Source organism: Xylanibacter sp., from assembly GCF_057607445.1.
In genome coordinates, this window is the sequence record NZ_DBLZAX010000010.1 from 1 (window position 1) to 57,671 (window position 57,671).

A 57,671-nucleotide genomic window follows, 5' to 3' on the forward strand; every position below is an offset into this window, starting at 1 on the left:
GGCGGGGTTCCACCTCTTCCCATTCCGAACAGAGAAGTTAAGCCCGCCTGCGCCGATGGTACTGCAATGCAATGCGGGAGAGTAGGAGGCCGCCTTTTTTTCAGAGTTGAGTCCCTGACGTCATGATGATGTCAGGGACTCTTTTTTTTTGATTCCCACTGAGGATGAGATTAATGAGACTTATGGGACTAATAAGACTAATGTGACTTATTTTAAAGAGACATATGGTGACATCCCCAATGACTTGCCGTACACTTTAGACATTCTACCACATAAATGCACATACGTTTGAAAAGCTGAACAAAGAAACATTAAGCGTTTTCGGGTAGTGTTTCACCGACTATGTCTGAATCAAGTTGACTTAACCCCGAATCGGGTATTAGAATTCAGTCGGATTCTTGCTTTATATTGAGCGGATTTTTGTTTGATTTTTCGCAGGCATAGCAGGCTATGTCAAGAAAAAGCTGGTAAGAAGGTACCAATAGAAAACAAAAAGGCGGCTGAAAGCATGAAAGCACAAAATAGATAAAACTATGTGCGATTTAATGACAGATTGGGGTTAAACGCAGTTGATGAAACACTACTGCTTGACAACCCTCAAGTAGAAGGGAACCAGGCGAATGTTCATTTTCCTCCAATGGTTTCGCTCTCTCTGTCTGTCCAGAACCTTCAAAGAAGAATTTTAAACAGGCTCTTAAATATCGGAATTATTTTATAAGGGTGCTTGCCAAAATCACTTTTCATCCGATGTGTTGTAATTAGCATGAGGATATGTCAAACCTCTACCGGAACTAATGTTACAGTCTTACCTTGAGGATGATTGCTTTCTCCTTCTGGTTCAGCTTGATTCCATATATTTGTTTCAAGAAAGTAGAGATTCTTTGCCATGTACTCCTTAAGATAATAGTCGCCTGTTTGTTTTACTCTGTTGTTCCAGTTCGCTTCTTCATTAAGTATCAATGGCAAATCATGCTGCAATCTATAACGTACTTCTACTGAGTGAAGCATGATTCCGTTTTCATCTGTGACATATGCTGCAAATGTAGGGTCAACCCAAACCCATTTATTCAGCGATTTACTCCAGGCAATGCAGATGACATGGCAATCGCTGTCCGTCTCCCATCCTTTTCTGGATACATGTTATATATTTTGCAGGAATCCCCACAGCAAGCAATGCCTCTGTCAAGCATATAGCAAGAGCCCTGCAGTTGTAACCACAACTGTTTCTACGAGCAGATTCGTATGTATTTTCCAAATTTCTTGCTCCGGGAGCCAAACCGTTGCTTCCGTCATGTTCGATGTTGTCATGAACCCAATAAAGGAGATTCTTCATTCTGCTGATGTCATCCCCATTACCGGCTATTTTGTCAAGATTGAACTTCTTGCGTGTCATTTTCAACATTCTGTCTGAAGGCTCTGCGTATCTGAAAGCCATATCAAAGGATGGTTCTGAGTTGTATTTTGGGGATTCTTTCAAAATATCAAGTTTAGTCTTGACCTCATCCCCCAGACTCCATGCGTAATTCATAGCTGCTTTCAATGTGTCTGCTTCCTTGCTATTCAAAGCTTTTAGTACGGGATAGAGTATTCTGGCTGACTGATATTCATTGCTTCTCATCCAGTCAGAGTTCTTTGCTGTCAGAATCTGTGCCTGCCACTGCGCAGTCTTTTCCAAATCTTTTATCAGGCGAGGATTTGATTTCAGATAATCGATATCTGCTGTTGATGCTATCTTGTCGTTATATACTTTCAGAAAATCCCCATGACAGATGTATTTCGTTAAATTCGGACATTTGGAGTCTTTCAATAAATCCAAATCGAAATAGACCACAGTGCTTTCAAATATCACACTGTCCAATTTCGGACAGTTATGAGCAAATCCCTGGCCTCCTGTACTCGACACAGGACCTCGGAATATGATTTTCCTCAAGTTTGGGCAATTTGTAACTAATGCGCAGTCGAAATGACCGATAGCTCCCTCAAACACTATCTCCTCAATAGTGTTATTATCCATAAATAGACCTCACGGGATATAATCTATATTGCCGAATGTTACTTTTTTCAGATTGGTAAATCCAATATTTCCTAATCTTCCGATTGTCATTATGTCGGGAATATGAATTTCTTCGACATGAGAGTCGTAAACTAGGCTATCCAGAAACATTCGTATTCCATCTCTCACAGGGCCGTCGAAATGGTCAGGAGCATGAAGAACGATATTCTGGGAAAAAGACGGAATTACTATTGTAATTGCAGCAATTAATCAAATAAAAAATCTATGCATAATAAATATATATTCTGAATGATAAAATTAATAAAAATTCCAACACAGCGGTCACATTACCAAATAAATTGGAAAGTGTACGGACGCTAAACAAAAACATTCTCCTAGCAAGACTCTCGCCGCAAGAACCTTCAATACAAGACGATTCTGTTTCATGTAATCTCTTTCAATAATATAATGTGAGTTCGACGAATTGTAAATGCGTGTAAGTTTGGTGATAAGCGAAAATCGTTGTAACTTTATGGTGCTGAACAACAAAGTATTACAAACAATAATCGCCATGATCACCGGGAGCAAAGTTATAGATTTATTTTGTATGGCAGACGATTTAGCTTCGCTGATTTTCAATTCTGCAAATTTTTGATGCTATGATGGCAAAATATACGCTTAAACCAACCGCAAAGCGCAAATTTAATTATTTGTTGGTGGCAAAGATATAATAAAGACAAAAGTGGGGTTAGTCATACTGCCATAAATTGTCTGGCAGTATGACTAACCCCACTTTTGTCTTTTAATTATGTTTCTTAGAATTGCTCCAAGATCTCTATTCTTTTCTTTGTATCCGGGTGTGTGCTGAATAATGAATTAAAGAAATTCATCATGCCCGGTGCGAAGTGTTGCGGATGAATAATGAACAGCTGCGCGATATCGTCACGCTTGACGTTATTCAATCCAGGATCGCCAGATATCTTTCTCAGAGCAGAAGCAAGCGCCAAAGGATTGCCACAAAGCTCAGCACCTCCGGCGTCGGCCATATATTCACGTTTACGCGATATTGCAAAACGCGTAAGCAATGTGAAGAAGTAAGCAACTGCACAGCATAAAGCTCCGATTATGAATACCGCAATCATAGACAGTCCGTTGCCGCGGTTGTCCTCGTCATCACTGCTGCGGCTGCTTAGTCCGCCAAACCAGAATGCGTTATACATCATCTGGATGACGAGGCTCATTATGGTTGATACGATGCCGACAAAGATGATGCTTGTTATCAGCAGTCTTGTGTCGTGATTACGGATGTGCGTCAGCTCATGAGCTATCACACCTGCAAGTTCGTCATCGTTGAGCCTGTCGATTATTCCTGTTGTCAGCGTAACCGTGTAGCTCTTTTTATCTATACCGCTTGCAAAAGCGTTCAGCTGCGGGTCGTCTACGATGTTAATCTTTGGCATATCCATGTTGCATGTCATGCAAAGATTTTCAACGATATTGTAGATTTTGGGATTTTCCTTACGTGTAAGCGGTCTTGCTCCTGTAGCGGCACGTACCATTGCCGTATTTGCAAAATACGCTATTGTAAACCATATTCCTACGCCCACGATGACCCATGGTATGGTGTTCATGAAGTAATAGTTTACTGTTGCGGCGTCAAGCTGGTGTACAATGTTGCCGTATTGGTCGTAGTATCCGTTTCCGAAATAGTTTACCAGTGCGAGGAATACCCATACCATGCCCAGGATTATTACGGGAAACAAGATCAGCAACATTATTGTCAATCTGTTGTTGCGCATAATCTGGGTGTGCATTCCGACATATCTCATATATGCTTGCGATTTATGTTAGAATTTAATTTCAGGTGCCTTGTCGTATGTTGCGCGCTCTTCCTGTGGAACCTCGAACATAGGTTCTTTTTTAAATCCGAACATTTTGGCAAAGATGTTTGACGGGAATGTCTCAACGGCGTTGTTGAGCTCTCTTGTTGCCGAATTGAAGAATCTGCGTACTGCGGCAAGTTTGTTCTCAAGGTCAGCAATTTCGTTCTGCAGCTGCATGAAGTTCTGGTTAGCCTTCAGGTCAGGATAAGCTTCGAGTGACACCTTCAAGCCGGCAAGCGCACTTGTCAGGGCATTTTCAGCATTGATCTTGTCGTTTATTGTTGTGGCGCCCATTGCTGCCGTGCGTGCTTCTGTAACTCTCTGCAGCACTTCGCGCTCGTGTGTGGCATATCCTTTCACCGTGGCTACAAGCTGCGGCACGAGGTCGTGGCGCTGTTTAAGCTGTACGTCGATATTTGCGAAGGCATTTTCGCGGTTGTTTCTAAGTTTTACAAGATTGTTGTACAGGCTTACACACCAAATTGCAAGCAGTACGACGATAACTAAAATAATAATTCCTGTTGTCATAATTTTTTAATGATAAATGGTTTCATAAGTTTGTTTACAAATATAATACCATTTTATGAATATCTGAGGTTTCTTTAAGTCTTTTTGTTTATTATTCTTATTTAATATGAAGGTTGTAGCCAATAAGGACACGTGCCGGTTTAGTTTCGTCATGAAATAAAAAAACTCTGCATGACAGGATCTATCCTATGACATGCAGAGCGTTATGTTAAGTTTTAATGTTTATTTCAGCAGATTCATTACTTTGTTGAAGTATCGCTGAGTGCCTTTTATGCTGTATCTGAGTCCGCCGTTCCACGACCTTATGGCCTGCTCTATGCTGTTTTGCGGATTGTGGACCGACTGAAACAAAATGAACATCTCTTTCGATTTTGCCACGTTAAAGCGGTCAGACAGCTTAAATCTTTTCTTGCTTTTTCTTCTTTTCAGGATGTTGTTGCACTCTCTTACCAGAATCGGAGTTATCTGCATTGCTCCGCATGAGTTGCCGCTTACGGCTTTGGGGTTTCCTTCGCTTTCGACTTGAATAATGGCGTCCATCACCGGATTCCAGTCGAATTGAGGGCTTTGAGTTTCGTTGTTTTCTGCAAAAGCATATAAATTTGCTGTAAATACAAATAATAATACTAATACTTTTCTTAATATTCTCTCCATATTTTACGGTTTATGGCATCTGGACATATAAAAAAACAGGGATGTCCGCGGCAAGCGGTTCGTATGAGAAAAATTATTGAACCGAGTCTGGATGCCAGTTATATACTAACGCGAATGGCGGCTTTCAAAACAAAAGAAGATACGCCATTCAATCTTTTTACCGCTGCAAAGGTATGAAAAAAAATGCGATTATCCAAACTTTGTTCCGTTTTTTAAACATTTTGCATTGAAATAAGCATTTTATATCATGTTGAAAATCAACTAATTGCTTTAAAAATATGTAAAATATTTTCGGCTGCCGTCTTGCGCCCGAATTTAGGCGAAACATAATGTTAATGCACGTTTCACGGCATTTGTTGTTAGAAAGACGGCCCATTTTTATATCTTAAATCATGTTGCGTGCTAAAGTGTTATAGACTATAACTATGCTAAGATTGTTGCAGGAGTGAATAAGGGGCAATGTCGCTTTGCCATGCAGGTAAATTATTGTCATAGTTTTGCCTTGTGCCAGTTTCCGCTATTTTTTCATGATATAAGGTAAGGATTGCAGGCATCAGAATTAAACCTCAAAAAACTGAAAGGAAAATATACTATTATCCTTATAGGAAAGCCGGAACAATAGCTTGAAATATGCGGACTGTAAGCAAAGTTGCGCTTGTTGGTTTCAAATCATTAACCTATTGTTTACGGTCCGTAAGTGGCCCACTTTTAATGCAAAAGTGGCCGAGTTTTTTGTCGCAAACAAATGGTTTTTTATGCCCAGTCCGATGTTCCGTGCATTTCAGCGCAGGCATTGTTAGAAAAACATTGTTTATCCCAATCTGCCGGTATTAATAAGTTTGCTGTGTGATTCTTCCTGTTGGCTGATGACGTAGTGTATCTTGAGCAGTGTTTTCTGAAGGCCGACAATGAAATTTCTTGTCTGCAAGCGTTTGGCTTTCAGAATATTAAAATAATACAAACCGCTCATTATTCGGCTGCCAATGACCTGCCGGGGTTAAAAAACTACGTTTTTCGTTTGTCTTTTCATTCTCCTTTCACTATTTTTGACTACCTTTGCATTGACGATTGTTGAAACATGCCATATTGGCAGGCTTAATTGTATGTCGGCATGCGTCATGCCGGGCATGTGTGAGAGGCACGGCCTGTTTCGTGCATGTTGTTTTTTTGAATGATTAACGGATAATTTCTTTATAAAATTATGTATTACGTTTCTAAGCGAATGGAGATTGCTGGCTGTCATCGCCTTACTCTTTCTTATGACAGCAAATGCTGTAATCTGCACGGACACAATTGGATTGTTACGGTTTATTGCAAGTCGCGTGAGCTTAACGCTGAGGGTATGGTTGTTGACTTTAAGCATATAAAGGATAAAATTCACGGATATCTAGATCATGGCAACTTCAACGAACTGCTGCCGTTCAATCCTACGGCCGAAAACATTGCAGCCTGGATATGCAGTCAGGTTGAGCACTGCTATCGGGTGGATATAGAAGAAAGCGAGAACAACAAGGTGTCATACGTTAAAGACGAAGACTGACGTTTATGAGGGTAAACGAAATTTTTTATTCGCTTCAGGGCGAAGGCTACTTTACCGGAACACCAGCCGTCTTCGTACGTTTTTCAGGCTGCAATCTCAGTTGCAGCTTTTGTGACACGGAGCATACGTCGTTTACGGAAATGTCTGAGGAAGACATCGTCCATGAGGTGTGTGCCTATCCGGCTGCGCATGTGGTTATCACCGGCGGCGAGCCGACAATGCAGCTTACAGCTTCGCTTGTTGACAGGCTGCACGCTGTCGGAAAGTATGTGCAGATAGAGACAAACGGCACTTATCGTCTCCCCGAAGGCTGCCGTGTCGACTGGATTACGTGTTCGCCTAAATATCGTCCTGTCGTCCTGACGCATATTGACGAACTGAAAGTGGTGTTTCAGACGCCGGAGCAGGATATGTCGCAATATGACGGCATGGAGGCTCAGGTGTATAGCCTGCAGCCATGCGACGTGAATGACGACAGACGGAATGCCGTGATATTAAAAGATGCCGTGGAATATTGTCTTTCGCATCCCAAGTGGCGTCTTTCGCTTCAGACCCATAAAATAATTAATGTGAGATAACGGCCTTCAGCCTTTACGGCGACATGGCTCGCCTGTGTCTGAATAACGTGGCACGACAGTTATGCCGTCTGTGGCAATTCATAAGAAATCAATGAGGCAATTAGGCATAGCCTCATTGATCACCACCGTTGAAGTGAAGTATTTTCAGCAGCTGCTTTTCGTGCTGCAGTTCCTTCAAGCCCTTGTCGGGCGATATGAGCATCATACTCCTTATCACGTCGTTTTGTCCGCACGTGTAGTTATAATAGTCAATAAGTTCTCCGGTGAGCTTTTCTTTCAGGATAACTTCTGTTCTTAGTTTTTCAAACTCCTCCAGTGGTATTTCGTCTCCCTGGCGTACAAAGATAATACGCCTTGCGATAGGATTGCGGTTGTAGTCGTGCGTGAGATAAATGCCCTTAATCACTTCTGGATATTCAATGATAGGCAGTTGCAGATAAATAACCTTCAGTGCGAGCTGCAGCCTCTTTTGCTCGTTGAACATCAGATAGCCAATCTGGAACGGCGAGAACAGGCCTACTCCTACATAATAGTCGCCGGCCATATTCTGGCAGTAAACCTTCGGCAGGGTGTCGCCGTCGGCAATGGATGATATCATGTAGGGCTCAACCTTCAGTCCGTCGGCATACGACGAAGCGCTGTACGACTGGTACAGGCCTGTGTATATGCCTGCGTTGGGAAGATACTTTATTGATTCTTTTTCAATATCGTCAAGAAACGGACGGCTGTTGCTCTTTCCGCTTATCAGCCGTGGCTCTATATGGCACACCTTGTCGTACAGTTCGTCAAGGCATCCCAGCAGCTTTCTCTTAGACACATTGTTCACCTGCTGCAAGGCGTTGTTAAGCGCGTAGTCGCTTTCGTTGCCGCCGGATATGCTGTTGATGTAGGCGGGCAGTACAGACGAATATAAAGAAGACAGAACGCTCGAGGTTATGTTCGTCTCCTCCGAAATGTCCTTCATCTTCACTCCTGCGTCACGCAGTTTCTTCAGTTGCTCATACAGTGATACCAGTTTATCCATATCCTTTATTTTTGGCGCGAATGTACCAAAACGATATTACAAAAACATTACCATTCTGATTCATTATCATGATATGAAAATTACATAATGAATACACGTTTTTTTGGCGTTATAATATATGATTAATTGATTTTTTCATATTGCAGACCGATATACTTTTGCTGCCGTAATTAAAAAAATGAACAAACAAAATCATCAATATAATTATGGAAAAAGCAACAAAGAACAAAAGAATGTCGGAACTCCTGCTTATACTTTGGGCCGGAGGTGCAGCCTTGCTGTCTTACTCGCTTGTATATGCCTTGCGCAAGCCGTATACGGCAGCCTCTTTCGAGGGATTGACCCTGTTTGGAACAGATTATAAGGTAGCTGTTACAACCATTCAGATACTTGGGTATGTAATAGCAAAATTCTTCGGTATAAAACTTATCTCTGAGCTGAAACGCGAAAACCGCTTCCGCTTTTTTGTAACATCGGCAATAATGGCCGAGGTGGCTTTGATAGGCTTCGGCGTGCTCAGCGCTCCTTACAATGCCGCAGCAATGTTTTTCAACGGCCTTTCGCTCGGATGCATGTGGGGCGTTATCTTTAGTTTCATTGAGGGCCGAAAGGTTACGGATATGCTGGCGAGCCTTTTGGGCGTAAGCATGGTGTTCAGTTCCGGAATAGCCAAGAGCTTCGGACTCTTTGCCATGAACGAACTTAATATAGACCAGTTCTGGATGCCGGCAGTCATTGGCGGCGTGGCCCTGCCCCTGCTTGTGCTTATGGGCTATCTGCTTAAGCGTCTGCCCAGCCCTACACAGGAAGATATCGAGTTGCGCAATGAGCGCGTTGTCTTAGACTCTGAAGGCCGCAAGCGTCTGTTCCTGAGTTTCGCGCCAATACTCACGCTGCTGTTTATCGGCAACTTCATGCTCCTTGTCCTGCGCGACATTAAGGAAGATTTCCTTGTGCTTATTCTCGACATGAGCAATCAGTCGTCATGGCTGTTCGCACAGGTCGACACTATAGTTACATTGGCCATACTTGCCCTGTTCTCGGCCTTTGTGTTCTTCCGCAGCAACATCAAGACGCTTATGTGCCTCATGGGCATTGTCATACTGAGCTGTATCACCATGGCATACGTGTCGTTCAACTACAAAGCCCTCGACCTGCAGCCTGTTGTGTGGCTGTTCATAGAGAGCCTGTGCCTTTATATAGCCTATCTTACGTTCCAGACAATATTCTTCGACCGTTTCATAGCCTGTTTCAGGATAAAAGGCAACGTTGGATTCTTCATCGCGATAATCGACTTTATCGGATACATGGGAACGGTAACACTGCTTTCAACCAAGGAGTTCCTCAATTTCGACATGGAATGGTTCGACATGTTCAACCACATGGCATTCTTCGTCGGTGCAGTATGCACAGTCTTGTTCACAATAGTAGCCACGCTTATCTACAAGCGCTATTCGCTTAACAACAGAAACAAGACAAAAAACTCTAAGATGGATTTGTTTATAAACCCTCAATATAATACAATTTAAAATGAACTACGACATCATAATCATAGGAGGCGGTCTGCTCGGAACAGCCACTGCCTATCAGTTGGCAAAACGCAAAGCCGGTAAGATATTGCTTTTAGACGGTAACGAGATTGCATCTCAGGCCTCTTCGCGCGCGGCCTGCCTGCTGACACGTGCGCGGACAAAACCGGCGCTGATGGAACTGGTGCAGGAAACCTACGACTGCATAGACGAGATAGAACAGCTTCTTGGAGAGTCGCTCGAGCTGCAGCAGTGCGGAAGCGTTACGATTGCTTCGTCAGAAGCCTCGCTGAAGGGTGTGGAAGCCTTGGAGAGTGCAGCCAACGACTTTGGCATTCCGAATGAACGGATATCACAGAAACGTGTGAAAGAACTGTTGCCATGGATCAACGAAGCAGCCGCTGACGTAGCCGTATATATGCCCACAGACGCCTTTATCGACTCTGCACTGCTGTGCTCTGGATATGCCAGGGCTGCAAAGGCGCTGGGTGTGGAACTGAGAACTAACTGCAAGGTGAGGTCGATACAGACCGAAGGCGGAAGGATAAGCGGCGTTGAACTGCCTGACGGTGAGATGATAAGTGCTCCCGTTGTTGTCAATGCTGCCGGCTCATGGGCCAATCTGCTTATGCGTCCGCTCGGTGTAGGACTGCCGTTTACGCCCGTAAGGAGCCACTTCTGGATTACCGGCATCGACAAGCAGCGCTTCCCGGTAAACCATCCGTTCTCTGTCATTCCTGACGCAAGAGCCTTCACGCGATCGGATGTAGGAGCCTTGATAATAGGTCTGCGCGAAAGCCAGTGCCAGTCGTTCGACCCTTCTACGATGACAGACCAGCTTCAGGACTTCGACTTCAACAAGGCTGCCAAGTGGGAGGTGCTTGACGAATGTGCACCGCTCCTGAAGCGTTTCTTGCCGGATATAGAAGACCTCGGCATAGCCCACTACATGGCCGGTCCGTCTTGCTATGTGCCCGACGCAATGTTTATCATCGGTCCGGTGAGCAAATACGAAGGTCTGTTTACCGTTACGGGCTGCTGTGGCGGTGGCGTGGCTGCCGGTGGAGGTATGGGACGGTTGGCTGCCGAACTTATTACAGGCGAGAAACCATTTGTCTCACCCGGTCTTTTCGCACCGGAGCGTTTTGGTGAAGTTGATCCGTTCTCAGCCGAATTTCAGAAGAGATGTGCCGATGCCCGTTCAAACAAAAAGGGCGGATAGGCCTGTGCTGCAAATGAAGATATAGAAAACACGAACATAAATATAAAAATGTAGAAAATGAAACGATATATAGTTTTTCTGAAACAAGTACCCTTATCCACAAAGGTTGAAATAGATCCGGTGACAAAGACCCTGAAGCGCTCGTCGGCTCTTACGCGCACCAACCCTGACGACCTGCATGCGTTGCAGACTGCCGTTAACCTTAAGAAAAAGACCGGGGCAGAGATTGTGGCTGTAAGCATGGGACCGGAGATGGCTGTAGAGGTGTTGCGCGAGGCACTGCAATACGGAGCCGACAAGGCTGTGCTGCTTTCGTCGCGTGCTTTTGCCGGAAGCGACACGTTGTGCACGAGCAAGTCGCTCGCAGCTGCCGCACGTAAGATTGGCGACTACGACCTGCTGTTCTTCGGCAAGATGGCTGTAGACGGCGACACAGCACAGGTTGGACCTGAAGTGGCTGGCCAGCTTGACATTCCGCAGATAACACAGCTGACAGCCATAACGGCCATATCTGACACTTCGGTAAGTGTTACAAGAAACGCCGGCTGCAAGCTTCAGCATCTTGAGGTGAAGATGCCGTGCGCCATCATGGTGAGCCGTGAAAACTGCGAACTTGAGAACGTAACGCTTCGTGCATGGCAGAAGGCACGCCAGCAGCCCATTACAAGATGGAACGAGCACGACCTGGGTCTTTCTTCTGACGAGATCGGACTGTGTGCGTCGCCAACACAGGTAGTGGCAACAGAGGTTCCTCAGCACGACAAGGTGGTAGAATGGATTGAGGACGGACATGCCGTGATGGACATTATAGAGAATAATGTGCTTTGTCAAACAAAATAACAGATAATAAGAATTATGAGTTTCGCATTAAATTTAGATAAAGATCTTTGCATAGGTTGTGGCATCTGTTCTGATAACTGTGCTTTCGGGGCTATAACCATGAGTGATTTTCCCGAGATAAACGAAGACAGCTGCCGTCTGTGCGGAAGTTGTGTACAGGCATGTGCCGCCGGGGCATTAAAGATAAACAAGGAGCAGCCTAAAGACAGCGCTGCCGACAACAGTAAAGGTATATGGGTGTGGGCTGAAGTTGAAAACGGACAGCTGGCGCCCGTGAGCATTGAGCTGCTGGGCAAGGCTGTAGAGCTGTCTGAAAACTTGGCGCAGCCGGTTGAGGCAGTGCTCATAGGCGACGGCGTGAGCGGGCTGGCAGACGACCTTATTGCGTATGGCGCCGACTGTGTGCATGTGGTTGACTCGCCGTTGATGGCCGACTTTATCGACGAAAACTACACCAAAGTCTTTGAACGCCTGATACGGCAGAATCGCCCGGCTATACTCCTTATGGGGGCAACCCTGCTCGGACGCGGCCTTTCGGCACGCCTTGCCTCGGTGCTTCACACAGGACTTACTGCCGACTGCACTGAACTTGAGATTGACAAAGAGACCAAATTGCTGCGACAGATACGTCCTGCTTTCGGCGGCAACCTTATGGCAACGATAATAAATCCTGCGCATCGCCCGCAGATGGCTTCGGTGCGTCCCGGCATCATGCGTCCGGCCGTGAAAGACGACAGCCGCAGAGGCCGCGTCGTGAGATACGACTGCGACGAGAGCATGAACGATGCGCGCGTAAGGCTTATTGAGACATTGAGCAGCGAAGTGAAGCATTCGTCGCTGAGCAACAGCAAGATTATCGTGGCGATAGGGCGCGGAGTGAAGACGCGTAAATGTGCCGACGAAATCAGCGCATGGGCAAAGAGCATAGGTGCGTCTGTTGCCGGATCGAGGGCTGCCGTTGAGATGGGGCTTGTGGATGCATCGGTTCAGGTAGGGCAGACCGGTCATACTGTTGCCCCCGACCTTTATGTGGCAATAGGAATCAGCGGACAGATACAGCATACGGCAGGTATTGTCGGGGCTAAAAAGATAATGGCGATAAACACCGACAGGCAGGCTCCGATATTCAGCGTGGCCGATTACGGATGGAACATCTCTGCCGAGGAAGCGCTGGCAAGGCTTGTCGACATAACATCTGTAAAGGCATGAGCAAGAAGATATTAGCATGTATCGTCATGCTGGCGGCATCCTTCAGTGTGGCACTTGCCGGCGATTCGCTCAAGATAAAGTTCCGTTCGCGTGCATTGTTGGATGCCACGGTTACCGATTATGGCAAGGAAGACGTGCAGGGCTATTACCGTCTTGAAGATTTTCGCGTAGGCTTTAAGGCAAACTATGGTCAATTCGAGCTGAAGGCCGACATCGGTTTCGGCGGCGGAAAGGTGGCGATAAAAGACCTGCTGTTCAACTATCACATGAAAAACTGCGTGGTGGCTGTGGGCAACGCCTATGAACCTTTCTCGATGGATATGCTCATAAGCACCGTAGACATGCGCTTCAACCAGTCGGCAACTTCGGTTCTGGCGTTCACCAACAGCCGTAAGCTCGGCGCAACGATACACTATTATCTGCCGTCGCTCTATCTGGCTACGGGCGTTTATACGCACAACGACATCAACAAGATTGGCAGCAGCCAGGTAAACGCCTTCGTGTCAACCAGCCGTGCCGTGTGGCGCAGGCAGAAGGGCGACTATCTCATACATGCAGGAGGCGCCTTCTCGTTCCGCACACGGCCGGTAAACACCGAGGGGGACCCTGAAACTGAAGTTAGCAGTGCAGGCGTGACGTCGATGCTTCCCAATGCTCTGCTAAACGCAAAGGTAGACCATCTTGGCACGGAGGTGAAGGGGCTGCTCGAAGCTTTATACATGTCGCCCAAGTTTATGATTCAGAGCGAATATTTTGTCGACCGCTATAACCGTACTCAGGGCGAAGCCTATATGCCTCACGGCGGATATATTCAGGCCGGATATCTTATAAAGGGGCGCGGATTTGAGTATGATCCGGTGTACAGCATACCGGGACGCCCTAAGACAGAAAAGGCTATTGAGCTTACTGCGAGGTTGAACTACACTGACATGAACGACCCGAAGGCCGGCATATCTGGAGGCAAGGAGACCGACCTGTCTGTAGGGGCCAACTTCTATCTTAACAAGTATCTGGCCGTGAAGGCCAACTGCAGCTATGTCTTTGTGGGCGACAACTGCAACGAGTTTTATCAGAAAGACCTGCTGCTGGGTCAGATACGAATACAATACGTATTCTGACGACCCCTTTCTTTAGCCGAAAAATGTTTCAGTCTCTATGCTTTCCTGTCGGGAAGCATAGATTTTTATTTGTCTTCAATCGTCATTGTCATTTGGCATAACATCCGTTTTTATATAGAGCTTGCCGTCGCCTGCCTTCCGTATATATAGCGGAAATGTCGAAATAAGGCAAATGACAGGCCGGCAATGGAAAGCAGAATGGCGAAAGAATGCATCAGTCTGCTTGTATAATAAAGCCGGATGCGGTATGCTGAAGGCCATTCGTAATGACGCATGGCTGTCAGTATGTCTCAGCGAACTGTCCCGATAATGTACCGGTCTTCTATGGATTTTCCGGCAAAAAGTCTTTTTCCGAACAGTCTGACAGACGCGGATATAGCGACAAATATTGTGGTGCACGCCCTGAAACAGGGCATAGGAAAGTTTAGAAAAACAAAAAACGGATAAATACTTTGTTAAGTATATTATCCGTTGTAGTTGCGGAGGCAGGACTCGAACATGCGACCTCCAGGTTATGAGCCTGGCGAGCTACCAACTGCTCCACTCCGCGATGTTAATTTTTAATTCGCTTGCGCCTCATTTCTGATTTGCGTTTGCAAAGGTACTGCTTTTTTTTGAATCTGCAAAATTTTAGGGAAAAATTTTAATGGAAAATTAAAAAATGGCTATAAAAACGGCTGTTTTTGTTGTCCGGCCCCATACTTTACATGGCTTTAGCCTGCATTTGTGAGGTTAGCCGTGCGTAAGCATTTTGCCTTAATGCCGAGCATTATGACATTTTGTTTATGTACGGATTTTATGGTGAAATAGAAAAAATGTTGTCGTTAATCCCGTCGCTTGGTAAAGCATATTTACAAAAGAGAGCCAAGTGGCAGGTTTTTAAGTGGTAAACCTATGGGTTTTTACTCAAAAACGGCACGTTTGGCAATGCAAAACAATGCTGTTTTTGAGCGCAAATCATGTCGTTTTATGCCATTTTAGAACAAAAAATGATGCACATTATCTGGTCAGGCGGCATAATGCCTTATACGACAGACTGTTGCAATTGCACACGTATTTTGCCCATATTTTCGTCCAAATGATTTTAATTTTCAAATATTCAAGTTTCAGAGCGTCGGCGAAATTCAATTTGACATGTAAATGCCGAATATTAAGTCAAAGTGGCAAACTGATAAATTACAGGTCGATACCTGCTTCTTTTTCCTTTTGTGCAAAGAAATTGCCGGTTAGAATATTTTTTATTCATGAAATTTTTGTCTTTTTGTTTTTTTTCTTAATTTTGCACAAAACTCGAACGACTAACTTTTTAATGATAATTATTATGAAAAATTAAGTGGAAAGAAAATCAGACTTTTAGCTGCCGCTGTTTTAGTGGTGGGAGGTACGTTTATTCCTCAAACTGCATTTGCGTATAAGTATTACGTGCATTGCGATGATGGAGATGTTATGATGTTTGAATTTGAAGATAAGGAGACGGCGAAGTTGTACTTTTCAATCCTTGGTAGTGGTGGCTTATTTGGTGAGCATGCTTATCTTACATCAAGGCCAAATGGCGGTTTTTTAACTGGCTTTTAATTTATGCGGCATTATTTATTTTTAGATGTAATATTAAGGCAATATTTAAATTCAAGCATTCATTTGTCATGTAGGTGTTATGTTAAATGATTAAGAGGACACTGAAAAGGTTCTCATTTTGCGATTTCTTTGCTTGCGTTATTAGTACCCCTTATACGACACGATTGCAAATATCGCAATCTCAGAAACTCAAAAATGCTTTTAAGGACTTTTTCGGTGCCCTCCCGATTAAGTGGCGTTTTTTTTGTTCTATGAAAAAAATATATTTAACAATATTAATATTGTTCGTTTTGAGTTCATCTGTATTTTCTCAAGGTGAACTATTATTGGGTATAGGTGGTAAGTATAAAAAAATAAAAAAGGATATATATGATACGGCATTGGTTAGCGCATATTATAAGCTCGCCTATCTAAAAGATTCAACAAGAACTTCAAGTTACACGAAAGGACTTACCGTGTTGTTCTTTTCAGATAAGTATGTAAGATTTGGTGATTATTACAGATTATTGGCTGATTCTGTCAATGACATGTGTGCTGAAGATAAAAAAAAAGCTCGTGATGAGAGCTTAAATGTTGAACATTCTAATTATATATCAAAAACGGCATTTTATACAGCTACTATGACGGACCTGGAAAATAGGCAGACAACAGTCCAGATAGATTTTCTTTTAAAGTATGAATACACAATGCCTACTCCTGATCTGCGCTGGATCCTCGAGAGCGGCGACACACTGATAAACGGAGTGGCGTGTAAGAAGGCAACCTGCAATTATGCCGGCAGACATTATATCGCATGGTATGATGAAAACTTTCCTGTCCCATACGGACCATACATTTTCTATGGACTTCCAGGGCTGATAATGAAAATATATGATGATAAGCGGAACTGGATTTTTGAAAATGTCGGTATCGAGAAAGCTGAAAGTCTACGTGAAATGTATTTGTATAAGCGCAAGGATATAATAAAGACATCAAGAGAACACGCTCTTGCCGCATATAAAAATCAACTTGAAAACATGCTCCGTGCGGCAATAGAGTCAGGTAGGGTTAAGATTATAAAGAAAGGTCCTCGGTTTGATGAAAAGTTGAAGAAACGTCCGAGCAACATGATTGAACAGGAATGGTGATGTGTCTTGTCAGAATATTGTTGGCCTTTGTGTTGACGGCATGCCCTCTTGCGGGTTTTGCGCAGACTGGCGGTGACGTATATGTCGAAGGGCGTGTGAGCAACTCGGAAGGCAAGGCGTTGCTTAATGTAACGTGCAAGCTGCTTGACAAAAGAGACTCACTTCTTGCTTATTCGTTTACCGATAAAAACGGAGAATACAGAATAAAACGCTGTGCAGGAGCCGCAAGCATAATGTTCTCGCGTGTGGGGTATAAGTCTGAAACAGTAAGGCTGAAGAATGGCAGCTCCGGATATGACGCCACTCTGTATGACCGCGACCTGCAACTGAACAACGTAACCGTTACGGCCGACGCGATAACACGCAAGAAGGATACGCTGATGTATAATGTTGACGCATTCCGCCAAAAAGGCGACGTCTATATAGAAGATGTGTTGAAACGCATGCCCGGCATTGATGTAGATGAGAGCGGACGCATAACCTATCAGGGCAAGGCTATAAACAAACTTAACATAGAGGGACTGGACCTGATGGGCAACCGATACAACCAGGCTACGCGCAACATGCCGGCTGAGGCTGTGGCTCAGGTGCAGGTAATGGAGAACAACCAGCCCATAAAGGCCCGGCAGGGCAAGGTGAACAACGACAGAGCCACGCTTAATCTTAAGCTGAAGAAAAACTACAGGGTGAAGCCCTTCGGCGAGGTGTCGGGCTCGATAGGGTTCGATCCCACATTATGGGACAACCGTGCCACGGCCATAAGTATAGCCGGAAACAACCAGCTGCTTGCCGACGGAGCCATGAACAACTGCGGTATCGGGCTTGGGCAGCTTGCCGTTGACATGAACACGCTTGAAGACGCTTATACATACGAGCCTGAGCCAAAGTCTTTTCTGTATTCGCCGACATACCATGTTCCGCCAATGTCGCAGCGCTATTATCTCGACAACAAGTCTTCTTTTGCCGGACTCAACTTTCTCCATGCGTTCACCAAGTCGTCGGTGTTGCGTGTCAATGCCCTTTATTATGCAGACACAACGGTTGGTGAAGACAGTGTGTTTAGCCGTTACGTGGCAGACGACACTGTGAGCATATTTGAGAACAACAGGATAACCGACAGCCGGAATACGGCAAAAATGAGCCTTGCTTATGAACTTAACACAAAAAAGGTGTATCTGTCTGACCGTCTTACCGGAAGTATTACATGGCGTGACGCGGCAAACAACAATACGACAAACATCGGAAAGGTGGAAGAATTTATATATCAAAAGCCGCGCGGCCTTCAGAACATCCTCACCGCAGAGCTGAACACTCCGTCGCGCCTTTACAGCCTGTCATCGGTATTCCGGCTTTATGACAATGCGGAATCTCTTTCGGTGGTATTTGGCGGCGACGGCTCAGACAGCCGGATGTTGAAGCTGAAGAGTACATTCATGCGTAACCGTGTTGCAACTGTATTCGACTTGTTCGGCAACAGCCTGACATTGGGCTATATTATGGAACATAAGCACAACAATGTTGCCGGTACTCAGTCGGGACACAGCAGTGTAAGCGGATATTGGATTCATACGGCAGAACCTATGTATGAGATAAATTTTAGCGGAGGCTCGGCTGAAATATCCCTTCCTGTGGAGTACATATCATGCCGTTACAGCTGGCGTGACGGCCGCACCGCCAGGTTTATGTTTTCGCCTCATGCTGATGCCAGCCTGAAGATTGGCAATTTGCTCACAGCCGATGTTGCCGTGGCCTACAATCAGGCTGCCGACACGGATAATCCGCTGACAGATGGCGTGGTGGCAAACAATTACCGCACATATACAAAATATCCTGACAGCATCTCTGTTGAACGTACTTCGCTGGCTAATCTGCGGCTTTCATATTTCGACGCTTCTTCTATGTTTTCTTGTAATGTCTATGCAGGCTGGACGCATGTCAGGCGCGACTATTACATGAAGTATCTTTATGCCGGCGATTACACTTTCGCAACTCCCGAATGGCATGACAACAGCCGTTCTTCGTGGAGTCTGGTGGCATCGCTCAAGAAGATATATACGCGCGCCGGCCTATCGGTAGATGCTTCGTGCAGCTATTCATACAACAAGGCGTTGGCCTCGCAAAACGGAATAGAAGACTATCTGCGTTATAACGCAATGAATGCCTCGCTTACAACGGGATGGGATAAGCTCAGCTGGATTAATCTAAGTGTGACATGTGCCGGCAATGTCAGCTGGAAACGGCACGACTGTTTTTCGGAAAGCGGCGATTTGCTTAAAAATGTATACTATACAGTGCGTATGGATGTCTATCCAGTAAGCAATGTGCATGCGTATTCAGATTTTTCGCAAACCACGTTTGAAGTGTCGCATGGCCATTATTCTACAAACTGCTTTTGGAATGCCGGAGTAATATATGACGTTCTAAAGAGTCTAAGTCTGTCAGTTTCTGCCGTCAACCTTCTTGACCGGCGTGTATATGAGGAGGCTTTTTACACTGGAGTCAATTACCAATATTACCGCACACCGCTGCGCGGGCGTGAGATGATGGTGTCAGTCCGGCTGAAATTCTGACTGTTAAGCAAATATATTGTTTTTCATGTATAGATTTGGTGACAAGTATCAAAAGTACATTTATTTATAGTTTAGTTTAATGTTTCTTTAATCTTTTACGCGTTAAAATGTTTGTGGAGTCAAATAAAAATAATAATTTTGCACACGATAATCAGTATGTGCAAAAGTAAATTAGGAGAAACAACCAGATGTCCATATCTAAAACAAGGCAAAAGCTGGTAGACGTTGCCAGGCAACTGTTTGCCAAAAATGGCTTGGAAAATACGACGATGAACGATATAGCCAAGGCTTCGGGCAAGGGCAGGCGTACTCTTTATACCTATTTTAAAAGTAAAGAGGAGGTCTACTATGCCGTGATTGAGTCGGAGCTCGAACGGCTTTCGGACAAGATGGACGAGGTGGCCGCCAAGAAAATACGGCCTCAGGACAAGATTATTGAGCTGATTTACACACACCTTAACATGATTAAGGAAACCGTGATGCGCAACGGCAATCTGCGTGCTGCCTTCTTCAGAAATATATGGATGGTGGAGAAGGTGAGAAAGAACTTTGACGAAGACGAAATAGAACTTTTCAGAAAGGTGTATGCCGACGGCAAGCTCGACGGAGAGTTCGACATAGACAATGTTGAGCTGGTGGCCGACATCACGCACTATTGTATCAAGGGTCTTGAGGTGCCTTTTATCTGCGGCCGTCTTGGTCATGGCATGACGCCCGAGGCCAGCAAGCCGCTTGTGGCAAAGGTTGTGTATGGTGCGCTGGGCAAGCCGATGTCTAAGTAGGAGGCTTGTGCCTGATATAAAAAATATGTACTTAAAATTATCTACAACTTTATAAAATAAAAAAGAAAATGGGATTATTAACAGGTAAGACTGCGCTTATTACAGGTGCAGCGCGCGGTATCGGTAAGGCTATCGCGCTGAAGTTTGCTGAAGAGGGCGCTAACGTAGCCTTCACAGACCTTGTTATTGACGAGAACGGAAAAGCCACAGAGGCCGAGATAGCTGCTAAGGGCGTTAAGGCTAAGGGATATGCCAGCAATGCTGCTGACTTCGCTCAGACAGAAGAGGTTGTTAAGTTGGTGAAAGAGGATTTCGGCTCAATAGACATCCTCGTTAACAATGCCGGAATAACAAAGGACGGACTGATGTTGCGTATGACTGAGGCACAGTGGGATGCAGTTATCGCTGTCAACCTGAAGAGTGCGTTCAACTTCATACACGCTTGTGTTCCTGTAATGATGCGCCAGCGTAAGGGTTCTATCATCAACATGGCATCTGTAGTAGGTGTTCACGGTAATGCCGGCCAGGCTAACTATGCTGCTTCAAAGGCAGGTCTTATTGCTTTGGCAAAGAGCATCGCACAGGAGATGGGTCCTAAGGGCATCCGTGCCAATGCCATTGCTCCGGGCTTTATCGACACAGCCATGACTCAGGCTCTGTCTGACGAGGTTCGCAAGGAGTGGGCTGCAAAGATACCTCTGCGCCGCGGCGGTACAGTTGACGACATCGCAGCCTGCGCTACATTCTTGGCTTCAGATATGTCAAGCTACATCTCTGGCCAGGTTATCCAGGTTGACGGTGGTATGAACATGTAATAAATTATCAGTTTATACAGATTTGTGCAAAGAGAGAAGATTGCTATGAGAGTCTTCCCTCTTTGCTTTTGTTAAAACATTATCAGTCATATTATAAATACAGAATACAGACATGCAGGTTATATACGAGGACAATCACATCATCATAGTGAGCAAGCGCAGCGGTGAGATTGTGCAGGGCGACAAGACCGGCGACAGGACACTGGCCGATGATGTGAAGCAGTATGTTAAAGAAAAATATGCAAAGCCGGGAAATGTGTTTCTCGGTGTTGTCCACAGGCTCGACCGCCCCGTTTGGGGACTTGTCGTGTTTGCCAAGACGTCGAAGGCCCTTTCGCGTCTTAACGACATGTTCAGAACAGGCGACGTTCATAAGACATACTGGGCGATAACCCAAAACTGCCCTGCAGAGCCTGAAGCTGTATTGACCGACTGGATTAGCCGCAACGAAAAGCAGAACAAGAGTTATGCCTACGACCATGAGGTGCCCGGCTCAAAGAAAGCCATGCTGCACTACAAGGTGATAGGCCGTTCGGACAATTATACGCTCGTTGAGGTTAATCTGATGACCGGACGCCACCATCAGATACGTTGCCAGTTGGCAAACATCGGATGTCCGATAAAAGGCGACCTTAAGTATGGCGCAAGGCGCAGCAATCCCGACGGAAGCATATCGCTCCTGGCACGCAAGATAGAGTTTGTGCATCCTGTGTCGAAGGAGAAGATATACGCCGAGGCACCGCTTCCTGACGACAGGTTGTGGCGCGAAATGCGTATGCTGTAACATTATATTAGCCTCGTCAGGCATTTTTGTTGCCAAATAATTTCTTTTTTTCCGAAATATTTGCTTACTTTGCATGTATTACGGTTGGATACAATTTTTTACATGTGCTGATGAGGAAGACGTTGAAGTGGGCCGGTGTGATAGTGCTGACACCGGTTTTGCTGTTTATTACGCTTGCAGTGCTGCTTTACATCCCTGCTGTACAGAATTGGGCTGTAAAGCAGGTGGTTGCGTATGCCTCTGATAAAACCGGCATGGACATCACGGTAGACCGTGTGCGGCTTGAGTTTCCGCTTGACCTCGGCGTGCATGGCTTCCGCATGATTCAGCAGAACGACTCGCTGCCGCAGGTGAAAGACACTGTGGCTGACGTCAGGAAACTTGTTGTTGACATACAGCTTTGGCCGTTGTTGAAGAAGAAGGTGGAGATAGACGCCTTCGAGTTCAACGGACTTAAAGTGAATACGGCTGATTTTGTTCATGAAGCCCGCGTGAAGGGAAGCATAGACAGACTTTATCTGCGCAGCCACGGAATAGACTGGGGCAAGGAGACAATACTTGTCAATGAGGCCGAACTGAAAGATGCCTCTGTAAACGTGGAACTTAGCGACACGGTTCCGCCCGACACGTCGAAGAGCAAGAACTATTGGAAAATAACCGTAGAGAAGCTTGATATAGCCAATACGGGAGTTGTAGTCCACATGCCCGGCGACACGCTTCAGGTAGGAGCCTATCTGGGTAAGGCTGAGGCGCGCAACGGCTTCTTCGACCTTGGTACGAGCCTTTACAGGCTGAACAGCCTTAAGCTTGACGACAGTCGCGTAAGCTATGACAACAATTTCAAGGTGCGCACAAAGGGACTAGACTATAATCATATAAGTCTGTCAGACTTAAACATCAGCATTGATTCGTTCTATTATTGTGCGCCTAAGCTCGACATGATATTGCGTGCCTGCTCGTTTAAGGAGAAGAGCGGCATCACCGTCAATGACATCTCAGGTCCGTTTGCCATGGATTCTGTCAAGATTTCCTTGCCTTCTTTCAGCCTGAAGACTCCCGACTCTTATCTGAAGGCCAATCTTATAATGGACCTTAATGCGTTCAGCGACAAGAATCCGGGCAAGCTGCAGCTTAGGGCTGACGGTGAGTTTGGCAAGCAGGACATCATGCGCTTCATGGGCAGTATGCCCACAGCGTTTATACGGCGTTGGCCTAATCAGCCGCTTTCGGTCAAGGCAGTCATATCCGGCAACATGAAATATCTTAAGTTTGCCGGACTAAACCTGAAACTGCCTACGGCGTTCAATGTCAACGCACGTGGCTTTGCCGCAAACCTTAACGACGATAAGCGTCTGCGTGCAAATGTCACCCTTGACGCCAGAACATATAATCTGAGTTTTGTTAAGGCGCTGGCTGCGAGCAGTGGAGGCTCGTTTAATATACCTGCGGGAATTGTTCTCAAGGGCGACTTTAAGGCCAACGGCAAGCAATATGCGGCAGATTTCATAGCCCGTGAGGGCGGAGGCAGTGTTAAGGCAAAGGCCGACTTTAATGCAGCCACCTTGACTTATAAGGCTTCTGTTGCAGCCGATAATCTCCATCTGGGCCATTTCTTGCCAGGCAGCGGAATGGGCGATTTCACAGGCAGCATGAATGTTAAGGGCAACGGACTCGATTTCCTGTCGCATCGCACAGCTTTGCAGGCAAAGGCAGGCATAAGGAAGTTCAGCTATGGCAAGTATAATTTTGACGGAATTGATTTCGACGCTAATCTTAACAACGGCAAGGCGCATGCTTGCGTTAACAGTGCCAACCCGCTGATTAACGGTAATGTGAGGTTTGACGCATTTTTGAGCCGCAAGAAGATAATGTCCTCGCTTAAGGCTGACTTGAATCATGCCGACTGGTATGGACTTGGAATAGTGAAGTCGCCGTTCACGACATCTTTCAACTGTGAGATAGATGCGTATACAGATCTTAAGACATTGCTGGGCGTGAAGGGTAATCTGAGGAATCTGGTCATGACAGATTCGGCAAGGACCTACCGTCCGGATAACCTTGAGATTGACATGATCACGAGCAGCGACACAACTCACTTTGCCGCATATTGTGGTGACTTCCGTCTGAGGTTCAACGGCAGCGGCGGATATAAGAAAGTGCTTAAGCAGAGCGGATTCTTCATGGATGAACTGTCTGCCGAACTTAAAAATAAGAAAATAGACATATCCGTGCTGAGGTCTAAGCTGCCTTTGGCCGATCTTTATCTCACAACAGGAAAGAATAATCCTCTTAGCAGGTTTATAGCCAATGCCGGCTATGTGTTCCAGGATGCAAGCATAGACATAAAGTCGTCGCCGCATACTGGACTAAACGGCAGTGTTCAGCTTCTTGAACTTCAGAAAAACACTCTGGTGCTCGATACCGTGCGCTTTAATATCGTGTCAGACTCTACGCAATGCTCTTACAACGGACAGGTGCGCAACAACAGCGACAACAAGCAGTATGTGTTCAATGCCTTGTTCGATGGATATGTGTTTGAGAAAGGCTCGGGCGTAAACTTCAAGGTGTATGATGCAAAAGACAGCCTCGGACTCAAGATGGGCATTGAGGCTTCGATGGAGGAGAACGGCATAAAGATGCACATGCTTACTGACGATCCGATTCTCGGATATAAGAAGTTTGAGGTTAACGAGAACAACTATATCTTCATGGGAACCGACCGGCGCATCATGGCAGACTTGCGCCTGAAGGCCGACGACGGAACGGGTATATATGCATATACTAACGACGAAAACACCGATGCGCTTCAGGACCTGACGATAGGACTTAACAAGTTTGATCTGTCGAAGCTGCTTACGGTTGTTCCGTATATGCCTCGCATAACCGGAATAATGAACGGCGACTTCCACTTGATACAGACAAAGGACGAGCTTTCTGTGTCATCGTCAGTAACTGTAGACAAGATGACATACGAGCGGACACGCATGGGCAACATCGGACTTGAGTTTGTCTATATGCCTCAGTCGGACGGAACCCACAGCGTTGACGGAATGCTCATGTGTAACGATAATCAGGTGGCAGACATTAGCGGATCGTATAAGTCGGAAGGTGACGGACAACTGGATGTTACGATGAATATGTCTCGCCTGCCGATGCGTCTGCTCAATGGATTCATTCCTGATCGTATCATTCGTCTGAAAGGTTATGCCGACGGCTCTCTTGATGTGAAAGGCACGCTGTCGCATCCACGTGCCAATGGCGAGCTTACGTTGGATTCTTGTTATATGCGCAGTGCGCAGTATGGCATACGTATGCGTCTTAGCGAGGAGCCTATCCGTATCGTAGGAAGCAATCTGCTGTTCGAGAATTTCAAGATGTTTGCAAACAATGACAACCCGTTGATTCTCGACGGAAACATCGACTTCTCTGACGTTGCCAATATGTCTATGGATTTGCGCATGGCTGCCAAGAACTGTCAGATAATTGACGCCAAGGAAAACAGGCGCAGTGTGGCTTTCGGTAAGGCCTTTGTCGACTTTATCGGCACTATGCAGGGGCCGCTTAGCAATCTTAAACTATTAGGACGACTTGATGTGCTCGGTTCTACCGACATGTCTTACATCCTGCGTGATTCGCCTTTGTCTACCGACAACCAGATGGACGAACTTGTTAAGTTTACAAGCTTCAGTGACACTACAGAGGCCGTTGTAACACATCAGCCGCTGTCGGGCTTCAGCATGGATCTCACGATGAATATTGCCCAAGGATCACACGTCATGTGCTACCTTAACGCCGACCATTCTAACTATATCGACCTTATGGGCGGCGGAAGCCTGCGCATGAAGTACGGCTTGACAGGCGACATCGTGTTGACCGGAAAATATACTCTCGACAATGGCGAGATGAAATATTCGTTGCCTATTATTCCTCTTAAGACGTTTACCATTCAGGACGGAAGCAATATTGAGTTTACCGGCGACCCGATGAACCCGAAGCTAAACATAACGGCCACGGAGAGAACAAAGGCAAGTGTGTCTAACGGCGGGGAGCAAGGGCGTACGGTTGAGTTCGACTGCGGCGTGGTTATAACCAAGACCCTTTCGGACATGGGACTTGAGTTTACGCTCGATGCGCCGGAGGATATGTCGCTGCATAACGAGCTGATGGCAATGAGCGTGGAACAGCGCGGCCGACTTGCCGTTACGATGCTTACCACGGGCATGTATATAGCCGACGGAAACACCAGCGGATTCTCCATGAACAACGCGCTAAGTTCGTTCCTGCAGAGCGAGATTAACAATATTACGGGAAGTGCGTTGCGCACGCTCGACCTCAGTTTCGGTATGGACAATGCCACTGACGCCAGCGGAAACACCCACACTGACTATTCGTTCAAGTTTGCTAAGCGTTTCTGGAACAACAGAATGAAGATTGTAGTAGGCGGAAAAGTGTCAACGGGTGCCGACGTGGCTAATCAGAACGAGTCGTTCTTTGACAACGTGACGCTCGAATACCGCCTGAGCAACTCTTCAGACACTTACGTCAAGCTGTTCTATGACAACAATGCTTACGACTGGCTCGAAGGCACCACCCGCGAGTATGGCGTAGGTTTCATCTGGAGAAGAAGCCTGCAGCATTTTAAGGATATATTCAGTTTCAAGAAGAAGGACGCGATTATTCCATTGCGCTCTGATACAATACCTGACAAGAAATGAGACTATCGGTAAAGAATATAATATATGTGGCCAGAAGGTCGTTTCCGTCGTTGCGCGTTTTTGTGCTTCGTGTGTGCCTGTTGGCTGCCGTTTCGGTGTTGCTGTGGTCGTGCTCAACCACCAGCGGCATACCGAAGGGCGACCAGTTGTTCATCGGACTGACAAAGATCGACTATCAGGACTATGAGAAAAGCGACCATTATGAGACAACTCGTGAGGAGGTTGAGGCTTCGTTGGCTACAGCTCCCAACGGCGCCTTGTTCGGCAGTTCGTATTATCGCACGCCGTTTCCTTATGGCTTGTGGATATGGAACGCCTTTTCAGGCTCAAAGAACAAGATAGCACAATGGATGACCAAGACGTTTGGCAAGTCGCCCGTGCTCATGAGTCAGGTAAATCCTCAGCTCCGTGCCTCAGTGGCGCAGTCGGTGCTACGCAATCATGGCTATATGAACGGAACGGTAGAGTATGAGATCGTGGAACAGAAGAATCCAAAGAGGCGCAAGATAGGATACACCGTAAAGTTCGGACCGCTGCTCACGGTGGACACACTTCAGTATGTGGGCTTTCCGGAGATGGCCGACACGCTGTTAGAGAAGACAAAGGATGAGGCCAAAATAAAGAGCGGTTCGCCTTTTGACGCCTCTGCTCTTGACGCAGAGCGCAACCGTATAGCCACTTTGTTCCGCAACAACGGCTATTATTATTATCAGCCGAGTTTCGCCTCTTATCTTGCCGACACAACCATCACGCCCGGCAAGGCCAGTCTGCGCCTGCAGATGGCCGACAATCTGCCGGAACTTGCCAAGCACAAATGGTATATAGGAAAAATTAGAATAGACATCCGCAAACAGTTTATGGAGGTGCTGAAAGACTCGTTCAGCCATCGCTATTTCACGGTCAGGTTCAACGGCCGCAAGCCGCCGATACGTCCGCGAATAATCTTGAGCGACCTGAAACTGCGTCCGCGCAAGCTTTTCAGATACGACGACTATTTGGAATCTTCAAACAAACTTAGCGGATCGGGGCAGTTCAGTTCGGTTGAGTTTGCGTTTACGCCGCGTGACACTACAGCAACATGCGACACGCTCGACCTTAACCTGTCGTGTACGTTCGGCAAGCCCTATGACTTTTATATAGAAACCAACTACACCAACAAGATAAACGGCCGCACCGGTCCCGAGCTTGTTATCGGTTTCACAAAGCGCAACGCCTTCCGTGGCGGCGAGAAGCTCGACATAAACCTTCACGGCTCTTACGAATGGCAGAAGGGCGGCAACGTCAGCGGCTCGTCGACAGACATGAATTCATACGAGTATGGTGCAGACGCATCAATAGAGTTTCCGCGCCTTATTGTCCCGTTCCTTAAGCATCGCCGCTATTTCACTACGCCTACCACATACGCCAAGATCGGTATGAACGTGATGAAACGTCCTGATTATTTCAAGATGCACACCTTCTCTGCCGAATGGACCTATAAGTGGCAGCGTTCGGCTACGTGGCGCCATGAGTTCAGTCCGCTGACGCTGCAGTATCAGCGCCTTAACTACACCACGGCTAAATTCGACTCCATACTTCAGGAAAATCCGTATTTGCAGACATCTATGCAAAATACGTTTATCCCAAAGATGCGCTATATGCTCGCATACAGCAGCACTGTGAAACACCGCAACCCTGTTGTATGGCAGACCACCATCACGGAGTCTGGCAACATCTTGTCGCTTGCTTATATGGCTGCCGGAAACAAATGGGGCGAAGTGGGCAAGCAGCTGTTTAAGAATCCATACGCGCAGTTCCTCAAAATAGAAACCGACTTCAGCAAGATATGGCAGCTGGGGCAGAAGTCGCAGCTTGTGTGGCATATCAGTGCCGGAGTGATTTACACTTACGGCAACAGTCTGGCAGCGCCTTACAGCGAGCAGTTTTATGTGGGAGGAGCCAACAGCATAAGAGCCTTTGCGGTGAGAAGCATAGGTCCGGGAAGCTACACCACCAATGAGTCAAAACTGTCGTATCTCGACCAGACAGGCGACATAAAGCTGCAGCTTAACCTTGAGTATCGCTTTAATCTTTTCGGCAACCTTTACGGAGCAGCCTTTATAGATGCCGGCAATGTGTGGGCCCTGCGTGACGACGGATATCGCGAGGGCGCCAAGTTCCAGTTTAAGAACGCTTTGAAGGAAATGGCTCTCGGCACGGGAGTAGGTCTGCGCTACGACCTCGACTTCCTCGTGTTGCGTCTCGACTGGGGTGTAGGTCTTCACGTGCCGTTCGATACGGGCAAGAGCGGATTCTATAACATTCCCAAGTTCAGCGACGGTCAGGCCATTCATATCGCCGTCGGCTATCCTTTCTGATGCAGTTTTTTGCTAACGTTATTTGCCGGACACAGTGTTAATGGCTGATTCTGTTGTGTCCGGCTCTGCTTGATTCTCCTGTAGGAAAAGCACAAATCTGCCGATTCTGTAAGGCGTACGGCCCTGTGTTCCTGCGCTGCATCTTGGCGTTCTGCATGCCGAAGAGAAACAGCATTGATTTGCTGCGCCGGTTTGTCATAATGTTATGTATGACATGATTTTACTTTCTTTGTGATTTTTGTTGGCGCTCTCATACTGCGTTATTTTAAAATTAAAATCATTCGGACGAAAATATGGGCAAAATACGTGTGCAGTTGCAATGTCTTGTGATATAAGATGTTATGCTTATATCCAAAATAATGTGCATCAATTTTTGTTCCGAAACGACATGAAAAACCTGCATTTTTGCCTAAAACAGCCTCGTTCTGCGTCGCCAGATGTGCCGTTTTTGAGTAAAAACTCATAGGTTTACCATTAATTAACCTGCCGTTTGACTCTCTTTTGTAAATATGCTTTACCTATTGGTGCTTAAATCATGCTCCGCTTTTTCTATTTCAGGCTGAATTTGTGATAAAGTCAAAGTGACACAATGCGCTGTTATTTCCTGCGTCTGCTTACAAACAGATTTTGTGGAACACGGCATGATAAGTTACGCCTTGTTTGTTTGCCAATGTTTTTTATGTCGAAAACGCCACGAAAAACGCCGCCTTTCATAAAAAATGAGTATATTTGCATTCTGTTATTTATGAACAATATCCTGACATAACTGTTTAACACGCATTGCCGGGACATAAAGTTAAACCTTAAAATAAAATTACGTACAATATGAAACCTGCATTATTATTGCTGGCAGCCGGAATGGGAAGCCGTTACGGTGGTTTGAAACAGCTCGACGGACTGGGTCCTAACGGCGAGACAATCATGGACTATTCTATTTATGATGCCATAAAGGCCGGATTTGGCAAGATTGTTTTTATTATCCGAAAAGATTTTGAAGACGATTTCCGCGAGAAGATTCTTAGCAAGTACGAAGGCCATGTGCCTGTTGAGCTTTGCTTCCAGAGTCTCGACAGTCTGCCTGAAGGCTTCAGCTGTCCTGAAGGCCGTGTAAAGCCGTGGGGTACAAACCATGCCGTTCTTATGGCAAAAGACGTTATCAAGGAGCCGTTCTGCGTGATCAACTGCGACGACTTCTACAACCGCGATGCATTCATGGTTATAGGCAAGTTCCTGTCTGAACTTCCTGAGGGCAGCCGCGGCAATTATGCCATGGTAGGTTTCCGCGTTGGCAACACTCTGTCTGACAACGGAACCGTGGCACGTGGCATCTGCTCAAAGGATGATGCCGGCAATCTGACCACTGTGGTTGAGCGCACTGAGATTATGCGCGTAAACGGTCCTGTATGCTACAAGGACGAGCAGGGCGAATGGGTGGCAGTTGAGGACAACACACCGGTGTCAATGAATATGTGGGGATTCACACCCGATTATTTCGAGCACAGCGAGGCTTATTTCAAGGAGTTCCTTTCTGATCCGAAAAACATGGAGAACCTCAAGGCCGAGTTCTTTATTCCGCTTATGGTGAATAAGCTGATTAACGACAAGACAGCCACAGTGAAGGTGCTTGACACAACCAGCAAGTGGTTTGGCGTAACTTATTCTGCCGACCGTCAGGCTGTTGTAGACAAGATTCAGAGTCTTGTTGACGAAGGCGTTTATCCCAACAAACTTTTTTAAAACTGAATATTGCCACAAACAGCGGCGTTTAGCCGCTTTTCAATATGTTGCAGTGCAGGGCTCACGTTGTTATGCCCGTGCCTGAAACACATTCCTATTTTGATAAATAATGGACATTAACTTGCTTACAGCTGCGGAGACCGAAAGCCTCCGCAGCCTTATCCTCAGTTCAGACAATATTATTCTTTGCTGCCACCGCAGTCCCGACGGCGATGCTCTTGGCTCGCTGCTCGGCATGGCAGAGTTTTTGCGTCAGCAGGGCAAGGTGCCCGTGGCTGTCGTTCCCGATGCCTATCCCGACTTCTTGCAGTGGCTGCCGGGCACGGAGCGCATCATAAGATACGACAAGCATAAAAGCTTTGTAGACGGACTTTTGGCTTCGGCCGATCTTGTGTTCTGTCTCGACTTCAACACCTTCTCACGTACAGACGACATGGCAGACACGCTGGCTGCCTCGCCTGCAAAGAAGGTTCTTGTTGACCATCACCTTAATCCCGACATCGACACAGAGTTGTGTGTGTCGCATCCTGAGGCATGCAGCACATGCGAACTGGTTTTCCGCCTGATATGGCAGCTCGGCAGTTTCGACATGATGACGCGCAAGTGTGCCGTTCCGCTGTATTGCGGCATGATGACCGACACGGGCGGATTCACATACAACTCAACACGCCCCGAGATTTTCTTCATTATAAGCCAGCTGCTTACCAAGGGCATCGATAAAGACAAAATCTACCGCAACGTTTACAACAACTACAGCGAGTGGCGCATGAGGCTCATCGGCTATGTGCTTAACGAGAAAATGGTGGTTATGCAGGAGGAGCGTGCAGCCTATTTCGTACTGACGCGCGACGACCTTAAGCGCTTTCATTACATCAAGGGCGACGCCGAAGGACTGGTTAACATGCCCCTGCAGATAAAAGGCCTGAGGCTGAGCATATCGCTCAGGCAGGACACCGAGAAGGATAATCTTGTGTGGGTGAGCACACGCTCTGTTGATAACTTCCCGTGCAACAAGCTTGCAGAACAGTATTTCAACGGCGGCGGCCATCTCAACGCTGCAGGCGGACGCCTTGAATGCTCGGTTGAAGAGGCAGAGGCGCTGGTAAGGAAGGCCGTAACCGAATTCAAGTTCTGACATACGGCTTTTTTATCTGTCAAAAGGCAATATCCGCGTTAATTTGCCGAATATCAGTTAAAGTAGCATAATTATAAATTGCGATGTGGCGTAATTAGTGTATTTTTTGTAATTTTGCCAGTCGTACTTACATATTATAAAAAATAGAATGAGAAATTTAGCTTTGGCTTTCATAGCCTTTATCGCAGCCGTAACGGTTATAAGCTGTGATGATACAGAGACTTATGCAGAGCAGAAAGATAAGGAGCGTGCTGCAATTAGTAGATTTATTGCCGATTCGGCCATAACTGTCATAACTGAGTCGCAGTTTAAGGAGCAGGGATACAAGACCGATGTGAGCAAGAATGAGTTTGTGCTGATGCAGAATTCAGGAGTTTACATGCAGATTGTCAGAGAGGGATGCGGTGAGAAGATAAAGGAAGGCGAGACCACAACCGTGCTTTGCCGCTTCACCGAATATAACATTCTAACCGACTCTTTGCAGCTGACCAACGACATCCTCAGTTTTTCTTCTATTGTTGACAAAATGACCGTAACAAACAGCAGCGGATCGTTTACAGCGTCGTTTATCGACGGACAGAGCGTCATGGCCATGTTCTATGGCACAACGTCAGTTCCGTCTGGCTGGCTTGTTCCGTTGACTTATATAAAGGTTGGACGTCCTGAAAATGCAGGAGACGAGATTGCCAAGGTTAATCTTATCGTTCCGCACACACAGGGACATGCCTATGCTTCTTCGGGCGTTTATCCTTGCTATTACACGATAACTTACGAAAGGGGAAGATAAATAATGACACTTATTAAATCAATTTCAGGCATTCGCGGCACCATCGGCGGACATACGGGCGACACGCTCAATCCGCTTGACATCGTAAAGTTCGTAACCGCTTATGCCACATATATCCGCCGCAGCGGCAAGTCGTCAAGCGGCAAGATCGTAGTAGGACGCGATGCCCGTATATCAGGCGAAATGGTCAGAAGCGTTGTTTGCGGCACGTTGATGGGCGTTGGCTATGATGTCATCGACATCGGTCTTGCCACAACGCCTACAACAGAACTTGCTGTGCGCATGTCGGGTGCCGACGGCGGTATAATCATTACGGCAAGCCATAACCCGCGTCAGTGGAATGCCCTTAAGTTGCTCAACTGCGAGGGCGAGTTTCTCGACAAGGCTGCCGGCAACGAAGTGCTTGACATTGCAGAAAAGGAAGACTTTGAGTATGCCGATGTAGACACTCTCGGCCATTATATAAAAGACGATTCGTTCAACTGCCGCCACATCGACTCTGTGCTGGCTCTCAGCCTTGTAGATGTTGAGGCTGTAAAGAAGGCACATTTCCGTGTATGTGTTGATGCTATTAATAGCGTGGGAGGCATCATCCTGCCCGAACTGCTTGAGGCATTGGGCGTTGATTACGAAATACTTAATGGCGAACCTACTGGCGATTTTGCCCATAATCCGGAACCGTTGGAGAAGAATCTCGGCGGTATAATGGAGCGTATGCGCAGCGGCGAGTTCAGTCTTGGTATTGTTGTCGATCCTGATGTAGACCGTCTTGCGTTTATCTGTGAGGACGGACGTATGTTCGGCGAGGAATATACGCTTGTCAGCGTTGCCGACTATGTGCTCAGCCATACACCGGGCAACACGGTAAGCAACCTCAGCAGTACACGTGCCCTGCGCGATGTAACCGAGAAACACGGCGGCTGCTACACTGCATCTGCTGTAGGCGAGGTAAACGTTACAACCAAGATGAAAGAGGTTGGTGCCGTTATCGGCGGCGAAGGCAACGGCGGAGTTATTTATCCCGAGAGCCATTATGGCCGTGACGCACTTGTAGGCATTGCCCTTTTCCTGTCGTCTTTGGCTCATAAGGGTTGCAAGGTAAGCGAGCTTCGCGCAACATTCCCTGATTATTATATAGCCAAAAACCGCATAGACCTTACTCCTTCAACCGATGTTGACGCGATACTCGAGAAGGTTAAGCAGATGTACAGCAACGAGCAGGTAAACGATGTTGACGGCGTTAAGATTGATTTCCCCGACAAGTGGGTACATCTGCGCAAGTCTAACACTGAACCGATTATCCGTGTCTATAGCGAGGCTTCATCAATGGAGGAGGCTGACGCACTGGGCAAGAAGATAATGCAGGTGGTTTACGATATGCAGAAATAATATAGAATTGATTATAATCTTTGTTATGCATCCGGGGCTGTGGCTCCGGATGTATTTTTATAAGCTAAAATATCTGAGGCTGATCTTACTTCTATACAAAAAAATAACGGACAACAGCGTTAGATGTATCTTTCCGGCTGTTGTCCGTCTGCATTTTATGAATGTTAGAAAGTAAGTGTAAAATCAGATACCCATAAGCGGCAGAATTGACGGCGTAAGCAGTGAGGTCAGGATGCCGTTGATCGTAAGTCCAAGACTTGCGTAGGCTCCGTGCACCTTGCTCACGTCCATTGATGTTGCCGTACCCATGGCGTGTGCCGCCGTTCCCATAGACAGACCTTGTGCCACAGGGCTGTTTACGCGTGCAAATCCCATTGTCTTATAGCCAGCCACCGCACACAGCAGACCTACGCACACCACTACGGCTGCCGTAAGCGACGGTATGCCGCCGATGCTCTTCGTAACTTCCATTGCGATAGGTGTGGTTACAGATTTTGGTGCGAGCGACATTATCACCGGCTTCGATGCACCGAGCGCTTTAGCTATAAGCACTACCGATATGATGCCTGCCAGACAGCCTGCAAGCTCTGACATGAGTATCGGCAGAAACTGTTTCTTTATCGTTTCAAGCTGCTGATACAGCGGTACGCCAAGCGCCACGACGGCAGGCTGAAGCCAGAATTCTATCATGTGTCCGCTCGTGTTGTATGTTTCGTATTTTACGCCTGATATCTTCAGAAAGGCTATCAGCACGCAGATGCTCACCAGAATGGGGTGCATTATTGTCCAATGAGTCCATTTGCGGAGCAGCTTTCCGAAGAAATAGCTGCCGAACGTGAGGGCTATAAGAAAAAATTCGTTTGACAGATAGCTCATTGGTCGCCTCCTTTCCTGTTTACGGCTTTTCCATAAATCTGATGAACCCATCCCGTTACGGCCAGTACAATTACCGTGGATATGGCCGTTGAGATTACTATCGGCCAGAATTCAGCCTTAATAATGTCGAAATAGAGCATAATGGCAACGCCGGGCGGAACAAAGAAAAAACCGATGTTTGCTACAAGAAAGTCTGATATGGTCTTTACCCATTCCAGACGTATTATCTTCAGCTTCAGCAGAAGAGTAAGAATTAGCATGCCCAGTATGCTCGACGGCAAAGGTATGCCCGTGAGCCATATTATCAGCTCACCCAATGCGAGACAGCCAAACAATATGGCCAATTGTCTAATCATCATAACCTTTAAAACAAATAATCTTTTTACCTAACGGGGTGCAAAGGTATATCGTTTTTAACTGATATACAAATTTGTTAACACTTTTGTTCCTTCATTTTTTTATGCTGCTTACAATTTGTCGTATATTTGCTTGATCTGATTGCATGTTTTGATTTAATCTCTGTTTCCATATTTGCAGTATCAGTTATGGTCATTTCTTGTTGATTTGTTTGTTTGCTTATGCTGCAGTGGATGAGTTCCGCTGTGCGGGGAGGCTGTTGTGGCTGCTGACTTATTAGAACTTTAGCGTGTTTTTGATATAGATAAAATTTGCAATCGCTTTTCTGATGTTGTATTTTTGCGGCAAGGATAACAAATAATTTCTTATATCATGAATAATACATTTAAAGTAAGTTTGTTCAAGAACTTCCTTAACAGGGAGACTATTGCTAATTGTGAGTTGGACGAATTGGTGGTTATGATCAGGCAGGGACGCTATGCCGATGCTTTGTCAGACTATCGCTGTTATAGTCCGTTGCTGTCTTCCGGCAAGCTAGTCTCATATTCCCGGCGCGATGTAATGACAGCTGACAACCGCATTCCGCGCCTTTGTTTCTCTTCCGTATATAAGCGCCGCAACGGCAAAAGAATTGTAGTCGGACGCAACGGACTGCTTTTCGTCGAGATAGCAGGGCTAAAGAGCTTTGATGAGGCTGTGCGCATACGGCGCGTTGCATCGCGCCAGCCATACACAATGTTGGCTTTTATCGGTGCGAATGGATTGTCTGTCATTGTGGTTTGTTCTATTTCGCAGGCTGACGGCACTGTTCCATGTGATACGGAGGCCTGGCGCAGGCTAATGTCAAAGGGGTACAGACTTCTGCATTATATATATTCGTCACAGCTAAAGACCGAAATATCTATGCAGACAGGCACTGCTGAGGCTATGTGCCTTATGAGTGCCGATGCCGGCATTTATTACAATCGTGAGGCTTTGACATTGATTGTGTGTGAGAATGATGTATATGACACTTTTAATGTATGCCGTTCGCACGATTTTGAAGCCGATGAGTCGCCTCTTCCGGGCAAATCGTCTTCAGAGGCTTATCGCTATATCTTTTATTGTTGTTGGAACCATGTGCTCGATTCAGGACTTAATCAGGACGACCCTTATTATGCTGAACGCGCCATACAGAAGCTGGCATACCTGTGCCGTAAGTCAGGTTTGCCGCAGCAGATGTGTGTTGACCGCACTATGAACCTTGGCACGATTAATGTAGAGCGCGGCCTGGTTGAGTTGTTTTTTGCGCAGGCATATCGTCAGGCAGAAGATAATCCTAATCCGTTGAGGTATGTCGAGGCTCCCCGGCTTCAGGCCATAAAGCTTGATAATTTTTTCAGTACACGTTATGTCATGCGCCGCAATGTGCTTACGGGTGTGGTGCAGTATAAGCACATCGGGGCTTGCGATGCCGATTACAGGCCGGTTACGCAGGAAGTTATCAACACCATAGCCGTGAAGGCTCAGCGCGAGGGCATCAGGGTGTGGGCCCGCGACATCAAGGAACGCGTGAATTCTACGCTCGTTTCTGATTTTGATCCGTTGAACCATTGGCTTGACTCATTACCCGAATGGGACGGACGCGACCGCCTAAAGGCCTTTGCGCTGCGTGTTCCTACCGACAATTCCCGTTGGCCGGAATACTTCAGCGTATGGATGCGCTCAATGGTTGCTCACTGGATGGGGCTGGATGTCATGCACGGCAACGACCTTGTTCCCCTGCTCATTGGCAGTCAGGGCTGTGGCAAGTCGTCGTTTGCCAAGATTATATTGCCGCCAGAGCTCCGCACCTATTACAACGACCGTATCGACTTCCGCAACGACAACACGCTGATGCGTGGCCTGTCATCCTTTGCCCTTATCAACATCGATGAGTTCGACCGCTATTCGGCCAGTAGACAGCCGCTGATTAAATACATCATTTCAAAGAGTGAAGTAACAGCCGTGAAGGCATATCGCAGCAATTTTTCAACTGAACGCCGTTATGCAAGTTTCATAGCCACAACCAACAGCAGACATCCTTTGACCGACCTTACCGGTAGCCGAAGGTTTGCGTGCGTGGCAGTTACGGGCAGCATTGATTTCACTTCGGCTGTTGATTATCAGCATCTTTATGCTCAGATTATAAGCGAAATACGTGGCGGCGCTTTGTGTTATCTCAATGCGGCAGCTACTGAACGCCTGATGGACGACAACATGAGCTTCATGCGTGTTTCTGATTTTGGTTCGGCCGTAGCCCGTCTCTTCCGCATTCCTGAAGCCGATGGGGCAGTGCATGAGATGTCTGTTGACGACATTGTGTCCGTAGTCTGCCGTGCCTATCCGCGTCTGCCGGTGTCAGGGTTGTCTGATAAAAGTGTAGGCATAACGTTGAAGCGGCTAGGTTTCAGCAGGCGCCACACGCGCACCGGGGTGCGTTATATCGTGGAGCAAATAGGAAAATAATTTTTCTTTAGAAACTCATCACTCGTCACATCCTGCTCTAAGATGCTTGCTGTCAGGTGGTTATAGTGTGATGAGTTGACTTTTCAACTCATCACACTATCTGTTTTTCAGCTTTTTCAGGCTTTTATTGATGTTTTCATAATGCAGAATTCAGACAAACAACAGTTTCTGAGCATAATTAATCCTGTTTTTGGTTGACCAAATATGCATGTGTGATGAGTTGAAATGTCAACTCGTCACACTGTAAGTTGTTGTAGATAAATAAGTTATGCCCAATTGTGACGAGTGATGAGTTTTTAAAGAAAAACATTTTTATTATATGCGTTGGCAATATGATAAGTGCCCTTTCGTAATGTAAAAGGCCACCTTTCGCATTCTAAAAACTATGCTTTTGCAATGCGGAATGATACGTATCAGGATGTTTGATAGTCAATAATTTATGATGAAAAAAACGCCTGTCTTTTCCGTTTTGGAAAGACAGGCGCTGCTTTTACTATATCCACATTCTATGATGTGAAAATCCCCATTATTATTTAACTAAAACTTTTTTTACCAAGTTTCCTACTTTTACAATATATATACCGTTGTTCAGGTTGAAGGTACAGTTGCCGTCAACATTGCTTTCTGCCACTTTTACGCCTGAAACATTGTAGATAGCAACCGGCTTATTAGCAGCGCTGACATTGATGTAGCCTTTGCCTGCAGTTATGCCTTCTTGCATATCGTTCATCTGGTATATGTTAGTGCTTACCGGTCCTGTAAGTGTCATGCTGATGCCTGTGTATGCTTCGTCTACTCTTATATAGTGCTTGCCCGGAGTAGTGACAGTGGTTTTCCAAGTGCATAGCATATTGTAATCCTCGTCGAATGAGTTTTGGAATTCCATTACAACTCCATTAGTTCCGTTGAGTGCATCTTCTTCGTTGGCAAACCATACAGGGTTGGTCATGAACGGAGCGTTGGTTGTAACAGTAACTTCTCCTTCTTCAAGCGGAACGACATACCATAATGGTTTTGTTGCCTCAACTTCCGGTAATTCTACAGCCTCTCCGTCTTTAAGCTCGATAGCCGTATTGACAGACTCGCCTTCCTTGAATTCTCTTTCGGTGAAGGTTACGTTGTTGCCTTTTGACGCTGTTGTTATCTTAACATTTACAAGGAATATGTCGCCTGCAGAAGCAGAAAGATCAACATAGTAAATAGTAGAAGCTGTTGTTCCGTCGAAGTATGGTCTTGATATTGCAACAGGTTCACCGTCCTTGCCCTTGCAGTAATAAATTTCGTCATAGCCCATTGTATTGTAAGGCTTGTCACTCTCGATGGTCAGAACACCGTCTTTCTTCATAGTGTATTGCAGCCAGAGGTTGCTCGGCACTTCGTCTCCGAATGTGTATGTGTCGCCGTCTACTATTATCGGGTTAGTGCGTCCTTCTCCGAGATCATAATCTTTTTCCTCTATGGTGAACTTCTGTCCGTCTAAGGCTCCGTCTATCTTAATGAGATATGTTGTTCCCTCAAGAATTTCAAGTACGTATGCCATATTTTCGTCTCTTGTAGTAGAATAAGAGCCATCGTATGGGCCGGTGCCCTTCGGGAATGAAACAAACATATTAGACGGTCCGCTGAAATACAGCTTGCCGGTTATTGTGGCTGTATACTTATAATACTTGATGTATCCGTTCTTGTTTTCAACAGTGTTTTCACCTTTCACGGCTGTTATAGGATCTGTGATGATGTCTCCCTGCATTATGTCCTCCATTGAAACTTTGAATGTGATAGGCTCTGTCTCGCTTGAAGTCCATTTGATGATATAGCGCTGGCCCTGCTCGCCTCCGCTGACCTGTGTGTAAACAGCCTTATTGTCAGAAACTGTGTTATAGCTGTTGCCTTCAAGATAAATTTCAACCTTAGTGTATCCGCTTTGTATTTCAGAAACAGCCTTTACATCAAGAATCTTGTTCGACTGTGCCGGAACATCTACCGCATAGAATGTTGTCTTGTTAGACGCTTCCATTGTGATTTCTGATGGAATTTCGCTGATTACAATCGGGTTCGACTCTTTGTCTCCTGCCTTATAGTCTTCGCATGCAAAAGTCATAATCTGCTCTTCTGCCGTAGCTTCAGTTTTGTTTACACATACGAAATATATAGTGTTTGGCTCCTCCAGTTCCCAACGTGTGTTGAAGCTGCCTTCTTCTGATGTGGCCAAAGTGTATCCGGCTTCAACCAAACTCTTGTCTTCCGGGAAAATCTTAACTTGTCCGCCAGGAAGTTCGCTTGTGCTGCTGACAACTCCATATCCGGTTCTTTCGTTTGAGTATATGTAGTAATAAGTACCGGCTGCTGCAGGAACAGTGTTGTCGCCTTCTTTCAGACGGAACGGCATGTAGAGTGAGCCGCGCTCGGCATCTTCAAATGTAATGTCAAGCATGAAAGGAGAATAGTTGTCGAATCTTATCAGATATGTTTTTCCCTCTTCTACCGGCATCTTGCATTGATGTTGTGAACCGCGGTCGATGGCGAATGTCGGGTCGAATCTGAGTCCAATAGATCCTTCAACTGCAATGCCCATTACGGCTGTAGGTGCAGTCATGACAAGCAACCCTTCTTTGTCTGCCGTATAAGTGGCATAGAAAACTTGATCAGAAAATACATACTGATTTCCCATGTAATACTTTCTTCCAGGTGATATTGGCATGGGGTCGTTTTCTTCAAGGCCTTTACCAAGTTCAGGGAAAGAAGTTGTCTTTAAGTCAAATTTTGCCTTGTTGCCATCGTATACAGGTATTTTAAAATAAATTGTATTACCGGCCTTTAACGGGAAATTCTGTGTGATGTAGAATTCACTCTGAGCTGGCTTTACAGGAACTCGTTCGTTGCCTTCGAGTTCAAAAGCCTCTAATTGCTGTATACTGGTTACCTCAATCGTAAGTATGCTGTTCTCTTCAGCTGTGTATTTCCAGTAAACGTCCACTTCTTCTTTTGTATCAGGCGTATATTCGTTATAACCGACACGCAGGTCTATCGCTGTTTCGGGCGAGTCTTGTGCGATGGCTAAGCCTGACATTGCAGCTAGCAACATTGTTGCAAAAAAATGTTTTTTCATAAGCTGTAAGTTTTAAAAGTTAAACAAGAATTGCAGCATGGAATATTATCTTCAGTTTCGATGGAATAAATCGCACAGGGAAATATTCCATGCTGCAAATATTATATATAGTGTCTGGAAAGGTTTTATCTTATGACATATTTCTTGCCGCCCTTGATGTATATGCCTTTTGTGAGGCCTTTAAGGCTGCCGTCGGTGCGCACTAAGCGTCCGTCAATGGTATATATGTCGTTGTCGTTCTTTGCTTCATCAGAATTTATTGTCTGCTTGATTCCTGATGCAACACCTTCTTCGACAGTTACATTGGCTATCTGTAAATAAGACATACCATTTACAGGATACGGGCTTACGAGGTGTATACCTATACAGCGCGCTCCGTCTGTTCCTGCCGGAACGTTAAACTCATACTCAGAGTAAATCCAGTTGTCGCCTGATTCATTCAACTGCGGCTTGAACGTAAATTCATCAAACATAGCATGTTCTGTGTAAACGTTGTTGCTGCCCAAAGTGAACTGCAGTTTCTCTTCGGCTGTACAGCGTATCTTCACTCTGATCTTGTAGCTCTTTGCGGCATTAAACTCGAGCGGAGGACTTATCAGCCATTCGTCGGCGTCATTTCCGTAGTTTTCGATACCGGGGTTAACAATGTATTCAGCGCATGGTGTAGTATCGTCAAACTGCAGCGGACCCCATTCAGATGTATATGTCCAGCTGTATGCGTCTTTATTGGCATCGTAAGCCATCCACTGATTTTCAAAATATGTCATGTTTGAAAAGTCTTGTGACATCGGCAGAGTCATTGCCTTGCCGAGTACATAGGCTTCTGGCATGTTTGCAGCTGTCTCACCATATTCGTTGCATGCATAGATGACGTATGTGTAGCGTCCGATACGTGTCATCTGGTCGTCTGTGAACGTGGTTTCTTTCAGGTTTTCAACAACAGTCTTGTTGTCCGGCTGGCGCACGATCTTATATGTCAGTCCGTCTGGAGAGAAATATCCTCCGTTAAAGCCTTGTGTAGGTGCGTCCCATGACAGCTTGGCTGAAGCACATCCTTCGCCTACGACGAATTTCATGTTGGACACCTGTCCCGGCATGTCGTTGCCTACAAATACCGTTGCGCGGGCCTTGCCGCCGTTTCCGGCCTTGTTTACAGCGTAAATAACGTATGCGTAGTCGCCGTCAGCATCAATACTGGTGTCGTCATAAGACGTTGCATTAGCTTCCAGAGTTGCAATCTTTTCTCCGTTACGCTCTATCACATAACCTGTAACGGCATCAGCCAATGTCTCGCCGCCGAAAGAAGTTGTAGGAGCTTTCCATGTCATGTGTGCTGTCCTTGCACCTTTTTCTCCTGGTGTAACTGTGAATTCTGCGGGTTCTGCAGGAGCGTTGTCTCCGCCTTCAGCAAACGGGATATAGAGAGCCATGAATGATGAGTTGATACCAATCTGTCCGAGATTCTTCATTGTTACATTTTCAGATGTCAGGTCGATGCACAGCATGTGTGCTTGTATGCCTTTGTCATAATCATATGAGCATGCTGCCCAATACAGAAGACCAGTAGAATGGTCGAATTCCATTGTCTGATTCTGTGACAATCCTCCGAAACCTGTCTGCAATACTCTTGTGAGCGAACCGTCATTTTTGTTCACCTTATACAGCACGCCGTCATTGGCGCCTACGCCATATAATGTTCCATCCATGTCGGCAGCAATTACGCCAAGAGTTTTTTGCAGCGTTGTAACCTTTGTAAGCATACCGTCTTTAAGGTTGACGCTATACAGGGCCGATTCTCCCTGATAGAAACCTATTGCGTACATTGTCTTAGAACTGTAGTCATAGGTCATGTCCTGTGTCTTGAAGTTAGTGCCTTGTGCGGCAAGTCCTTCCGAACCCAGCACGGTGTAACGGCCCGTCGTTATATTGTATGATATGAAGTCGCCGTTCTGAGGACCCATAAATGAGTCGTAGACATATTCGTATGCATAGAAGACGTCGTCTACGGCAGCTCCCGAATAGATGCTCTTCATGTTTCCATAAGGATATATTACGTCAGCTTTTGAAAGATCATTGAGGTTTAATGAACAAAAGCCGTAAGCACCTGCCAGAGCTCCGTTGTAGTTAAAGTATCCATACATTTTCCTGTTTACGGTTGATGCTGAGCCGCTGTCTGCAGCATACGCAGATGTGTTGGCGCAAATAATAGCCAAAACTGCAAGCATGGAGAATAAAATTTTCTTCATAATGGTACTTTTTAAATGTTAATAATTAGGGTCTTGCTAAAATAACTTTTTTAATTAACTCACCGCATTTTACAATGTACATGCCACATCCAGGAGTGCATGTTATATGCCTCTGGGCTGATTTCTGTATAATGCGGCCGTCAGCTGAGAGTATGAGTACATCAGACTTTTGCGGATTGTCAATATTTATTGTTCCGCCTGTTGCGCTGATGCGTGCCAGTTCTTGTCCTGCTTCGTGTGATTCAATGCCTGTTGCATCGCTCTTGAAGTCGAAAGTGATCACACCGTTGTTTTCTCTTATGTTTGTTATCGGACAGTTTACGGCGTCAGATGTAGTATGCCATTTTGCAGAAGGCATTGACGTATCAGTAAACTGTGTGTTGTTGCTTGTTCCGGGGAACGGGTCGCCGGCCTCGGTGCCGTCAGAGGCATGCCCGTCTGCAGGGATAAGAGAAACATGCTCATAGCCTGACGATGAGGTGTTGACACGGTTGGTATTCCAAAGAGAAGGAACATAATGTATTTGCGAAATAATCAGTCCGTGACCGTCGAGAGCCTTGTCCCAGCCTGTCTGCTGGCGGTTCTCCAAGGTGAAGTATTCATTGTTGTCTGTTCCGCATACAATGAAGTATGCCTCATTTGATTCAGACAACGGGTTTAGTGTCAGGTCCTTGGCAGGTTCGCTAAGCACTACAGGTTCGAGCCAGCCTACAGTATATTTGTCCATTGCTGTGTATCCGGCAGGAGTCTTGCTGTCGTCATTATAGAGTCCGTTGCACATCACGTCCCATGTAAGCATGCCTTGCATTCCTGAATATGCAGCGTCGTATATGTCAGGCAGTCCGAGGATGTGGCTGAACTCATGGCAGAATGTGCCGATACCGTCGAGAGTTGTTCCTTCATGGCCTCTCAGCTCACATGAACATGCTGCCTGTCCTAAATACAGTCCGTCGTACATGTTCCAGCTTTCGTAAGTCAGGTCTACGGCCTGTGGCCATACGGTCTCTTCGCTGCCGCCCTGCGACTGTCCGTAGCCGGCATACACCACGAAGATAAAATCAACATATCCGTCGCCGTTGTAGTCGTATTTAGAAAAGTCGACGTCTGTGTTTGCGTCTGCCATGCTGCATGCATCTATCATCAGTTCTGCTGCTCTCTCGTCATAGCCGTAATATGCCATTTCGTGAGGAAGGTCAACAGGGCCGACAATGTCAAATGTAGGAACAAATTTTCCGGCAGACTGCGCGGTGAAATAGCTCTTTATGCTTCCTGAAGCATACGGGCCTGAATAGTCTTCATCGTTTGCCATGCTGTTATATATGTCATGGATGTTGTCAGTAGAAAACTTCTGGTCCTTAAACTGGGCTAAGATTATAAGTCCGCGGATATTGCCTATTGTAGGGAATACAGGCTCTATGACGCTTGGCGAGCTTTGACTTTTTACTCTTTGTGCCTTAGAGGCTATCTCCTGGCGCTTGTCCCTATAGGCTATGGCAAGCTTTTGCTTGATAGCCTGCTGGTCTAATGTTTTTATAAACTGGAGTTCTTTAGCGTTGCGGCTTGTTGCGTTGTGTGCCACCATTCCTGTCGGCATCACCTTGTTGTCAACAATTTCTGCATATCTAAGACTTCCGTTTGCATCGGGTAGAAGGATGAATCCGTCTTCACTTACATAATGGTGCATGTATTCGTCACCATTCAAATACACTGTTACCTTAGTTCCGTCTGCCTGGGTGTATGATATCTTGTTTGGCCAGGCAGGAGCAGCGTATGTGCCGTTTAAACAAATCAGGCAAGCTGCAATGGTAATAAAAACGTTAAGGATTCTCATAATATTGTAGGTGTTAAGTTTATCAGAATAATAGATTTATTAAATTTTTACGTCTGCTAAATTATATTTTTTATTACAGATTATACAAATAAAAGCATCCAAATTCTTCACATTTCACGAAATATTAAAAAAAAACTTGCATTTTACGATTTTGTCTATATTTTTCTCTTATATTTTGTTTAAATTTGCAATGGAAGACGGTTAATAGCCTGTCGATTAAAATTTATTAATAGCCTAATACGATATGTTTAAACACATTATTTTCATAATATTTCTATTTGTATGTCCTGTATGTCATTCTTATGCGTCGATGCCTGCAAACACAAAATCAGGCATGACAAAAATAATAGCCGACGGCTTGTATAAGGATGGCAATTATCCTTTGGCCATTACATATTATATAAAAGGTATGGAAATAGCTGAAAAGGAAGACGACAAGCGCACATACATGGCATGCATAGGTAATATTGCCAATATTTATGAAGCTTTTGGCGATTATGAGGCAAACCTCTTCTATCTGCTGAAAGGATACAAAATGTCGAAAAAGCTTAATGACGAAGAGCTGATAGGCAAATACCTTACTAATATAGTGCCTGCATATTGTCATCTGGGGAATATTAAAAAGGCAAAGGAATATTATGATATAGCCAAGAAGATGCAGGTAAGCAAGAACGCAACACAATGGGAGTATTTCCTAATATATAATTCTGCCCGAATAAAGCAGGCTGAACGTAAGTATGACGAAGCTGTGAAGGATCATCTAAGGGCTGCCGCATACGCAGAGAAAAATGAGCTGGACGACATCTTTATATTATATCAGGAGTCTGAGATAGGAAATATTCTCGTCAAAAAGCATGATTACGGCAATGCCATAAAGTATGGAGCTAAATGCCGGGATATGTCTGTTGAAATGGATAATGCCGAGATGGAAATCAATGCGTACAAGATTCTTTACGAGGCGTATGCCGGAAATGGCGATAGCGATTCTGCCAGAAAATACAGAGTGTTGTATCTTGAGACTTATGACTCGGTGTTTAGTGCAAAGGGCATGAACCAGGCAAGGGGAAAGCTGCAGGAGTATGAGTCGCGTAAAAGTACGGAGGAGATAAGTTCGCTGACCTCGATAATCAACATTTACACTTTGGCTGTTATCTTGATTTCTATTTTGTTGATAATCACGATTGTGCTGGCAGTGGTGGTTATACGCAAGAACCGTAATTTAAGAAATGCACAGCGCCTGCTTATCAACAAGAACAACGACTTGATAAAATCAGACAGAAGCAAGGTGGCTATTGTGCCGTCTTACAATGAAGGCGATGAGGCCGGCAACGACGAGTTTGACGGAAATGCCGGTGGGGTTGACATGACGCAGGAACAGGCAGACGCGCTTCTTGCGAAAATAAATGAGATTATAAATACGCCCGAAATAATTTCTGATCCTGACCTCAGTCTGAAGATTATAGCCGACATGGCAAAGTCGAACACAAAGTATGTTTCGTTTGTCATCAACAAGACATACAATAAAAACTTCAGAACATACATTAACGAGAAACGTATAATGGAGGCATGCAGAATGCTTTCGGATAATGAGCATTATGGCAATATGACCATTCAGGCTATTTATGAGGAGGTGGGATATACCAATGCGACAAGCTTTAACCGCACGTTTAAGAAAATTAACGGCATGACTCCAGCCATGTATAAAAAGCTGGCGGCTAAAGAGAAGTAAATATACGGAAGCTACAAGAAGGTAAATTTTTTATGCCATGTGCATGGCCTGACGATATTCTTGCATGTGAATGATGCGTTGGCTGTATGGCAAGGCTTATTTTATGTAGGCTTAACAGGTGATGCGATTTGTAAAGTCATAGCCTACGGACTGGCTTACGGTTGCGGAGCATACTGATTTTTCATAAAAAAACAATTAGTTTTTGATGAAAAACTCGGCCGTTTTCGCTTCAAAAGTGGCCGAGTTACGACATGAAAACAATAGGTTAATTATTTGAAACTAATACGCATTGTTTTGCTTATTGTTTTTGTTGAATAGTCGTCCGATATGAACGCTTGTTAATAATAAATGTATGTTTTGCTTTCGATTTTTCTGGGTTGTAAAATAAATTTATTTGATATTCAGTTTGAATATTAAGATATTGTTGTGCCGGATATCACGTTTATGGCATTTTAGCGTAGTCTTGTTTTTGTCAGTGATGCATTTTTTAGAATAAAACTTTAAAACAACATGAAATGTCCCAGTGGGATAAGCTGTTGTGCGGCTTATATATTTTATATATAAAATCAGGTTTTTCTTTGCATTTTTAAATTTATATTTTTACTTTTGCCAATAATTAGTATGTTCAAAAGAGAATAATAATCTAATCTATGATCACATTTGTTTTAAGTTTGGTTGCCCTTGTGGTGGGCTATTTCATTTATGGACGCATCGTAGAGCGTGTGTTTGCTCCCGACGACCGTCCTACACCGGCTGTAAGTATGGCCGACGGCGTAGACTATGTAGTATTGCCGGGATGGAAAATCTTTATGATTCAGTTTCTTAACATTGCCGGCACAGGACCTATTTTCGGGGCCATCATGGGTGCCAAGTTTGGCCCTTCGGCCTATCTGTGGATAGTTTTCGGCTGTATCTTTGCTGGTGCGGTTCACGATTATCTCAGCGGAATGTTGTCGCAGCGTCATGGCGGTGCAGGTCTGCCGGAGCTTGTAGGCTGTTATCTCGGCAAGTCAACCAAGAAGGTCATGCTGGTGTTCTCTGTTTTTATGCTTATAATGGTCGGTGCCGTGTTTGTATATAGTCCGGCATTGATATTAGGTACAATATGCGGCGACTCAGTTACATGGGTTTATGTATGGTGTCTGATAATTTTTGCATATTATTTTCTTGCCACGATGCTTCCTGTTGATAAAATTATCGGCAAGATTTATCCGCTTTTTGCCATTGCCATGCTGTTTATGGCTGTTGCGCTCATGGTGGTGCTGTTTGTCAAATGGCCGCAGCTGCCAGAGCTTACCGACGGACTAGGCAATCTGTCGCCTAAATCGGGTCCGATATTCCCATGTCTTTTTATAACCATTGCCTGTGGTGCCATCAGCGGCTTCCATGCCACTCAGAGTCCGCTTATGGCACGTTGTATGGCGAATGAGAAACAGGGACGTCCGCTGTTTTACGGTGCGATGATAACCGAGGGCATCGTTGCGCTTATATGGGCAACAATATCTTCTTATTTCTTTTATGGCGGAGCCGCACAGGAGCTTGGCGTTCCTCTTACGCTTCAGGCACCTGAGGTGGTAACCACCGTGTCTTCGGGATGGCTTGGTATGTTTGGCGGTGCATTGGCTATACTTGGCGTTGTGGCTGCTCCTATAACGAGCGGCGACACGGCATTGCGCAGTGCCAGACTGATTATTGCGGAGTTTCTTAACTTTGAGCAGCACACCATACGCCACCGCATTTATATATGCATACCTCTGTTTTTGGTCACGCTGGGCTTCTTGTGGTTTAACATCGCCGATGAAGACGGCTTCAACGTTATATGGGGATGGTTCGGATGGGCCAATCAGACGCTTGCCGTGTTTACGCTTTGGGCGCTTACGGTGTATCTTGCACGTAAGTCAAAGCCGTATATCATAACGCTTATCCCGGCTATGTTTATGACGGCCGTGTGTGTGGCATTCCTTCTTGTTTCTAAAAATTCGTTTGCACTCAGCAATGTTGCCGGCTATATAGCTGCCGTCATAGTGCTGCTGCTGTCGGGAGTGCTGTTTGCGTTCTGGTACAAGAAATATTGCCGGATAAGCACAGACAACGATTAATTTTTTGTGATAATATGTCGTAAGCCCGCGTCCGGGCTACAGGCCATGACCTCATTGAGCAGGTCATGGCTTTTTGTTTATGATGAAAAGCACAAACCGACGGACTGATATCGATTATCTGTCCGCCGGTTTGTGCTTAAGTTTATTGAATTGTGCTTTGAAGAGAGTATGTCGTTATAAAACGTATTATCCGAAAAAGCCTACAACGTATTTTGTTATAAAGTATCCGCCACCTACGAGCCATACGTAAAGCATGCCGGCAAGGAGGAACGGCTTGGCTCCGGCCTGTTTAAACTTCTGTATGTTTGTGTCTGTTCCGAGAGCAGTCATTGCCATGGTCAGCAGGAAGGTGTCGATGTATTCAATGACGCCGTTCAGCGGTATGTCCTTAACTGTCGGTGCATTGAAAAGATACTGCAGGAGGGAGTTTACACAGATTATGCCGATGAAGCCGAAGGCAAACCATGGTATTGTGATTTTGCTCTTTTCCTTATGTCCGTCGGCTGTGGCCTTCTTGCGTCCGGCAAGCGCGAAGCTCATTATGACGAGCACCGGGGCAAGCATCATTACGCGTATCATCTTTGTGATAGTTGCAGTGCCGGCTATGCCCAGGCTGTCTGTCGGGTCCATGGCGTTGCCGGCTCCGGCTACGTGTGCCACTTCGTGCAGCGTGCTTCCAGTGTAGATTGCAACGGCAGTGTCGCTCAGGCCTGAAAGTATTCCAGAACGATACATGATGGGGTAGAGGAACATTGATATTGTTCCGAAGATAACCACAGTTGATACGGCAATGGCTGTCTTGTGGCTTTCACATTTCACTACGGGCTCGGCTCCGAGCACGGCTGCAGCACCGCATATGGCGCTACCTGTAGAGGTCATTAGCGTAGTGTCGCGGTCGAGCTTGAGCATGCGGCCAAACCACAGGCCAAGAAATATTGTTCCTGTAACGATTATGGCATCCACGATTATTGCCGGCACTCCTACTGCCGCAACCTGTGTCAGCGTAAGGCGGAAACCATAGAGCACGATACCCGTGCGGAGAAGTTGCTTCGTGCAGAACTTAATACCCGGCACCCAAGTTTCGGGCAGTTTGTTGCGAAGGCTGTTGGCATAGAGCATACCAAGGATGATTCCGATGATGAGCGGACTGAGCGAGAGCTGCTTCATGATGGGCAGGTCTGCCAGATAGAATGCTGCAAACGAAAATAATGCAATCAGCAAGATTCCGTGAAGGGTGTTTGCCCTGTTTCCTTTTTCAAACATGATAGATTACCTTTGTTAATAATATTTATTTTATTCTCTTTTTCTCCTTGCCTGGCAGACCTTCGTGTCTTGTTGTCGGGCTGCCTTTAAGTTTACTGCTGCAAAGGTAATTAATTTTTTGTTATGTGGTATATCTTAATTTTTTATACTCTATAACCTGAAGTTATTATGCTGCGGCGTGTAAAGTCTTTGAACTTTTCGGTAAGCGGCGAATCCTTGCCGGCAGAGGCCACAAAGCAGAAGTGGCGGCTGAAGTTGAGACCGGCAATGTCGATGACTCTGAACACGCCTCTGGCCAGTTTTTCTCTCACGGAGAACACCGACACTATGCCCATGCTGCGGCTGTGGCGCAGAAAGGCCTTGATGGCTTCAGTGCTGCCGAGGCGTATGCGTATGTTAAGTTCCTGGGGCCTTATTCCGTGCTTTTCCAGTTCGGTCTCTATCACCTCGAGTGTTCCTGAGCCTTGTTCGCGTATGACGAGCGGTTGGCGGCACAGCTCCTGTGGAGTAATTTCTTCGGGCATCGACTCGTTGCCCGACTGCTTTATTATGGCCACGAGTTCGTCTTCAAGAAACGGCTCATACTGTAGGCCGGCTGAATGTGTGATGCCTTCCACCATGCCAAGGTCGATGTCGTGGTTGAGCAGTGCATTTTCTATGTCGCGCGAGTTGCCGTTGGTGAGCGACACCTCTATCTGCGGAAATCTTTCGGTAAATTCTGCCAATATCTGCGGCAGCACATACTGCGCCACCGTGGTGCTTGCGCCTATGCTTATGTGTCCGCTGCTGCGCTCGTTGAGCAGGTTCATGTCGTATTCCATGCGGTTATACTCGTCGAGTATGCGGCTGCAGTGTTCAAGCATGAGCCGTCCGGCATCGGTGAGCATTATCTTTCCGCCTGTGCGGTCGAAGAGTCTTACGGAGTATTGCCGTTCCAGTTCGTTGATGTGTTTGGTTATTGCTGGCTGGCTTACGAACAGCTCTTTAGCCGCACGTGTGAAACTGAGGTTCTTGGCCACGCTGTAGAATGCTTTTAGTCTGAAATCTGACATATTACCGTTATTTGTTTCTTAACCTGACAAAAATACAACTAAAAAACGAGAACGGAAAGCAAGGCGTGATAAAAGTGGTTGTCTGGAAAAGAAAATATCCTGAGATTTATATTTTGCGGCGTAAGCATGAATGAGCAAAATTGATAAAGCTATTGCAGCCTAATGGTGATTTTGATAGAAACAGAAATGGCTGTCCATAAATGAATCTTTGGACAGCCATTTCTGTTCTTATCTGATATGCCGCAAGCGGCATCAGCTTTTTTATTCTGCTTATCAGTTGTTCTTGCTGACGAATATGGCGTTCTTTATTTCAATTGTTTCGCCGTATGTCAGGTGAGCGCCGATAACTGTAATCTCGTCTCCAACCTTGAGACCGCTGTTGGCAACAAAGTCGTAGCGGTTGTCTCCAGTTGCACCATAGCCGGGATACAGACCATAGAGATAAACCTCGTTTGTGCCGTCAGAGATATAGACATTGCCGTAATGGTCGTTGGCTATCTTTGTGATTGTACCGGTTATCATATAGTTGGTGTCGCTGTCAGGAAGACCCATGAAGTCGGCAATAGAGATGGTGGTTGTAGGATTCAGCTCCGTAACATCGCCGCCTACCAGTTCTACTGTGCCTTTATATGTGTCGTGTGTGCCTACAACGGTTACGATGTCGCCGTTCTTAACGCCTTTGGCTGCAGCGTTGGTGCTCTTGTAAACCAAGGTAGAGCCGCTCCAGTCGGTCAGCGTGAAACTTCCGTTGTCCTGAACGTCTGTTGCCACACCCTTAAGGCGATATTGTGCATCGCCGTCGGCAGCAGCGTTGAAGTCAGCTACAGATACGTCCTGTATGCCGCCTTGCTGTGTGATTGTAGTCAGTGTGGTGTATGTCTTACCGTCTGCCACAGTAGCAAGTGTCAGCTCTGTTGAGCGTATGCCTCCTTCGTTGGGTGCAGCCTTGAAGGTCAGTTCTGCAGATGTGCCGTTCTGCTTTATTGAAGCGATAGACAGCCATTCCTTGGCATCCTCTGGAATGTCTACTGACACGCCTGAGCCTTTTGTGGTTACATATGCTGTAATGGTGCCGCCATCTTTAGAAATGGCGTCTGCAGAAAGAGAGTCAACCTTGATAAGGCTCTTGTTGATGTCAACAACAGTAACGTTTACCAGCTCTACAGTTCCGTTGTAAGTAAGCTTCGGACCCTGAACTGTGATTTCGTCGCCTACCTCGATGCCAAGGCTGAGGAAGTTCTTCTCAGCGCCTGACGCGTCGAGAGTTCCGTAGATGTAAATCTCGCCTGTACCGTCGTTCAGATAGAGGTTTCCGTAGGTCGTATTGGCGATAGCTGTCACCGTACCTGTTACTTGATAAGTCTTGTTGTCAGGTCCGGCAATAACCTCGGCGCAAGTGGCAGGGGTGATTGCAACCTCGCCTTGTACGACGTTGAGATGCTGCACCTTGCCGTTGCATGTTATTGTCATGGCGTCAGAGCTGCGGCCGCCTGTGTAAGGTTCTGCAGAGAATACGAGCTGTGTTTCACCGGCCTTGCCTACTGAGTCAGAATGCTCGTTAAATTTAAGCCAATTGGGCTTGTTCTCAAGTATCCAGTCGCCTTTGGCTTTTACAATGATGGTGTCGTTACCACCTTCCTCGGGGATGGATATGTATGATTTTGACACCTGAATGTCGTCAAGCAGAGTGATGTCATCGTCGTTTGAGCAGCTTGTGAACAAAGCCACAACACTCAGCAGAAGCAGGGAAAATATATTTTTTAGTTTCATAATTATACTTCCGTTTTAAAAATTAGTTGAATGTGTACTTGATGCCGATAGACATATACCAGCATTGACCGATTGCATGGTTTGCTGTCCATGTCTTTGTTGATCCGTTGATAGATGACGGAGTAGAGAACACAGCATAGCCGTCAGCGTCGGCTCCTTCATATTTCAGGATCTTTGCTTCTGTGCCGATAGCCGGGTTGAGAGTCTTGGCCACACCCCATGAAGAGTTGAAGAGGTTGCCGACGTTCTTGATGTCGAAGCTCAGGGTCAGCATGTGTTTGCATGCGCCAGTGTTGAACACGAAGTCGTGCTTGTAGCTGAAGTCGAAGCGGTGAACCCATGGAGAGTAAACGCTGTAAGCCTCTGCATATTCGCCCTGATGATTCTTCAGGTAGCTGTTGTTGTGTACATAAGCCATGAAGCGGTCGCGGTCGTCAGCTGTCTTGAAGCGGAACTGGTTCTTCTCAACCTGCTCGTCGGTCGGGATGAATATCGGGTCGTAAGCCTGTCCGTCGCCGTTCATATCGTTCTGCAGCATGTATGTGTAGTTGTAAGAGCCGCGCCATCCCTCATAGATGAGGCTGAAGTGGTTGTGGCTGTTGTCGTGAGCAGTGATCTGTGCTATTACGCGGTCTGGCTCAACATACTGTGAGTTGTGCAGCTTGATGTTGTTAGGACCTTCTACTGAAGGCAGATATGCTATTGTAGAAGAAGCGTTAGAGCCGGGCATACCTGTAAGCTCCTTAGAGCAGGTGTGTGTATAGGCAGCCATGATGTCGATGTTCTTTGTAGGAGATGCGTATGCTGACAAGCTTGCGCTCCATCCGTAGCCCTTGTGTGTGTTAGACAGCACATAAGCAGGCACAACATCTTTGTTGTATCCGGTAGGGAATATCGGGCGGTTGTCAACACCGTTGAAGCGTGCAAATCCGCCTACATCTGGAATTGACCAGTCTTGCATTGTAACGCCATATATTGTCTTGTTGAAGATACCTTCGGCTGTGATTGTCAGAGGGAAGCCTACTGGTACAACATAGTCAATAGCCAAAGAAGTCTTCCATACCTCAGGCATCTTGAAGTCGGGGTCTACGGCTGATATCTGTGAAGGCAGAGTTCCGTCCTCAGGTCTGATTGTCTTAGGATAGCCCAGTTCAAACAGTTTGTTCTGCAGGGCGTCGATAGTGGGATAGCCGTTCTCGTTTGTAACAAGTCCTCCGGCAAATTCTTCCATTGTGAATCCTTTCTTTGCAGCGTTTGCGGCATTGATGATTGCCTGATACTGCACCATACCTGAGTTTGTAGGCATGTTGGTGAAGAATACCAGCGGCAGACGGCCCTGGAATATACCTGAACCTCCACGCAGCTTGAGGGTCTTGTCGCCGAGGATATCCCATACGAAGCCTACACGCGGAGCTACAGTAAGATTAGAGCTCGGCCATTTGCCTGTGTCAATGTGGCGTCCGTCGTAGTCGAGGTCGTAGATGGCCTTGTTTGTCATAAGGTCAGCGTTGCTGAAGAACATGTCGTCAAAGCGCAAGCCGTAAGTAAGCTTGAAGCGTGGATTGATAGACCACTCGTCCTGCAGATAGATACCGAGAGTGTTGAAGCTTACTTTCGCAGCCGGATCGCTCTTGCCGTCATAGCCGTAGGTCAGGTTAACAATCTCAGGAGCAGCTCCGTTGAGGAAATCGTCGAGTGAGTAGTAGCGGTAATATCCTGTACCGTTACGCATATAAGAGTTGAGCGCCATCTGGTGTTCAAACTTAGCTCCAAGCATAATCTTGTGGTTGCCGGCATAGTAGGTAACATCGTCCTTGATGTTCCAGATGTTATTACGCACGGCGTTGTTGTGTGTGAACAGCTCCTTACCGAGTGAAATGTAGGCAGTGTTAGTGCCTGTGCCGTCCATGATGTCTATGAAGGGGAAATCAGCCGAATTGGTGAAACGCACATCATCGAGCTTAGAATAAGTAACCAAGAACTGGTTAGAGAGGTTCTCGGTGAAGCGGCTGTTAAGGTCGAGAGAGAAAGAGTGAACAAGGTTGTCGAGAGCATACATAGAGTTGGCGTAGCTCATTGACATCTGTGAGAAGCGACCGTAAGCCGAGCGTGTACCTCCGTCCATTGAAGATGCGTTGGTGGGGTTCCAGTTGCGGTTCTTCGTATAGTTGTAACGGAATGACAGATGGTGCATGTTGGTGATGTTCCAGTCGAGACGTGCCAACAGCTTGTAGTTGTTTTCGTCGGCAGGGAAGTTTGTCCATGAGCCAGTGTCGTAGCCGTATTTGTCTTTTACAAAGTTAGACACCTTCTCAAGGTCGGCCAATGTCGTACGTGAGATGTAGTTGTCTGCGTCGGCCACGCCGTCCACAGAACCGCGCCAACGGTTAACCACTGTAGGAGTCTTGCTCATTTCTCCGCTGACGAAGAAGAACAGCTTATTCTTGATGATCGGACCGCCGAGAGTGAAACCGTAAGTTGTCTTCTGGTCTTTCTCGCGTGCACCGCTTATCTGCTCGCGCTCAATGGCATCACCGCGCATGTTCTCGTTCTGATGATATATGTAGGCAGTACCCTTGAAGGTGTTCGTACCTGACTTGGTTATGGCGTTCACGCCACCGCCTATGAAGTTAGTCTGACGTACGTCGTAGGGTGATATCACAACCTGCATTTCTTCGATGGCATCGATAGATATAGGGTTGCCACCGCCGGGCAGACCGTCGCTCAGACCGAAGTTGTTGTTGAAGTTGGCACCGTCCACGGTGAAGTTGGCTGTACGGCCGTCAGTACCGGCAAAGCTCATTCCGTTGCCGCCGTAGGGAGACAGACGTGTGAAGTCGGTGATTGAGCGGCTTACTGTAGGCATGTTCTCCAGCTGTCTCAGGTTGATGTTGGTAGAGGCACCTGTTCTTTCTGCAGTAAATTTTGTAGCCTTGGCCGAAACCACTACTTCGCCCAGTTCATTGGCGTCTTCAGCGAGCTTTACGTTCAGGCTGTATGACTCTGCCAACTGCAGCGTCACATCTTTTGTAACGCTCGTTGTGTAGCCTATGTAGCTCACTTTGACGGTGTAGGGGCCGCCCACGCGCATACCGTTGATAGAGTAACGGCCGCTTTCGTTCACCACGGTGTTATAGGTGGTTCCCGACGGCTCGTGCACTGCTGTTACGGTGGCGCCGATAGCCTTGTCGCCTCCGGCCGTAACCATACCGTTGATTCCTGACGTTGTCATCTGGGCCAGCATGGCGGTCGCAGAGAACAACATCAACACGAATAGAATTTCTAGACGTTTTCTCATACTGTTATTGTTTATGATTAAAAATAAAATTTTAATAATCTGACTTAATTTTTCTTTTCTAAGGCGCCTCTGTTACGTCAGAATGCGCCTTACAACTATTCCACATGCAAAATTAATTAAAAAATAGATATATTATGTTACAAGGCGATTAAAGTTGACCTTAAACCCTTAATTTTTTTATATAAACGCCCTTTTCGGCTATTTTGGACGTTAATTTTAATAAAATTTGTTTACTTTAATGCGTCGGCTGTGCATGTGGTGATATGCAAGGTAAGTTAAATTTCAATTGTTCACAGGGCAGCATGTTGTTTAATTCGACAAACATATTGGTGTCTGCAGATGTTTTATTTTTTGGGGGGGCGTACTGTCTCTAATTTTTTCTTTGGCACGTTCGCCTGTGTCTGTAAAAAACAGATGACAATCTGCTAGATATGGAATGGCTGTTTTGCTGTATTCAAACGCTGCTTTAATCAATAATATGCGTGCTTTGTCTTGCCACTAAAACAAATTCATCCTTGCCGTCAGCATAACGGAGCGGCCGCGCAAGTTGTATTCGGAATAAAATTCAGACATGGCAATGTTGTAAGAATAGACATACTTGTGTGTGTTGAGCAGATTGTTGCATTCAAGAGAATATTTCACTCGTTTATGATTCAGGTTAATTTTTAAGTTAAGCAACGCAAATGATTTGTTGCCAATTGCCAAGTTGTTGTAATAGTGGTTCAGTCCAGTGTCAATACTTATGTTCATCGGCATGCTGAGGCTGAGCAGCAAGCTGTTGTTCATTGTGCGTATTGCCTGCATTGAATATCCGTCTGTCGTGCTTCCTTTAGACAGAAACATACTGCTGCCGGCATCGACAGACATGAAGTTGAACGGCTCTGCCTTTATTCCGGCTGTGAATACTGCCGCCTCAGAGTCATATCTCGTTATCTGCTCCTGGCGCAATACGGGCATGTGTCCTTTGCTGTATTGGGCAGTCAGTTTTATGCTTATGTTTTTCCAACTTATGTTTTTGCCTGCCGAAAGCATTACGGCAAATTCTTCACCACGGCTTGATGTGGTGCGGGCATACATGTGAGATAATATTCCGTTGAACGTTTCACCATATATCACTTTTGGACTTCTGCACGAATAAGAGGCATTGAGCGTTATGAATATCATGTTGAACGGATCTTTAAAGTCTATGTCAATGTCTGCTGCCTGCCATGTCATGCGTGGCATATAAGCCTCGTAAGATGCTATTTGACGGTAGTTGGTGAGGATATATCCTCCGTAAAGAGTTGACAATGAAGGGTATCTGTGGTCGGCTGTATAGTGGCCGCTTATTGTCAGATTTGACAGCGCTTTCCATCTGACATAAGCTGTGAGCGAAACGTTGAAGTCGTTGCGGCTGATGCTGTTCTGCTGTATTTTCTGGTTGAGGCTCAGCATTTCGTACATCAGCGGAACGTTTATTCCTGCGTTAAGACTGCCGTCGTAATAGTCTAGCATTGCAGTTATTCCCGTTTTAAGGTGCGACAGATAAGTGTCATTAGCAAAATCGGTTACTCTCGTCGAGGCTGCTCCTGTTGTGTTCAGTACGCTTTCCATGCCGCTGTGGTTATAGTTGAGCGTGGCTTTGGGCGATATTCTGAAGTTTCCTATTTTAATTGCAGACAACATT

The 57,671-nt window shown here is 46.0% G+C and carries 37 protein-coding genes, 1 tRNA gene and 1 rRNA gene (1 of these 39 running past the window's edge); 22 read left to right on the forward strand and 17 right to left on the reverse strand.

Annotated elements, in window-relative coordinates:
- Positions 1-98 (forward strand): 5S ribosomal RNA (gene rrf / locus ACZMIG_RS08835); the annotation flags it as partial.
- A gap of 676 nt (positions 99-774) precedes the next feature.
- Here the strand turns inward: rrf and ACZMIG_RS08840 are convergent.
- The 5 genes from ACZMIG_RS08840 to ACZMIG_RS08860 all read right to left on the reverse strand — a co-directional run bounded on the left by ACZMIG_RS08840 (position 775) and on the right by ACZMIG_RS08860 (position 5,058).
- Positions 775-1,008, reverse strand: coding sequence for a hypothetical protein (locus ACZMIG_RS08840; RefSeq protein WP_418874216.1), 234 nt, complete (start codon positions 1,006-1,008; stop codon positions 775-777).
- Between the two features lie 67 nt (positions 1,009-1,075).
- Positions 1,076-2,014: a transglutaminase-like domain-containing protein gene (locus ACZMIG_RS08845; protein WP_418874215.1), complete on the reverse strand. Its 939-nt coding sequence runs from the start codon at positions 2,012-2,014 to the stop codon at positions 1,076-1,078.
- A gap of 794 nt (positions 2,015-2,808) precedes the next feature.
- Positions 2,809-3,822, reverse strand: coding sequence for a M48 family metallopeptidase (locus ACZMIG_RS08850; RefSeq protein ID WP_053398260.1), 1,014 nt, complete (start codon positions 3,820-3,822; stop codon positions 2,809-2,811).
- Positions 3,823-3,840: 18 nt separating this feature from the next.
- Positions 3,841-4,404, reverse strand: coding sequence for a LemA family protein (locus tag ACZMIG_RS08855; RefSeq protein ID WP_021854651.1), 564 nt, complete (start codon positions 4,402-4,404; stop codon positions 3,841-3,843).
- Between the two features lie 222 nt (positions 4,405-4,626).
- Complete coding sequence (locus ACZMIG_RS08860) at positions 4,627-5,058, reverse strand: transglycosylase SLT domain-containing protein (RefSeq protein WP_021854652.1); 432 nt, start codon at positions 5,056-5,058, stop codon at positions 4,627-4,629.
- Positions 5,059-6,259: 1,201 nt separating this feature from the next.
- On the opposite strand from ACZMIG_RS08860, the gene ACZMIG_RS08865 reads away from it, so the two are divergent.
- Together ACZMIG_RS08865 and ACZMIG_RS08870 are read left to right on the forward strand one after the other, a co-directional pair.
- Positions 6,260-6,598 (forward strand): 6-pyruvoyl trahydropterin synthase family protein, encoded by a 339-nt coding sequence (locus ACZMIG_RS08865; protein WP_021854653.1) that lies wholly within the window; start codon positions 6,260-6,262, stop codon positions 6,596-6,598.
- 5 nt (positions 6,599-6,603) lie between these two features.
- Entirely contained in the window at positions 6,604-7,176 is a 573-nt protein-coding gene (locus ACZMIG_RS08870) for a 7-carboxy-7-deazaguanine synthase QueE (protein WP_487889429.1), read from the forward strand.
- 112 nt (positions 7,177-7,288) lie between these two features.
- Here ACZMIG_RS08870 and ACZMIG_RS08875 read toward each other — a convergent pair whose 3' ends face one another.
- A complete protein-coding gene (locus tag ACZMIG_RS08875; protein WP_487889430.1) occupies positions 7,289-8,200 on the reverse strand; it encodes a hypothetical protein in 912 nt (303 codons plus the stop codon).
- Positions 8,201-8,406: 206 nt separating this feature from the next.
- Between ACZMIG_RS08875 and ACZMIG_RS08880 the strand changes: the two genes are divergently transcribed.
- Genes ACZMIG_RS08880 through ACZMIG_RS08900 form a run of 5 tightly spaced genes read left to right on the forward strand, consistent with a single transcriptional unit; the run spans position 8,407 to position 14,118 of the window.
- A complete protein-coding gene (locus tag ACZMIG_RS08880; RefSeq protein WP_125103871.1) occupies positions 8,407-9,729 on the forward strand; it encodes a DUF5690 family protein in 1,323 nt (440 codons plus the stop codon).
- A gap of 1 nt (position 9,730) precedes the next feature.
- Positions 9,731-10,951, forward strand: a complete 1,221-nt coding sequence (locus tag ACZMIG_RS08885) for an NAD(P)/FAD-dependent oxidoreductase (RefSeq protein ID WP_021854657.1) — start codon at positions 9,731-9,733, stop codon at positions 10,949-10,951.
- Between the two features lie 57 nt (positions 10,952-11,008).
- Entirely contained in the window at positions 11,009-11,791 is a 783-nt protein-coding gene (locus ACZMIG_RS08890) for an electron transfer flavoprotein subunit beta/FixA family protein (protein ID WP_287604850.1), read from the forward strand.
- A gap of 15 nt (positions 11,792-11,806) precedes the next feature.
- Positions 11,807-13,000 (forward strand): electron transfer flavoprotein subunit alpha, encoded by a 1,194-nt coding sequence (locus ACZMIG_RS08895; protein WP_487889431.1) that lies wholly within the window; start codon positions 11,807-11,809, stop codon positions 12,998-13,000.
- Positions 12,997-14,118: a porin gene (locus ACZMIG_RS08900; protein ID WP_021854660.1), complete on the forward strand. Its 1,122-nt coding sequence runs from the start codon at positions 12,997-12,999 to the stop codon at positions 14,116-14,118. The genes ACZMIG_RS08895 and ACZMIG_RS08900 overlap by 4 nt, the downstream gene beginning before the upstream one ends.
- A gap of 477 nt (positions 14,119-14,595) precedes the next feature.
- On the opposite strand, the gene ACZMIG_RS08905 is transcribed toward ACZMIG_RS08900, so the two are convergent.
- Positions 14,596-14,668: transfer RNA gene (locus tag ACZMIG_RS08905), tRNA-Met, on the reverse strand.
- A 1,276-nt stretch (positions 14,669-15,944) separates the two neighbouring features.
- On the opposite strand from ACZMIG_RS08905, the gene ACZMIG_RS08910 reads away from it, so the two are divergent.
- The 11 genes from ACZMIG_RS08910 (at position 15,945) to glmM (ending at position 33,891) form a co-directional block, all read left to right on the forward strand.
- The gene (locus tag ACZMIG_RS08910) at positions 15,945-16,820 is read left to right on the forward strand and encodes a GLPGLI family protein (RefSeq protein ID WP_487889432.1); all 876 of its coding nucleotides are present in this window, start codon (positions 15,945-15,947) and stop codon (positions 16,818-16,820) included.
- Positions 16,814-19,390 (forward strand): carboxypeptidase-like regulatory domain-containing protein, encoded by a 2,577-nt coding sequence (locus ACZMIG_RS08915; RefSeq protein WP_287603955.1) that lies wholly within the window; start codon positions 16,814-16,816, stop codon positions 19,388-19,390. The genes ACZMIG_RS08910 and ACZMIG_RS08915 overlap by 7 nt, the downstream gene beginning before the upstream one ends.
- 188 nt (positions 19,391-19,578) lie before the next feature.
- A complete protein-coding gene (locus tag ACZMIG_RS08920) occupies positions 19,579-20,172 on the forward strand; it encodes a TetR/AcrR family transcriptional regulator (RefSeq protein ID WP_021854663.1) in 594 nt (197 codons plus the stop codon).
- A 68-nt stretch (positions 20,173-20,240) separates the two neighbouring features.
- Positions 20,241-20,987 carry a 3-oxoacyl-[acyl-carrier-protein] reductase gene (gene fabG / locus ACZMIG_RS08925; protein ID WP_021854664.1) on the forward strand — a complete coding sequence of 249 codons (747 nt, stop codon included), beginning with the start codon at positions 20,241-20,243 and terminating at the stop codon, positions 20,985-20,987.
- Between the two features lie 112 nt (positions 20,988-21,099).
- On the forward strand, positions 21,100-21,771 hold the full coding sequence (locus tag ACZMIG_RS08930; protein WP_487889433.1) for an RluA family pseudouridine synthase: 672 nt from the start codon (positions 21,100-21,102) through the stop codon (positions 21,769-21,771).
- 110 nt (positions 21,772-21,881) lie between these two features.
- Entirely contained in the window at positions 21,882-26,486 is a 4,605-nt protein-coding gene (locus tag ACZMIG_RS08935; protein WP_487889434.1) for a translocation/assembly module TamB domain-containing protein, read from the forward strand.
- The gene (tamL, locus tag ACZMIG_RS08940; RefSeq protein WP_487889435.1) at positions 26,483-28,843 is read left to right on the forward strand and encodes a translocation and assembly module lipoprotein TamL; all 2,361 of its coding nucleotides are present in this window, start codon (positions 26,483-26,485) and stop codon (positions 28,841-28,843) included. Before ACZMIG_RS08935 ends, tamL begins: the two co-directional genes overlap by 4 nt.
- Before the next feature lie 825 nt (positions 28,844-29,668).
- Complete coding sequence (locus ACZMIG_RS08945) at positions 29,669-30,580, forward strand: sugar phosphate nucleotidyltransferase (RefSeq protein ID WP_021854669.1); 912 nt, start codon at positions 29,669-29,671, stop codon at positions 30,578-30,580.
- Positions 30,581-30,689: 109 nt separating this feature from the next.
- Positions 30,690-31,715, forward strand: coding sequence for a DHH family phosphoesterase (locus tag ACZMIG_RS08950; RefSeq protein ID WP_021854670.1), 1,026 nt, complete (start codon positions 30,690-30,692; stop codon positions 31,713-31,715).
- 148 nt (positions 31,716-31,863) lie between these two features.
- Complete coding sequence (bamK, locus tag ACZMIG_RS08955) at positions 31,864-32,502, forward strand: BamK family beta-barrel-assembly machinery protein (RefSeq protein ID WP_021854671.1); 639 nt, start codon at positions 31,864-31,866, stop codon at positions 32,500-32,502.
- A 3-nt stretch (positions 32,503-32,505) separates the two neighbouring features.
- Entirely contained in the window at positions 32,506-33,891 is a 1,386-nt protein-coding gene (gene glmM / locus ACZMIG_RS08960) for a phosphoglucosamine mutase (protein WP_125103880.1), read from the forward strand.
- A gap of 183 nt (positions 33,892-34,074) precedes the next feature.
- Here glmM and ACZMIG_RS08965 read toward each other — a convergent pair whose 3' ends face one another.
- Entirely contained in the window at positions 34,075-34,767 is a 693-nt protein-coding gene (locus ACZMIG_RS08965; protein ID WP_021854673.1) for an LrgB family protein, read from the reverse strand.
- Positions 34,764-35,123, reverse strand: coding sequence for a CidA/LrgA family protein (locus ACZMIG_RS08970; protein ID WP_021854674.1), 360 nt, complete (start codon positions 35,121-35,123; stop codon positions 34,764-34,766). The genes ACZMIG_RS08965 and ACZMIG_RS08970 overlap by 4 nt, the downstream gene beginning before the upstream one ends.
- A gap of 373 nt (positions 35,124-35,496) precedes the next feature.
- On the opposite strand from ACZMIG_RS08970, the gene ACZMIG_RS08975 reads away from it, so the two are divergent.
- Positions 35,497-37,611 carry a VapE domain-containing protein gene (locus ACZMIG_RS08975; protein WP_487889436.1) on the forward strand — a complete coding sequence of 705 codons (2,115 nt, stop codon included), beginning with the start codon at positions 35,497-35,499 and terminating at the stop codon, positions 37,609-37,611.
- A gap of 529 nt (positions 37,612-38,140) precedes the next feature.
- Here the strand turns inward: ACZMIG_RS08975 and ACZMIG_RS08980 are convergent.
- The 3 genes from ACZMIG_RS08980 to ACZMIG_RS08990 form a co-directional block, all read right to left on the reverse strand.
- Positions 38,141-40,717 carry a T9SS type A sorting domain-containing protein gene (locus ACZMIG_RS08980; protein ID WP_487889437.1) on the reverse strand — a complete coding sequence of 859 codons (2,577 nt, stop codon included), beginning with the start codon at positions 40,715-40,717 and terminating at the stop codon, positions 38,141-38,143.
- A gap of 125 nt (positions 40,718-40,842) precedes the next feature.
- Positions 40,843-42,963 (reverse strand): choice-of-anchor J domain-containing protein, encoded by a 2,121-nt coding sequence (locus ACZMIG_RS08985; protein WP_487889438.1) that lies wholly within the window; start codon positions 42,961-42,963, stop codon positions 40,843-40,845.
- Positions 42,964-42,988: 25 nt separating this feature from the next.
- Entirely contained in the window at positions 42,989-44,794 is a 1,806-nt protein-coding gene (locus ACZMIG_RS08990; protein WP_053398273.1) for a M6 family metalloprotease domain-containing protein, read from the reverse strand.
- Positions 44,795-45,128: 334 nt separating this feature from the next.
- Here ACZMIG_RS08990 and ACZMIG_RS08995 point away from each other — a divergent pair, with 334 nt between their 5' ends.
- Together ACZMIG_RS08995 and ACZMIG_RS09000 are read left to right on the forward strand one after the other, a co-directional pair.
- Positions 45,129-46,523, forward strand: coding sequence for a helix-turn-helix domain-containing protein (locus ACZMIG_RS08995; RefSeq protein ID WP_487889439.1), 1,395 nt, complete (start codon positions 45,129-45,131; stop codon positions 46,521-46,523).
- A gap of 650 nt (positions 46,524-47,173) precedes the next feature.
- Positions 47,174-48,622, forward strand: coding sequence for a carbon starvation CstA family protein (locus tag ACZMIG_RS09000; protein ID WP_487889440.1), 1,449 nt, complete (start codon positions 47,174-47,176; stop codon positions 48,620-48,622).
- Between the two features lie 186 nt (positions 48,623-48,808).
- Here ACZMIG_RS09000 and ACZMIG_RS09005 read toward each other — a convergent pair whose 3' ends face one another.
- From ACZMIG_RS09005 to ACZMIG_RS09025, 5 genes are all read right to left on the reverse strand, one after another.
- Positions 48,809-49,885: a YeiH family protein gene (locus ACZMIG_RS09005; RefSeq protein WP_482693284.1), complete on the reverse strand. Its 1,077-nt coding sequence runs from the start codon at positions 49,883-49,885 to the stop codon at positions 48,809-48,811.
- A gap of 143 nt (positions 49,886-50,028) precedes the next feature.
- Positions 50,029-50,937: a LysR substrate-binding domain-containing protein gene (locus ACZMIG_RS09010; protein WP_487889441.1), complete on the reverse strand. Its 909-nt coding sequence runs from the start codon at positions 50,935-50,937 to the stop codon at positions 50,029-50,031.
- A gap of 273 nt (positions 50,938-51,210) precedes the next feature.
- Complete coding sequence (locus ACZMIG_RS09015) at positions 51,211-52,707, reverse strand: BACON domain-containing protein (protein ID WP_302330356.1); 1,497 nt, start codon at positions 52,705-52,707, stop codon at positions 51,211-51,213.
- A 22-nt stretch (positions 52,708-52,729) separates the two neighbouring features.
- Positions 52,730-56,005, reverse strand: a complete 3,276-nt coding sequence (locus ACZMIG_RS09020) for a TonB-dependent receptor (RefSeq protein ID WP_021964872.1) — start codon at positions 56,003-56,005, stop codon at positions 52,730-52,732.
- A 498-nt stretch (positions 56,006-56,503) separates the two neighbouring features.
- A protein-coding gene (locus ACZMIG_RS09025; protein ID WP_487889442.1) for a hypothetical protein crosses the window boundary here: on the reverse strand, positions 56,504-57,671 show its end. Its footprint extends 1,469 nt past the window's final position; only the last 1,168 of its 2,637 coding nucleotides appear in the window; the start codon falls outside the window, past its right edge; its stop codon occupies positions 56,504-56,506.

What these genes read in the sequence shown, in the direction of transcription:
- ACZMIG_RS08840 (WP_418874216.1), bottom strand. Translation starts at nt 1,008, where the DNA reads ATGCTTCACTCAGTAGAAGTACGTTATAGATTGCAGCATGATTTGCCA.
- ACZMIG_RS08845 (WP_418874215.1), bottom strand. Translation starts at nt 2,014, where the DNA reads ATGGATAATAACACTATTGAGGAGATAGTGTTTGAGGGAGCTATCGGT.
- ACZMIG_RS08850 (WP_053398260.1), bottom strand. Translation starts at nt 3,822, where the DNA reads ATGAGATATGTCGGAATGCACACCCAGATTATGCGCAACAACAGATTG.
- ACZMIG_RS08855 (WP_021854651.1), bottom strand. Translation starts at nt 4,404, where the DNA reads ATGACAACAGGAATTATTATTTTAGTTATCGTCGTACTGCTTGCAATT.
- ACZMIG_RS08860 (WP_021854652.1), bottom strand. Translation starts at nt 5,058, where the DNA reads ATGGAGAGAATATTAAGAAAAGTATTAGTATTATTATTTGTATTTACA.
- ACZMIG_RS08865 (WP_021854653.1), top strand. Translation starts at nt 6,260, where the DNA reads ATGTATTACGTTTCTAAGCGAATGGAGATTGCTGGCTGTCATCGCCTT.
- ACZMIG_RS08870 (WP_487889429.1), top strand. Translation starts at nt 6,604, where the DNA reads ATGAGGGTAAACGAAATTTTTTATTCGCTTCAGGGCGAAGGCTACTTT.
- ACZMIG_RS08875 (WP_487889430.1), bottom strand. Translation starts at nt 8,200, where the DNA reads ATGGATAAACTGGTATCACTGTATGAGCAACTGAAGAAACTGCGTGAC.
- ACZMIG_RS08880 (WP_125103871.1), top strand. Translation starts at nt 8,407, where the DNA reads ATGGAAAAAGCAACAAAGAACAAAAGAATGTCGGAACTCCTGCTTATA.
- ACZMIG_RS08885 (WP_021854657.1), top strand. Translation starts at nt 9,731, where the DNA reads ATGAACTACGACATCATAATCATAGGAGGCGGTCTGCTCGGAACAGCC.
- ACZMIG_RS08890 (WP_287604850.1), top strand. Translation starts at nt 11,009, where the DNA reads ATGAAACGATATATAGTTTTTCTGAAACAAGTACCCTTATCCACAAAG.
- ACZMIG_RS08895 (WP_487889431.1), top strand. Translation starts at nt 11,807, where the DNA reads ATGAGTTTCGCATTAAATTTAGATAAAGATCTTTGCATAGGTTGTGGC.
- ACZMIG_RS08900 (WP_021854660.1), top strand. Translation starts at nt 12,997, where the DNA reads ATGAGCAAGAAGATATTAGCATGTATCGTCATGCTGGCGGCATCCTTC.
- ACZMIG_RS08910 (WP_487889432.1), top strand. Translation starts at nt 15,945, where the DNA reads ATGAAAAAAATATATTTAACAATATTAATATTGTTCGTTTTGAGTTCA.
- ACZMIG_RS08915 (WP_287603955.1), top strand. Translation starts at nt 16,814, where the DNA reads ATGGTGATGTGTCTTGTCAGAATATTGTTGGCCTTTGTGTTGACGGCA.
- ACZMIG_RS08920 (WP_021854663.1), top strand. Translation starts at nt 19,579, where the DNA reads ATGTCCATATCTAAAACAAGGCAAAAGCTGGTAGACGTTGCCAGGCAA.
- fabG (WP_021854664.1), top strand. Translation starts at nt 20,241, where the DNA reads ATGGGATTATTAACAGGTAAGACTGCGCTTATTACAGGTGCAGCGCGC.
- ACZMIG_RS08930 (WP_487889433.1), top strand. Translation starts at nt 21,100, where the DNA reads ATGCAGGTTATATACGAGGACAATCACATCATCATAGTGAGCAAGCGC.
- ACZMIG_RS08935 (WP_487889434.1), top strand. Translation starts at nt 21,882, where the DNA reads ATGAGGAAGACGTTGAAGTGGGCCGGTGTGATAGTGCTGACACCGGTT.
- tamL (WP_487889435.1), top strand. Translation starts at nt 26,483, where the DNA reads ATGAGACTATCGGTAAAGAATATAATATATGTGGCCAGAAGGTCGTTT.
- ACZMIG_RS08945 (WP_021854669.1), top strand. Translation starts at nt 29,669, where the DNA reads ATGAAACCTGCATTATTATTGCTGGCAGCCGGAATGGGAAGCCGTTAC.
- ACZMIG_RS08950 (WP_021854670.1), top strand. Translation starts at nt 30,690, where the DNA reads ATGGACATTAACTTGCTTACAGCTGCGGAGACCGAAAGCCTCCGCAGC.
- bamK (WP_021854671.1), top strand. Translation starts at nt 31,864, where the DNA reads ATGAGAAATTTAGCTTTGGCTTTCATAGCCTTTATCGCAGCCGTAACG.
- glmM (WP_125103880.1), top strand. Translation starts at nt 32,506, where the DNA reads ATGACACTTATTAAATCAATTTCAGGCATTCGCGGCACCATCGGCGGA.
- ACZMIG_RS08965 (WP_021854673.1), bottom strand. Translation starts at nt 34,767, where the DNA reads ATGAGCTATCTGTCAAACGAATTTTTTCTTATAGCCCTCACGTTCGGC.
- ACZMIG_RS08970 (WP_021854674.1), bottom strand. Translation starts at nt 35,123, where the DNA reads ATGATTAGACAATTGGCCATATTGTTTGGCTGTCTCGCATTGGGTGAG.
- ACZMIG_RS08975 (WP_487889436.1), top strand. Translation starts at nt 35,497, where the DNA reads ATGAATAATACATTTAAAGTAAGTTTGTTCAAGAACTTCCTTAACAGG.
- ACZMIG_RS08980 (WP_487889437.1), bottom strand. Translation starts at nt 40,717, where the DNA reads ATGAAAAAACATTTTTTTGCAACAATGTTGCTAGCTGCAATGTCAGGC.
- ACZMIG_RS08985 (WP_487889438.1), bottom strand. Translation starts at nt 42,963, where the DNA reads ATGAAGAAAATTTTATTCTCCATGCTTGCAGTTTTGGCTATTATTTGC.
- ACZMIG_RS08990 (WP_053398273.1), bottom strand. Translation starts at nt 44,794, where the DNA reads ATGAGAATCCTTAACGTTTTTATTACCATTGCAGCTTGCCTGATTTGT.
- ACZMIG_RS08995 (WP_487889439.1), top strand. Translation starts at nt 45,129, where the DNA reads ATGACAAAAATAATAGCCGACGGCTTGTATAAGGATGGCAATTATCCT.
- ACZMIG_RS09000 (WP_487889440.1), top strand. Translation starts at nt 47,174, where the DNA reads ATGATCACATTTGTTTTAAGTTTGGTTGCCCTTGTGGTGGGCTATTTC.
- ACZMIG_RS09005 (WP_482693284.1), bottom strand. Translation starts at nt 49,885, where the DNA reads ATGTTTGAAAAAGGAAACAGGGCAAACACCCTTCACGGAATCTTGCTG.
- ACZMIG_RS09010 (WP_487889441.1), bottom strand. Translation starts at nt 50,937, where the DNA reads ATGTCAGATTTCAGACTAAAAGCATTCTACAGCGTGGCCAAGAACCTC.
- ACZMIG_RS09015 (WP_302330356.1), bottom strand. Translation starts at nt 52,707, where the DNA reads ATGAAACTAAAAAATATATTTTCCCTGCTTCTGCTGAGTGTTGTGGCT.
- ACZMIG_RS09020 (WP_021964872.1), bottom strand. Translation starts at nt 56,005, where the DNA reads ATGAGAAAACGTCTAGAAATTCTATTCGTGTTGATGTTGTTCTCTGCG.